The 57,671-nt window shown below is 59.9% G+C and carries 41 protein-coding genes and 2 tRNA genes (2 of these 43 running past the window's edge); 22 read left to right on the top strand and 21 right to left on the bottom strand.

Annotated features, from left to right (window positions below):
* Positions 1-873: the 5' portion of an aldo/keto reductase gene (locus ACIQAL_RS22525; protein WP_401149667.1), read on the bottom strand. It extends 132 nt beyond the left edge of the window; the window shows 873 of its 1,005 coding nt (coding positions 1-873); it begins with the start codon at positions 871-873; its stop codon lies off the left edge, out of view.
* 117 nt (positions 874-990) lie between these two features.
* Between ACIQAL_RS22525 and ACIQAL_RS22520 the strand changes: the two genes are divergently transcribed.
* The 5 genes from ACIQAL_RS22520 to ACIQAL_RS22500 all read left to right on the top strand — a co-directional run bounded on the left by ACIQAL_RS22520 (position 991) and on the right by ACIQAL_RS22500 (position 5,276).
* Complete coding sequence (locus ACIQAL_RS22520) at positions 991-1,932, top strand: LysR substrate-binding domain-containing protein (RefSeq protein WP_401149664.1); 942 nt, start codon at positions 991-993, stop codon at positions 1,930-1,932.
* Positions 1,933-2,150: 218 nt separating this feature from the next.
* Positions 2,151-3,329: a sugar transporter gene (locus ACIQAL_RS22515; protein ID WP_401149662.1), complete on the top strand. Its 1,179-nt coding sequence runs from the start codon at positions 2,151-2,153 to the stop codon at positions 3,327-3,329.
* Positions 3,330-3,556: 227 nt separating this feature from the next.
* Complete coding sequence (locus ACIQAL_RS22510; protein WP_401149660.1) at positions 3,557-3,694, top strand: hypothetical protein; 138 nt, start codon at positions 3,557-3,559, stop codon at positions 3,692-3,694.
* 68 nt (positions 3,695-3,762) lie between these two features.
* Positions 3,763-4,044: a hypothetical protein gene (locus ACIQAL_RS22505; RefSeq protein WP_401149658.1), complete on the top strand. Its 282-nt coding sequence runs from the start codon at positions 3,763-3,765 to the stop codon at positions 4,042-4,044.
* A 386-nt stretch (positions 4,045-4,430) separates the two neighbouring features.
* Positions 4,431-5,276, top strand: a complete 846-nt coding sequence (locus ACIQAL_RS22500) for an HPP family protein (protein WP_401149655.1) — start codon at positions 4,431-4,433, stop codon at positions 5,274-5,276.
* Positions 5,277-5,285: 9 nt separating this feature from the next.
* On the opposite strand, the gene ACIQAL_RS22495 is transcribed toward ACIQAL_RS22500, so the two are convergent.
* The gene (locus ACIQAL_RS22495) at positions 5,286-6,149 is read right to left on the bottom strand and encodes a LysR family transcriptional regulator (RefSeq protein ID WP_401149653.1); all 864 of its coding nucleotides are present in this window, start codon (positions 6,147-6,149) and stop codon (positions 5,286-5,288) included.
* A 52-nt stretch (positions 6,150-6,201) separates the two neighbouring features.
* Between ACIQAL_RS22495 and ACIQAL_RS22490 the strand changes: the two genes are divergently transcribed.
* Positions 6,202-6,627, top strand: a complete 426-nt coding sequence (locus ACIQAL_RS22490) for a hypothetical protein (RefSeq protein WP_401149652.1) — start codon at positions 6,202-6,204, stop codon at positions 6,625-6,627.
* Between the two features lie 271 nt (positions 6,628-6,898).
* On the opposite strand, the gene ACIQAL_RS22485 is transcribed toward ACIQAL_RS22490, so the two are convergent.
* The 6 genes from ACIQAL_RS22485 to ACIQAL_RS22460 form a co-directional block, all read right to left on the bottom strand.
* The gene (locus ACIQAL_RS22485) at positions 6,899-9,184 is read right to left on the bottom strand and encodes an Orn/Lys/Arg decarboxylase N-terminal domain-containing protein (RefSeq protein WP_401149649.1); all 2,286 of its coding nucleotides are present in this window, start codon (positions 9,182-9,184) and stop codon (positions 6,899-6,901) included.
* Positions 9,181-10,605: a putrescine-ornithine antiporter gene (potE, locus tag ACIQAL_RS22480; protein WP_401149646.1), complete on the bottom strand. Its 1,425-nt coding sequence runs from the start codon at positions 10,603-10,605 to the stop codon at positions 9,181-9,183. Before potE ends, ACIQAL_RS22485 begins: the two co-directional genes overlap by 4 nt.
* Before the next feature lie 262 nt (positions 10,606-10,867).
* Positions 10,868-11,641: a 5'/3'-nucleotidase SurE gene (surE, locus tag ACIQAL_RS22475; protein WP_401149643.1), complete on the bottom strand. Its 774-nt coding sequence runs from the start codon at positions 11,639-11,641 to the stop codon at positions 10,868-10,870.
* Between the two features lie 282 nt (positions 11,642-11,923).
* On the bottom strand, positions 11,924-12,760 hold the full coding sequence (ampE, locus tag ACIQAL_RS22470) for a regulatory signaling modulator protein AmpE (protein WP_401149642.1): 837 nt from the start codon (positions 12,758-12,760) through the stop codon (positions 11,924-11,926).
* A gap of 15 nt (positions 12,761-12,775) precedes the next feature.
* On the bottom strand, positions 12,776-13,324 hold the full coding sequence (gene ampD, locus ACIQAL_RS22465; RefSeq protein WP_401149639.1) for a 1,6-anhydro-N-acetylmuramyl-L-alanine amidase AmpD: 549 nt from the start codon (positions 13,322-13,324) through the stop codon (positions 12,776-12,778).
* A gap of 140 nt (positions 13,325-13,464) precedes the next feature.
* Positions 13,465-15,723, bottom strand: coding sequence for a DUF1631 domain-containing protein (locus tag ACIQAL_RS22460; protein ID WP_401149637.1), 2,259 nt, complete (start codon positions 15,721-15,723; stop codon positions 13,465-13,467).
* 387 nt (positions 15,724-16,110) lie between these two features.
* On the opposite strand from ACIQAL_RS22460, the gene nadC reads away from it, so the two are divergent.
* The gene (nadC, locus tag ACIQAL_RS22455) at positions 16,111-16,959 is read left to right on the top strand and encodes a carboxylating nicotinate-nucleotide diphosphorylase (RefSeq protein WP_401149635.1); all 849 of its coding nucleotides are present in this window, start codon (positions 16,111-16,113) and stop codon (positions 16,957-16,959) included.
* Positions 16,960-17,173: 214 nt separating this feature from the next.
* The gene (locus ACIQAL_RS22450) at positions 17,174-17,593 is read left to right on the top strand and encodes a hypothetical protein (RefSeq protein WP_401149633.1); all 420 of its coding nucleotides are present in this window, start codon (positions 17,174-17,176) and stop codon (positions 17,591-17,593) included.
* 171 nt (positions 17,594-17,764) lie between these two features.
* On the opposite strand, the gene yecR is transcribed toward ACIQAL_RS22450, so the two are convergent.
* From yecR to ACIQAL_RS22435, 3 genes are all read right to left on the bottom strand, one after another.
* Positions 17,765-18,286 (bottom strand): YecR family lipoprotein, encoded by a 522-nt coding sequence (yecR, locus tag ACIQAL_RS22445; protein WP_401149631.1) that lies wholly within the window; start codon positions 18,284-18,286, stop codon positions 17,765-17,767.
* Between the two features lie 86 nt (positions 18,287-18,372).
* Positions 18,373-18,448: transfer RNA gene (locus ACIQAL_RS22440), tRNA-Thr, on the bottom strand.
* A 48-nt stretch (positions 18,449-18,496) separates the two neighbouring features.
* The gene (locus tag ACIQAL_RS22435) at positions 18,497-18,907 is read right to left on the bottom strand and encodes a prepilin-type N-terminal cleavage/methylation domain-containing protein (protein WP_401149629.1); all 411 of its coding nucleotides are present in this window, start codon (positions 18,905-18,907) and stop codon (positions 18,497-18,499) included.
* Positions 18,908-19,140: 233 nt separating this feature from the next.
* Here ACIQAL_RS22435 and pilB point away from each other — a divergent pair, with 233 nt between their 5' ends.
* From pilB to yacG, 5 genes are read left to right on the top strand one after another with little or no spacing between them, the layout of a single operon-like run.
* The gene (pilB, locus tag ACIQAL_RS22430) at positions 19,141-20,835 is read left to right on the top strand and encodes a type IV-A pilus assembly ATPase PilB (protein ID WP_401149626.1); all 1,695 of its coding nucleotides are present in this window, start codon (positions 19,141-19,143) and stop codon (positions 20,833-20,835) included.
* A 2-nt stretch (positions 20,836-20,837) separates the two neighbouring features.
* Positions 20,838-22,055: a type II secretion system F family protein gene (locus tag ACIQAL_RS22425; RefSeq protein WP_401149623.1), complete on the top strand. Its 1,218-nt coding sequence runs from the start codon at positions 20,838-20,840 to the stop codon at positions 22,053-22,055.
* A 2-nt stretch (positions 22,056-22,057) separates the two neighbouring features.
* Complete coding sequence (locus ACIQAL_RS22420) at positions 22,058-22,930, top strand: prepilin peptidase (RefSeq protein ID WP_401149620.1); 873 nt, start codon at positions 22,058-22,060, stop codon at positions 22,928-22,930.
* Positions 22,927-23,562, top strand: coding sequence for a dephospho-CoA kinase (coaE, locus tag ACIQAL_RS22415; RefSeq protein WP_401149617.1), 636 nt, complete (start codon positions 22,927-22,929; stop codon positions 23,560-23,562). The genes ACIQAL_RS22420 and coaE overlap by 4 nt, the downstream gene beginning before the upstream one ends.
* Positions 23,559-23,762, top strand: coding sequence for a DNA gyrase inhibitor YacG (gene yacG, locus ACIQAL_RS22410; RefSeq protein WP_166597108.1), 204 nt, complete (start codon positions 23,559-23,561; stop codon positions 23,760-23,762). Before coaE ends, yacG begins: the two co-directional genes overlap by 4 nt.
* Positions 23,763-23,929: 167 nt before the next feature.
* Here the strand turns inward: yacG and ACIQAL_RS22405 are convergent, their stop codons facing one another.
* Both ACIQAL_RS22405 and ACIQAL_RS22400 read right to left on the bottom strand, forming a co-directional pair.
* Complete coding sequence (locus tag ACIQAL_RS22405; RefSeq protein WP_401149614.1) at positions 23,930-24,613, bottom strand: energy-coupling factor ABC transporter permease; 684 nt, start codon at positions 24,611-24,613, stop codon at positions 23,930-23,932.
* Positions 24,614-24,724: 111 nt separating this feature from the next.
* Positions 24,725-25,369, bottom strand: a complete 645-nt coding sequence (locus tag ACIQAL_RS22400; RefSeq protein ID WP_401149611.1) for a hydrolase — start codon at positions 25,367-25,369, stop codon at positions 24,725-24,727.
* 155 nt (positions 25,370-25,524) lie between these two features.
* On the opposite strand from ACIQAL_RS22400, the gene ACIQAL_RS22395 reads away from it, so the two are divergent.
* Positions 25,525-26,424, top strand: a complete 900-nt coding sequence (locus ACIQAL_RS22395) for a LysR family transcriptional regulator (RefSeq protein ID WP_166597111.1) — start codon at positions 25,525-25,527, stop codon at positions 26,422-26,424.
* A gap of 699 nt (positions 26,425-27,123) precedes the next feature.
* Here ACIQAL_RS22395 and ACIQAL_RS22390 read toward each other — a convergent pair.
* The 4 genes from ACIQAL_RS22390 to ACIQAL_RS22375 form a co-directional block, all read right to left on the bottom strand.
* Positions 27,124-28,077, bottom strand: coding sequence for a 2-hydroxyacid dehydrogenase (locus tag ACIQAL_RS22390; protein WP_401149608.1), 954 nt, complete (start codon positions 28,075-28,077; stop codon positions 27,124-27,126).
* A gap of 32 nt (positions 28,078-28,109) precedes the next feature.
* On the bottom strand, positions 28,110-28,874 hold the full coding sequence (locus tag ACIQAL_RS22385; RefSeq protein ID WP_166597113.1) for an SDR family oxidoreductase: 765 nt from the start codon (positions 28,872-28,874) through the stop codon (positions 28,110-28,112).
* Between the two features lie 41 nt (positions 28,875-28,915).
* On the bottom strand, positions 28,916-29,617 hold the full coding sequence (locus ACIQAL_RS22380; RefSeq protein ID WP_401149820.1) for a fumarylacetoacetate hydrolase family protein: 702 nt from the start codon (positions 29,615-29,617) through the stop codon (positions 28,916-28,918).
* 171 nt (positions 29,618-29,788) lie between these two features.
* Positions 29,789-31,081: an MFS transporter gene (locus ACIQAL_RS22375; protein ID WP_401149818.1), complete on the bottom strand. Its 1,293-nt coding sequence runs from the start codon at positions 31,079-31,081 to the stop codon at positions 29,789-29,791.
* A gap of 373 nt (positions 31,082-31,454) precedes the next feature.
* Here ACIQAL_RS22375 and ACIQAL_RS22370 point away from each other — a divergent pair, with 373 nt between their 5' ends.
* From ACIQAL_RS22370 to ACIQAL_RS22355, 4 genes are all read left to right on the top strand, one after another.
* On the top strand, positions 31,455-32,357 hold the full coding sequence (locus tag ACIQAL_RS22370; RefSeq protein WP_401149606.1) for a helix-turn-helix transcriptional regulator: 903 nt from the start codon (positions 31,455-31,457) through the stop codon (positions 32,355-32,357).
* 409 nt (positions 32,358-32,766) lie between these two features.
* Entirely contained in the window at positions 32,767-33,396 is a 630-nt protein-coding gene (locus ACIQAL_RS22365; RefSeq protein ID WP_401149604.1) for a DUF1780 domain-containing protein, read from the top strand.
* A 132-nt stretch (positions 33,397-33,528) separates the two neighbouring features.
* A complete protein-coding gene (locus tag ACIQAL_RS22360; protein WP_401149601.1) occupies positions 33,529-33,702 on the top strand; it encodes a DUF3094 family protein in 174 nt (57 codons plus the stop codon).
* 63 nt (positions 33,703-33,765) lie between these two features.
* Positions 33,766-35,064 carry an NAD(P)/FAD-dependent oxidoreductase gene (locus tag ACIQAL_RS22355; RefSeq protein ID WP_401149599.1) on the top strand — a complete coding sequence of 433 codons (1,299 nt, stop codon included), beginning with the start codon at positions 33,766-33,768 and terminating at the stop codon, positions 35,062-35,064.
* A 305-nt stretch (positions 35,065-35,369) separates the two neighbouring features.
* Here ACIQAL_RS22355 and ACIQAL_RS22350 read toward each other — a convergent pair whose 3' ends face one another.
* Positions 35,370-36,770 (bottom strand): diguanylate cyclase domain-containing protein, encoded by a 1,401-nt coding sequence (locus ACIQAL_RS22350; protein ID WP_401149597.1) that lies wholly within the window; start codon positions 36,768-36,770, stop codon positions 35,370-35,372.
* A 169-nt stretch (positions 36,771-36,939) separates the two neighbouring features.
* Between ACIQAL_RS22350 and pstS the strand changes: the two genes are divergently transcribed.
* Positions 36,940-37,959, top strand: a complete 1,020-nt coding sequence (gene pstS / locus ACIQAL_RS22345) for a phosphate ABC transporter substrate-binding protein PstS (protein WP_401149595.1) — start codon at positions 36,940-36,942, stop codon at positions 37,957-37,959.
* A gap of 62 nt (positions 37,960-38,021) precedes the next feature.
* Here pstS and ACIQAL_RS22340 read toward each other — a convergent pair whose 3' ends face one another.
* The 3 genes from ACIQAL_RS22340 to ACIQAL_RS22330 form a co-directional block, all read right to left on the bottom strand.
* Entirely contained in the window at positions 38,022-54,377 is a 16,356-nt protein-coding gene (locus ACIQAL_RS22340) for an autotransporter-associated beta strand repeat-containing protein (protein WP_401149817.1), read from the bottom strand.
* Between the two features lie 515 nt (positions 54,378-54,892).
* Positions 54,893-55,108, bottom strand: coding sequence for a hypothetical protein (locus tag ACIQAL_RS22335; RefSeq protein WP_166597121.1), 216 nt, complete (start codon positions 55,106-55,108; stop codon positions 54,893-54,895).
* A 386-nt stretch (positions 55,109-55,494) separates the two neighbouring features.
* Positions 55,495-55,571, bottom strand: a tRNA-Pro gene (locus tag ACIQAL_RS22330).
* A 297-nt stretch (positions 55,572-55,868) separates the two neighbouring features.
* On the opposite strand from ACIQAL_RS22330, the gene ACIQAL_RS22325 reads away from it, so the two are divergent.
* From ACIQAL_RS22325 to ACIQAL_RS22315, 3 genes are all read left to right on the top strand, one after another.
* Entirely contained in the window at positions 55,869-56,735 is an 867-nt protein-coding gene (locus ACIQAL_RS22325) for a ParA family protein (RefSeq protein ID WP_401149816.1), read from the top strand.
* Positions 56,736-56,803: 68 nt separating this feature from the next.
* Positions 56,804-57,415: a hypothetical protein gene (locus ACIQAL_RS22320; protein ID WP_401149592.1), complete on the top strand. Its 612-nt coding sequence runs from the start codon at positions 56,804-56,806 to the stop codon at positions 57,413-57,415.
* Positions 57,415-57,671, top strand: partial view of a DUF2786 domain-containing protein gene (locus tag ACIQAL_RS22315; protein WP_401149590.1) — the start only. 442 nt of this gene lie beyond the right edge of the window; 257 of the gene's 699 nt are visible here — the first part of the coding sequence; it begins with the start codon at positions 57,415-57,417; its stop codon lies beyond the right edge, outside the window. Before ACIQAL_RS22320 ends, ACIQAL_RS22315 begins: the two co-directional genes overlap by 1 nt.

Here is a 57,671-nt window from a genome sequence, read left to right as displayed (position 1 = left end):
TACCGCTGCGACGGCCGGGTTGGCAAGTGAGAATTGCAGCGCGGCGGCTTTGATGTCGACGTTGTGGGCCTGGGCGATGCGTTTGATGTACTCGACCTTGGCGATGATTTGCGGGCTGGCCTTCTGGTATTCGAAGTGGGTGCCGCCCGCGAGGATGCCTGAGCTGTAGGGGCCGCCGACGACGATGTCGGTGTTTTGTGCGCGGGCTTCGGCCATCAGGCGTTGCAGGGCGCGTTCGTGGTCGAGCAGCGTGTAGCGTCCGGCGAGCAGGAAGCCGTCGGGTTTGGCTTCGTCGAGGCCGAGAGTTAGTTCGATGGGTTCGACACGGTTCACGCCCAGGCCCCAGGCCTTGATCACGCCTTCTTCGCGCAGGCGGGTCAGCACTTTGAAAGCGCCGGTGCGGGCCTGTTCGAAGTAGTGCAGCCACTCGTCGCCGTAGAAATCCTGGGCGATGTCGTGAATCCAGACGATGTCGAGACGATCGGTTTTCAGGCGTTTGAGGCTGTCTTCGATGGACCGCAGCGTAGCATCGGCGCTGTAGTCGTTGACGATTTTGTTGCGCAGGCCGTGTTCGAATACACCGCTTTTTTCACCCAGGTCGCGGGCGCTGTTGTCGAGCTCGTCGAGGATGACGCGGCCGACTTTGGTGCTGAGCACGTATTCGTCTCGGTTGTATTTTTTCAGCGCATCGCCGAGGCGGATTTCCGAAAGTCCCGCGCCGTAGAACGGGGCGGTGTCGAAGTAGCGAACACCAGCAGCCCAAGCGGCATCGACGGTCGCCGCCGCTTCTGCTTCAGGGATGTTGCGGAACATGTTGCCCAGTGGAGCGGTGCCGAAACCGATGACGCCAGGGAGTTTGTCTTTCAAGCTCATGGTGGTTCTCCGGATCAATTGTGGGTCGCTGTTGCGACCGTTGAGCAGATCCTAGATTGCCAAGTCGAGACCGTCCAAGACACAATAGGCAACACTTGAGACCCATAGAGCATAATCATGTTGGATTTACGCCAGCTTCGCTATTTCGTTGTCGTTGCCGAAGAGGAACACGTCGGTCGCGCCGCGGAGCGTTTGCACATTTCGCAATCGCCATTGAGCCGTCAGATTGCGCAACTGGAGGAACGCCTCGGCCTCACCCTCTTCGAACGCACTCAGCAGCGGATTCGTCTGACAGTGGATGGCCGCACTTTCCTCACCGAAGCCCGTGCATTGCTGACACACGCCAATCGGCTGGAGTCGCTGGGCAAGCGCCTGGGGCGCGGCGAAGAAGGTGGCCTGTGCATCGGCTACATCGAGAACGCCATGCACGCCAACGTGCTGCCAAAGGCGCTGAGTGAAGTGCGCGCCATTCGGCCGGGGGTTCACGTCGCGCTGTACAACCTCAGCTCGGCGGATCAACTGGAAGGCCTGCGCCAGCGCAGCCTGGACGTGGCGCTGGTCAGCGAGCATCCTGTCGATGACGATCCGGACCTGACGTGCCGCCAATTGCTGGAAGACCCGATGCTGCTTGCACTGCCCGCCGATCACCCGCTGGCGAGCATCGAGCGGCTGACCCCGGCCAATCTGGAAAACCTGGACTGGATCGGCGTGAAGTCGAGCCAGAGCCAGAATCCTCATGATGACTTTGTCGCCGCGTGCATCCGCGCCGGTTTCACGCCGGAGATTCGTCTGGAGGCCGCCGAGCCTTATACGGCGTTAGGTTTGGTGGCGGCGGGATTGGGTATCGCGATGACTCAAAAAAGCCTCAATCAGTCGGCGCATCCGGGTGTGGTGTTTCGGGAACTGCCGTGGCTGACGTTCACCATGCCACTGTGGGCGGCGTGGCATCGGGTGACGCTGAGGCCCCTGGTGGGCACCTTTCGGGAAATCTTGACCGGGCCGGAGCCTGAACAGGCTATGTCGCGAAAAGCCGCCAATGAGCGTGACGAGGTGCCGTGATGAGCCACTTTGACGCACCGGACACACATTGTGACAACGTTAACAAGGGCGTAGACTTCGACTCATCTGGTCGTACCTCCCCATACCCATAATATTTTGCTGACTGCCTACACCGCCTCGGTTTTCCACCCTGTGCGGCGTTTCTGTTTGTCGGCGTTTTGCGTGTGAGGTTGGTGACTTTGTTGTCGGATTTTTCCTTGAGGCTGATGCGTCCTTTCATGAACACGACCGATGCTCAAACGGGTAGCTGGCTCAGCGTCATTGCGCTGGCCCTCGCGGCCTTCATTTTCAACACCACGGAATTTGTACCGGTCGGGTTGTTGAGCGCCATCGGCCACAGTTTTGACATGACCACCGCTCAGGTCGGTTTGATGCTGACGGTGTACGCGTGGATCGTGTCGTTGACGTCGCTGCCGATGATGCTGATGACGCGCAACATCGAGCGGCGCAAGTTGCTGATGTTCGTGTTCATCCTGTTCATCGCCAGCCATGTGATGTCGAGTGTGGCGTCGAGCTTCGGGATGTTGTTGGTCAGTCGCGTGGGGATTGCGTTGGCCCATGCGGTGTTCTGGTCGATCACGGCGTCGCTTGCCGTGCGCGTGGCCCCTGCGGGCAAACAGGTTCAGGCGTTGGGCCTGCTTGCGACCGGTACGTCGCTGGCGATGGTGCTGGGCATTCCGCTGGGACGTGTGCTGGGCGAAGCGCTGGGCTGGCGGGCAACATTCCTGGCCATTGGCGGTGCGGCGACCCTGACCGTGCTGGTGTTGATGAAGTCGCTGCCGTTGTTGCCGAGCCAGAACTCGGGCTCGCTGCGCAGCCTGCCGATTCTGTTCAAACGCCCGGCGCTGGTGTCGCTGTACGTATTGACGGCGCTGGTGATCACCGCGCAGTTCACGGCCTACAGCTACATCGAACCTTTCGCACAGATCGTCGGGAAGATGAGCGGAGACATGATCACCATCGTCCTCTTGCTGTTCGGCGGTGCAGGCGTTTTGGGCTCGATCGTGTTCAGTCGCTACAACAACCGCTATCCACGCGGGTTGCTGATTGCAGCCATCGGCGCGTTGGCGTTGTGTCTGATTCTGCTGTTGCCGATGTCAGGCAAGGCGTCATGGGTTGCAGCGCTGAGCGTGGTCTGGGGCATGGCGATCATGTGTTTCGGTCTGGTCATGCAGGCCAAGGTGCTGGCCATGGCGCCGGACGCCACTGACGTCGCGATGTCGCTGCACTCGGGCATCTACAACATCGGCATCGGTGGCGGCGCGCTGCTGGGCAGCATGGTGATCAGCCAGTTGGGCGTCGCCAATATCGGGCTGGTCGGTGGGCTGGTCGCGCTCAGCGGCCTGGCACTGGCTTGCGTGGCGACCTATCGCTATAGCGAGACGATCCGAGCCTGATTGCCCATCAAGCGCCGGGGATCTGCAGAAAAGTGAACGCGGTGTTTCAGACATGACGCATCGCGGCCGTCGTAACCTTCGACTGCTCCCACTGGGTCTGCTTCAGACCGAGTTCCTTCGCCAACCATCATTCCCATCGATAACCAACATTCCCGCGATTGCCTTCCGCTAAAAACTGAGGGGCGTAACATCGCCCTCACACCCAAACACGACCGAGGGCAGGAAAAATGGTTATTCATCTTCTGACTTGCTTGACGCTGACAGCTTTCACCAGCTACGTCGTCGCCCTCAAACTTTTCGCGCTGGAACCCGTGCAAGCCACGGCGGACGAAAAGGTCAATCGTGTTCTGGCACCGGCCAACTAAGGCCAAGTAGCTGACACTTATCAGCAGCTTTTACCTTTGTTTTTTCAGCTTGATGCGGAGTTATCGACATGACCCGAGACGTCACCTTGCACGTTAGTTTTCCCAAGTTCGGCAAGAACTACTACTCACAACATGTCATCACCCGCAAAGACCGCCACGGCCTTGTCGAAGACAATCGTTTCGATACCTTCATGATGCCGGCAGCGGAAAACCACTTCAGTAACGAAGTGGTGGGGTTCAACGATCAGTTCCGGTTTTTGACGAACGTGTTGAACACCCACTTGCTGGAAATCGAAGCCGCGCGCCCGGCCCAACGAACCCGTCAACAGGCTCAGTCGCGCAGTCTGTAACCACAGGCCATTGATGCAGGCAGGTACGAGTTCAAACCTCGATGCTCGCCAGGTCAATGGCCTGTTGCTTTATCCCCCACGCCTCCTCTCGTTACTCTGACATCCCTGATTGCAACTATCGCATCGGCTCAACATCTTTGAGCCGTCGTCGTGCACCCGTGTAAAAATCGCCAATAATTCAAAATAGTTGAAGTAGAGCTGCATTATTTCGAATTTGTCTAAGTGCGGTTTTCTGACCACAATCGACCCCGCCTCAAGGCGACCGGGCCATTGCCGCAACAATGACCCACTGTCTGCCGCCCTTTGAAAATCAATCGCACTTGCCCCTTTGTGCAGGAGTTCAGCCGCGACCGGCGAACTCCTTTTTCACCCCGGAATCGCTCGTTTTGAAAACGCTTCTGCGCAGCTTCATCCCTTACTCCCTCAACACCCACCCTGCTGAATGGTCCCGTGCAGCGTTGGGTGCGGGTCTTGGGATCCTCGTCACCGTGTTGCTCAGCCGCCAACTGTTCGGCATCGAGGCAACGCTGCATCTGCTGGGGCCTCTCGGCGCTTCTGCGGTTTTGCTGTTTGCCGTGTCCACCGGTGCATTGGCGCAACCTTGGGCGATCATGGGCAGCTACTTGATATCGGCGTTGGTCGGGCTGCTGTGTTTTCACCTGTTTGGCGACGGCATCACCGCCATCGGCGTGGCGATCTTTCTGGCGATCCTGAGCATGTGCGTATGCCGCTGCCTGCATCCACCGGCGGCAGGCGTTGCGTTCAGCGTCATCACATCGAGCCAGGCGCTTACCGGTCCGGACTGGCAAGCGTTGCTGCCGATCATGCTCAACGCCGGTTGCCTGTTGGTGACGGCGCTGGTCTACAACAACCTGACGCGAATGCGTTACCCACGCGCGCAGGCCAATGCGACGCCCGCCCCGCCCACTGAGTCGTCAGTCAGCCACTTCAACAGCGCCGATCTGGACAAGGCGCTGGATGACGTCGGCACCTTCGTCGACGTGTCGCGAGAGGACCTTGAGGCGATTCTGCACAAGACCGAGGCTCACGCGCAGCACCGCAACCGGACCGACATCGATACGGCGCAGATCATCGAGCGCAGCACGCAAGGCGTGTCGCTTGAACATTCGGTGGCCGACGTGATGAAGATGCTGGGCGGACAAGGCCGCAAGTACCTGCCGGTCCTCGACGCGGATCGCAAAGTGATCGGCATCATCAGCCTGATCGACTGACCCACGGCCTCAAATCAACGGGTCCCAGCGCTGGGACCAGTCGCCCTTCTCGCGCGCAATCTCTCGCAGTAATTCGACCGCTTTTTGTAGCGTCGATGAAGGGTTTTCCCGGGAATAGACCAGGTAGGTCGGATAGCTGAATTCCGGGGCCAATGGCACACGCTCCATGATTCCGCGATCAATGTAGGACTGCACCACGCGCGTTCGAAAGTAACCGGCGCCGCCATTGTCCAGAATGTACTGCAACGCGAATGGCCCCAGGTTGAAGGCGACAGCGGCTCGGGAATATTCCGGCATCGCGGCATCGTGTTGCTGACGAAACGCCGGGCCCCAGTCGATGTAAACGTAGGGCTCGGATTTGCCGACGACGCGTACCAGAATCAGCTTCTCTTCGAGCAATTCTTCGACCTGCAACCCCGGCCAATACGCGGGCTGGTAGACCAGCGCCGCATCGAGTACCCCGCGCTCGACGTCTTTCATCAGCGCATCTCCGTCCTTCACTTCGGAATGCAGCGCGTACTCGGGGATCGAGTTCCTGATCTCGCGCACCCAACTGAGCATCAACGGGTTGCACAGGCTCATTTCGGCGCCCACCCGCAGCACGTGACGGTAGCCATCCGGCAAGGGCAACTCGCGCCGCGCAGCGTCCCAGGTCTGAACCAGCTGATTGGCGAACACCACGAACGCTTCGCCGTCGGAGGTCAGTTTGGCGCCGGTACGATTGCGGATGAACAGCGTGCAATTCAGGTGGCTTTCCAGCTTCTGTACCCGCGCCGTGATCGCTGTCTGGGTGACATGCAGCTTTTCGGCGGCGGCCATCAGGCTGCCGTGGCGAACGATTTCGAGGAAGGTACGGGCGAGGTCAATGTCCATCGGGGTGGCTCGGTGGCTGGCTTCGGAGCGTCACACATCAGGACGCCGCGACATGGTAGCGCAGTGGCTTGCCGTCCAGCGGGAAGTCCTGAGGGTTTTGCAGTTAAAGCGATTAGCCATCTGGCAGAAATCCGAAATCCGCTGTCTCATGCAGCAGGTTCGTACAGATCACGAACCCCTTACCTACCTTTCTGCGGAAAACAACATGAAACACGCCCTGCTCACCGGCCTGCTCCTGACTGCATTCGCCCTGCCCTTCACGGCGAGTGCCAACGATGACAACAGCCAGTGCCAGATGAATCTGAGCAAAGTTCGAGATGCAAAAGTCGCTAAGCCCAACCTCAGCGATGCTGTGAGAAGCGACGTCGACACCACCGTCCACCGCGCCGAATCGGCACTGGCGCGGCACAACGATGACGGGGCGCGGGAGTGTGTGTCATTGACCCAGCAGGCGTTACAGAAGATTCAGAGCAATTGAAGACCTACGCAACTTGCCCTTGATTCTGCTCGTCACCGCGACGAAACGGGGTATGTGATTTTGATTCTCGCCGGAGGCCGTGGGTGCTGGCTTGTCTGCGATCCATCGCGCAGCGATGGCAAAACCGGTGTATGTGATGCGTTAGATGCATTGAGATGTCAGGTTTTGCTGCTGCTTCGCAGCAGATCGTAGGCAAGCCAACTCCCACGGCCTTCGGCCAGAATCAAAAGCGAAGCGGCAGGGGTCAGCTATCTGGCCAACCCCTTGTCTATCACTTCAACACCAACAGCCGATAAACCCCCGCCTCGCTTTCGATCCCATGGGTGTCATGGGTGAACCCCGGAAACGACTTGTCGAAACTCTCCAGCGCCCGGAGATACGCCAGCACCGGTCCGTCCGTGGCCCCTACGTGTTCGCCCGGCATCAGCAGCGGAATGCCGGGCGGATAGGGCACGATGCCTGTCGCGGCGATGCGCCCCGCGGCCTCTTCCAGCGTCACTTGCTCGACTTCGTTTCTGACCAGTTTTTCGTACGCCTCCACCGGGCTGAACTCCGCCTTGGGCAGCGTGCCGAACGCCTGAGCCATGGTCGCTGTGGTTTTGTTCTTTTTCATGGCCGCGAAGATTTCTTCGGACAAGTCCTTCAAGCCCATCCCCGTGTAACGCTGCTGGTTGGCCGTTAGCAAATCGGGCAGGCACAGCTCCAGTTCCAGATTGGTGTCGTAGTCGCGCTTGAAGTCCAACAGCGCGTTCACCAGCGTGCCCCACTTGCCTTTGGTGATGCCAATGGAGAACAAAAACAGAATCGTGAAATCAGTGGTTTTTTCGACCACGATTCCTTGCCGCCCGAGGTACGCGCTGAGCACACACGCCGGGATGCCGAAATCGAGCAGGTTGCCGTCGTCGCCCATGCCGGGGCTGAGGATCGACACTTTGATCGGGTCGAGCATGCAGTAGCCGTCTTCGATGTTGCCGAAGCCGTGCCACACCTCGTTCGGGTGCAACACCCAGCAATTGGGGTCGGTCTTGAGCTTGAGCGGATCGACTTCGTGAAACGGAATCGAAGTCGCGCCGACCGGCACTGATGGTGGCTGCCAGCACGAGAAAAACCAGTCATCGTTGCTGAGCATGTCGCTCTGCATGCGCGAGATCACCTGGCGGAACGCGATGGCTTCTTCGATGGATTCGTTGGTCAGAATTTGCCCGCTGGGAGCCTCCATCATCGCCGAGCTGACGTCGCACGAAGCCATGATCGCGTAATTGGGCGAGGTGGAGGCGTGCATCATGTACGACTCGTTGAAGCGCCCGTGAGGAATCGGATTGCGCCCGTTGCGCACGTGGATCATCGACGCCTGAGACAGCGCCGCCAGCAGCTTGTGGGTCGATTGCGTGGCGAACACGGTCGGCTTCGATGGGTCGTGATCGTCCGGACTGCCATGCATCGCGAAGCGGTCCTTGTACAGCGGGTTGAACCGCGCGTAGCCGTACCAGGCCTCGTCGAAATGCAGCCGATCGACACTCTGCCCCAACAGCTCTTCGACGCGGGTGACGTTGTAGGTCAGGCCGTCGTAGGTGGAGTTGGTGACGATGGCGTGCACTGGCGTCGGGTCTATGTGGCTTTTCACCAGCGGGTTGTTGGCGATAGCGGTTTTCACGCCCTCGGCGCTCAGGGTCTGCGGCAGGATCGGGCCGATGATGCCGAAACGGTTGCGGGTCGGCACCAGGTAGGTCGGAATCGCGCCCGACAGGGTCATCGCGTGTTCTGCAGACTTGTGGCAATTGCGATCACACAGGGCGATCTGATCACGCGTGACGCTGGCCATGAGGATGACGCGGTTGGACATCGACGAGCCGTTGGTCACGTAGTACGTGCGATGGGCGCCGAAAACCTTAGCCGCATAGCGCTCGCCTTGCCCTATGGGGCCGCTGTGGTCGAGCAACGAACCCAGCTCGCCGACCGAAATCGAAAGGTCAGAGCGCAGCAAGTTTTCCCCGAAAAACTCGTAGAACGCACGGCCCGCGGTGCTTTTCAGAAACGCCGTGCCGCCCGCATGCCCCGGTGTGTGCCAGGAATATTCATAGCTGCGAGCGAACTTGAGCAACGCGCCGAACATCGGCGGCAACACCGCCTGACGATAGCGTTCGATGGCGGCCATGATGCGCCCGCTGAGGAAGCGGCTGGTGTCTTCCGGCAGCCAGATGAAGTCGTCGGCGTGCTGCATGACAATCAACGGCACGCTGGACGCGGTGCTGCGGTCACTGATCAGAAACACCGGCACGCGGGTGTTGCGCTCGCGCAGAGTGGTGAGCAGGTCGATGCATTCCTGATGGTCAGGGCTGTCGTCCATTTCCCAACTGAGCAGGACGCACTGGATCGCGGGGTCGGTGCTGAGAATCGACTTGGCGTCGCTCAGGCTTTCCGACGTGAGCACGCTAATGGAGCGCTCTTCGACATCGCTGATCAGCTGGATCAAGGCCCGGCCGAACACGCTGCGTTTGTCGGGCTGCTTGGTGACCAGGAGCGCCAGCATGCCGAGCAGGTGTCTGTATTCCGTCATGGTTGAGTCTCCAATGTGGCCTGATTCAGGGCGTTAAGCGGCAAGCTGTTCACGGGGATCGGCTCGCCAACGATGTGCTGCGCCGACACGGTCTGGGTCGGAACGCTGTTGTTGAGGGCCTCCAGTTTGATCAGCCGCGTGTTGACGAAACCGAACAGCGTGTAGCCGACGATGGTCGCCACGCCGCCGAGCATCAGCGCCTGCTCGCCGGAACTGTAGAGCGCGAGGTAACTGTAGGCCGCAGCGATGTAGGCAACGATGTTGGTGATAAGTGCCTTGTTGGCGGGCACGTTCGAGACCTTTTGCAGGGTCATCAGCGTCGCCATGGACAGGATGTACGGCACCAGATTGGTGACCACCGCGAGGTTCACGAGGGTGTCGAATTGTTTGGCGAGATCGGGGCTGATGGTCAGCAGGGCCATGGCCGTCTGCATCGCCAGCAAGATCAACATGCTGATGATCGGCACCCCGTGTTTGTTCGCCTTGGCGAAGATCGGCAAGAAATAACCGGTGTCCGCCGAACTCTTGAACACCTGCGCGACGGTGAACTGCCAGCCCAGCAAAGAGCCGATACAGGCCAGGACCATCAGGCCCATCACCACGTTGCCGATCAGGGGGGTGAACATCTTGGCGAACACCAGGCCGAAAGGCGCGGTGGAGGACACCAGCTCGGCGTTTTCGACAATGCCCGCGATGACGTTGGTGGACACGATGTAGATCACCGCGGCGCCCAGCGTTCCGCCCAGCACGGCAATGGGTACGTTCTTCTCGGGGTTTTCGACCGCATCACCGTTGGCGCACGCCGACTCTAGCCCGAGGAACGCCCACAATGTGATCGCCACCGATGCGCCTGCGGCCTCGTACCAGGTTTTGTCGTGAGGGTTCCAACCCGCCGCGTAGATGCTGCTGTCGAACCAGAACCAGCCGATGGTCGAGACCAGCACCACCGGCGCAATGACGCCCCACACCGTCACAGCGCCAATTTTGCCGGTAATGCTCGCGCCGCCGAAGTTGGCAAAGGTGGTAATCCACAACAACGCAATCGTTGCGAGGCCGACTTGCACCGCGCCCAGCTTTATATCGAACAGCGTCTGGATATACCCCACCGCCGTAATACTGATGGCCACATTGGCAATCAGTAATGAGAGGCCGTAAGTGTAATTTGTGATGTAGTTCCCGGATTTACCAAACGTGTACTCGGCATACCCGCCCATGCCCCCCGTCTTGCGACTGAGCATGCCGCAGCGCGCGAACGCATAGGCTAGCGCCAGTGAGCCAGTGGCCGTGATCAGCCAGGAGAGAATTGAAATGCCGCCGACTTCGGCGAGTTTGGTGGGCAATAACACAATGCCGGAACCCAACATGTTGACGGCCGTCAACATGGTCAGTTGTCCCACGCTCATTTTCTTTGCGACTGACATTCCGTTGCCTCATTAAGATGAACTGAGAGGCTTTAGCTATAGCAAAGGTTTGTTACTAAGCAAGAAAGTCAGACTTTATTAGCAAGTAGCGATGAGCCATCTATTACATAACTTCGCAATAAGTAGCGACGTGAATGGCCGTGTTTGAATAGAGCAGGAATCGCTCGAATGGATCGATTATCCAGGGGGAGTGAACGGGCTGTCTTGGTCCGGCTTGCCGACGGCAGCGAGTTCAAGATCGATGCCGCCAGCAAACTGCGCACTATTGAGGAAGGCTGTTTTTCAAGCGTTCCATCACATCCAGGTCGGTGCGCTCGAAACGCAACGGCGTGGCGGAGATCCCGCCATGGGTCACGACGAAGGTTTCGCTGTCGTCGAAATCGGGACGTTCGTGACGGTCGATATTGAGCCAGTAGTAACCCTGCTCGCGCATGTCGGTGCGCTGGGTGATGTTCAGGCCGTCCATGCGTCCGATGCCTTGGCGGGTGATCTGCAACGGCCCGGCCTCTTGCGGCTCGACGTCCGGGAAATTGACGTTGATACAAACGTCGGCGGCCCACTCCATGCTGATCAATCGGCGAATCACGTCAGGCGCCAACGCCCGGGCAGTGTCCCACTTCACCGCATCGCGACGGGTGAAAAACTGGCTCAGGGCAATCGACGGCACGCCCATCAGCAGGCCGGCCATTGCGGCGCCAACGGTGCCGGAGAACATGGTTTCGACGCCGAGGTTCGCGCCTTTGTTGATGCCCGAGAGCAGCAGCTGAGGCGGTTTTTTCATCAACTGACGGATACCAATGGCCACGCAATCTGCCGGTGTGCCCGACACCGAAAAACGTCGCTCGCCTCGGGCTTTCACTCGCAAGGGATGATGGAGGCTGAGGGCATGGGAGATCCCGCTCTGATCCTGCTCCGGTGCGACGACCCAGACTTCATCGGCCAACTCCCGGGCCACCGCTTCCAGGACTTCCAGCCCCGGAGCGTCAATGCCATCGTCGTTGGTGATCAGGATGCTTGCGATACGCGGATGGGACATGCGGGGTCTCCTTGGCAGATGATTGGTGGAGGCAAAGCGTACGTCATCTGTAGCAGTCCGGCTCGCCGGCGGCAGCGATCTCAAAGCCGCCACCGCCGGCAAGCCGTCCTGCTACAGAAGGTGCGCAGTGCCTCATTAAAGAAGGTGACGCGGACACCTGTGGGAGCGAATTCATTCGCGAAGCAGACGCACACCCAACACACCTCTGTCGCCTGATACCTCTTCGCGAATAAATTCGCTCCCACAGGATTCGATGTCAGGCCACAGCTTTTTGCAAAAACTTCAAACAAACAACGTGAACAGCGCAAATCCGGCGTACCAGACGATGGCCGCGCGGATGAGCAATTCCCAGAGCACGTCCAGGCTGTTCACCCCCTCTACGCCCACCACCGGCGCGGGCACTTCGCCCGCCACGCAACCAACTTTGGTGATCAAGGCCGATGCGCTGATGTTCCAGTTCAGCAATTCGCTGAGCATCACGCGACTTACCGCGACGAAATTCCCCACCAACGCAAAGCTCGCGGCCAGTAAACGCACTGGCACCCAATCGAATGCGTGGCGCAACTGCGTGGCCGTTTCAATCAGCGCAGGCGTCTTGCCGCGCTCGGACGCCAGTGCCAGCAGCCGATACGCCAGCGCGGCCACAGGCCCCAGCACGAAATACCAGAAAATAACGGCGAAAAAGCCCTGATAGACCTGCCACAGCAAATAGGTTTGCACGCCGCCGAGCAGTTCTTCCTCGTTTTCCGCCTGCACGCCCAAGTCACGATCCGCGACCAGCACTGCGGCCTCTTGATCCCCTCGCCGGCAGGCGTCACGGAACGATCCGAGGTTGGCTTTGATATCGCCGCGCCCCAGGGTGTAGATCAGCACCAACAGATGAATCGGCAGTGCCAGCCAGCCGTAGGCCACCGAGCTGACAATCACCAACACCAGCGCCAACACGAGGCACGGCAGCAGCACCGTCAGCGTCAGAATCCACCAAGGACGTTTGGCCGTACGGGGATTGGATTCAAGCCGCCCCAACTGATTAAGCCAGGAGGCATCACGCTGAACACGCTGCCGCAGCGCAGAAAACTTCTCAATCCACACGGCCAACAGCAACACCAGAAAACTCATCACCTGCTCCTTGATTCAGTCCTGCAATGCCGAACGAAAACGCGACCAGTCAAAACACGGGCCCGGATCGGTTTTGCGACCCGGCGCAATGTCGCTGTGCCCGGTAATCCGTTGTGTCGTGATCGCAGGCCAGGCCAGCTGCAACTGCCGGGTCAACGCGCTCAGCTTTTCGTATTGCGCATCGGTGAAAGGCTGATCGTCAGTGCCTTCAAGCTCGATGCCGATGGAGAAATCGTTGCACGTCTCGCGGCCCTCGAACACGGAAACCCCAGCGTGCCAGGCACGATCAAGGCAAGAGACGAACTGCGTCAGCTCGCCATCACGTTCGATGAGAAAATGCGCGGAAACCCGCAGTTCGGCGATGCCCTCAAAGTAAGGGTGCTCTGTGACATCCAGCCGGTTTTGAAAGAATGCCTGGACTTTGCCCGTCTTGAATTGCGCAGGCGGCAGGCTGATGTTGTGGATCACCAGCAGCGAGATTTCCGCCTCAGGGCGAGCATTGAAATTGGGCGAAGGACAAAGGTGCGCGCCGTGGCACCAGCCCGTGGCGGGGTCCAATTGCATGGAGGGTCCTTAAGCGTGAATCGACAGCGGCCAGTATGCCCGCGAAGAGAGGGGATGTGGGAGTCGGGAACAGGCAACATGCATCCGAATAAAACACCTGCGCCGTTGTAGGCGCAACGCTCAGCGATACGTCCGGCTCATCAGCCCTTGAGCTTGCGCAAATTCCCCAGCACCGACTCCAGCGCCCGGTCGAACAGCAGCGAGTCATCCAGCACACGAATTGTCCCGCGACGGAACTCGACCGCCAGCCCCATGCGGGTCTTCTCCAGCACCTTCATGCCGGTCCGGTTGACGAACACGTAACGCCCGCTCGGCTCCACGATAGCCGCGAGCTTGCAGCGCAGTTTGTGGTCTTCGTCTTCCTGAATCTCGACCCAACTGCCCAAACGCAGCTTGTCGACCTGCAACAAGCCCTCGTCGTTCTCCGGCAAATGCAGTGAAGGCTCGCTCAGCACTTGCTCGCCCGGCGCGACCAGCACGATTTCTTCGACCACCGCCATCATCGAAGGCCCGTCGGAGGACTCCTCGTGCACCGGCGAAAGTCGCTCGGCGGCCGCGATTTCTTCCGGCGTGCGCGCAACGTGATTGAACGCCTGCACATGCAACGCTTCGAGTTGACTGAAAAATTCACTGGTGGCGAACGGGTCGAACGCCGCACTGCTCAGGCCATCGCGTAACGACTTGAGCAGCCCCGGCACGAGCTCCAACAGCTTCTGACGAGCATCGGCTTCGTCGTGAGGCTCGACACTCCAGATCAGATCGTCCATCGCCTGCAAACCGGCTTTCCACTCGCCGGATTGCTCGCCGTGCTTGAGGCACGTCAGCAGCAGCACTTTGCTCCAGGCCTCCTGCAACAGCCGCACGACGACTTCAGGCAGGGTCTTGCCGAGCAGACGATCATTGAGCGCTTGCTGCACCCGCTGACGCGCCAACTCTGCCAGCGCCCGGCCCTCTTCGGCATCGCGGGTACGCTGTTCAAGCAATTCGCTGCGACGACGCTCGTCGCTGGTGAAGGCGAGAAAATCCACCAACAGCTCGGTGAAGATCGCGGGATCGTCAACGAAGTCATGCAACAGGCGCTGCACGATCTGATCGATACGGGTGTAGAGCGAGTCCCGCTGGCTGTCGTCACGCCCGCCCCAGCCCAACGCCGCCGAGGCGATTTCGTTGAGCAGACGGCGCGCCGGGTGGCTACCACGGCTGAAAAAGCTCTTGTCGATGACCGCCACTTTCAGCATCGGAATCTGCAGCCGGCCAATCAATGCGCGCAGCGAACTCGGCAGATTGCGGTCGTCGAGGATGAATTCGAACAGCATCGACACCAGGTTGATCACGTCCTCATCGACCGTGCCCACGGTGCGGAATTTGCCACTGCGCGCACTGACGCGGCTGATCAATTGCTCCAGTTGAGCACGCAGATCAAAATCATCCGGCACTTCGGCGCGCGGCACGTGCTGCTGCAAATGGGACAGCAGACGCAGCAGGTCCGGGCTGGAAATCGGCCGACTGTCGGCAGAGGCATTGGCCGGGCGCGGGGTCAGGTTGCCACGCACATGCACCAGCAATTCCTGCAACGCCGAAAACACTTCCTGCACGCTCTTGTCGAGCTTCTCGGCAGCCTGAACCAGCGCAGCACTGTCAGCCCGTTGCGCCTCGCCGGTCGGTGCAGCACTGGAAGAACGATCCGTCGAGCGACGCGACGGCAGCACTTTCAAATCCGGCAACACACCTGCGGCAATCAACAATTGGTTGGCGGCTTCGTACAACTGATCGGCATCGGCCAGCGCGTACTTTTCGAACAGCTTGAGGATGATCAGCTTGACCTTGATTTCAACGCCCAGATTCCGACCCGCCTGCAAGAAGAAATCGCACAGCAGTGTAGGACCCAGCGGATTGGTTTCGTCGGTGACAGGCTGAGGGATCAGCTCGTTGAGGCGCGTGGTCAACTGACTCAGGGCCACGCCATCGCGGTTGACCACCTTGGTCACCATTGCATCGACGGCCACCGTACGCTCAAGGTCGTCGTTGTGGACCAGCGCAAGTTTGTCGAAGGAAACAGGCTCGTTGAGGATCGGCTCAGAGATTTCGTACTGGCCAAGGCGCAGAAACGATTCGAAGAATTTGTCGAGGAAATTGCGCTCAATGCTCTTTCGCTTGAGCCGCAGGTCGCGCATGGCCTCGAAGAAGATGTTCTGCTCGGCATTGTTATGCGCCCGATCAGCCATCTCGAACAGCGTGTCGTCGGCGTTATCGAACAGGGTTTGCAGGCTTTCTTTCAGCTGCTGCGCGGCCTTGTCGCGCACTTGCAGGAGGACGACAGGCAGCCGAGCGACAGGCGAAGACCCCGGTTGGTCCGGACCCGACTTGCTCAAAGGCACAACTTTACCGTCGTTCTGCATCAAGGACCCCTCGTCAAACTCAACCAAATCAGCCACTGCAACAGCCATAACCTGATCGCCAGCGGAGGCTTGACCTCCACATGGACGGATCGCGCAATGTGTAGTCCCTGGGGTGTACAGGCAGAACGTCAAACCTATGACGTCAATTACAAGGCGAAGTATCTTTCATAATTTGTCCGCTAGCCAGCGGTGTCTTCGCCCTTCCAGGAATATAGGTGTGGGCAAAGGCTTACGTGAGCCGATAGACCACGGAAATCCCGTTCCATCGCATCAACGGCGAAAAAACCGACAAAGTGCAGGTCATGCATTCATTTGAGGGGTGAGAGACAGGTGGGTTGGTACAGGCGACTGCCTTATACTCCGGGCACTTAGTAAGTGGAGTCCGATATGCCGAATCTACGTCTTGCCTCGCTGACAGCCGAAATCGAAGCCAACGTGCGCCGTGCGTTGCTCGAAGACGTAGGCAGTGGCGACATCACCGCCCAACTGATTCCCGCCGAGCGACTGGCCAAGGCCACCATCATCTCCCGCGACGACGCGGTGATCGCAGGCACAGCATGGGTCGACAGCGTGTTTCGTCAGCTGGATCAACGCGTCGCGGTGCATTGGCAAGTCGCCGACGGCGATCGGGTCAAGCCCAATCAGGCCCTCTTCCACCTCGAAGGCCCTGCCCGCTCGCTGCTGACCGGCGAACGCAGCGCGCTCAACTTCCTGCAAATGCTCTCCGGCGTCGCAACCCGCTCCCAGCACTACGCCGACATGGTTACCGACACCCAGGTCAAACTGCTCGACACCCGCAAAACCCTGCCCGGCCTGCGCTTGGCGCAGAAATACGCCGTCACCTGCGGTGGCTGCCACAACCACCGCATCGGCTTGTACGACGCGTTCCTTATCAAGGAAAACCACATCGCAGCCTGCGGCGGCATCGCCCAAGCCATCGCGGCCGCCCACAAAATCGCCCCCGGCAAACCCGTGGAAATCGAAGTCGAAAGCCTTGATGAATTGAAGCAGGCGCTGGATGGCGGCGCCGACATCGTCATGCTGGACGAACTGAGCCTCGACGACATGCGCGAAGCCGTGCACCTGACAGCCGGTCGCGCCAAGCTTGAAGCCAGCGGCGGGATCACAGACGCGACTTTGCTCCCGATTGCGGAAACGGGTGTGGATTACATCTCCATCGGGACGTTGACGAAGGATATAAAGGCGGTGGATCTGTCGATGCGCTTGAGCATTTGACTGAAGCGATAACGTCGCCATCGGGCGTCGCCCTCCGGCGCCCTGCATCCCCAAGCATCATGTTCAAGACGAACGGCCCGCTGCACGGCAAAAAATGCGAACTGCCGCACCTTTTCTCAGTTGAAAAACCCACTTCTCTCGCTAGAATCGCGAATTATTCAAATTTGTAACAAATTCTAATAATTGGATTACCACTCAGGGAAGGAGAGTTTCTGTGAAAACAAAAATGCTGTGCGCGCTGGCCATCACCCTTATCTCGGGTTGCGCCTCCATGGGCGGCGAAGACAAGTTCAGCGCCACTTACGTCCAAAGCCACCTCATTCCGCACAAGACCACCCAGGCTCAAGTCCAGGCCATCTACGGCGTGCCTGACGCCCAGTCCACCTACTCGGATGGCAGCTATTACTGGAGTTATCAAAAAAACGGTAATTTGAGCGCCGCCTCTAACCTGGTCGGCTACATCCCCGGCGCAGGTGCCGTCGGGAGCGCACTGGGCATGGCCAACTCGGCCAATCAAGCCTCCAACGCAGCGTCAACCGCCGCTGGCAAGGTGAATGGCAACGTCGAGAACCACGGGGATAGCCTGCGGATCAACTTCGGTAAGGACAAGATTGTGAGCTACTGGGGGCTTTGAGGTCCGACCCCGAGTATGGCCGCCAGCTTCTACGGTAACCACGAACTTCACGACCCTTACTGACGCCGTAACGAGAAAAGCCCGATCTGAAGATCGGGCTTTTCATATCTGTGAACGCCTTTCCTATTGCTCAAAGCTCAACATCGCAAGGGGTTGAACAGCGGTCATAAGCTACTGCCCCATGATGATCCGATAGCGGCGCTGATATTCCTCGTAGGAAACGTTCTCCTGCATGAGCTTCTGCACTTGCTCGTTCTGGAAAGCCTCTTTGCTCATCGGCTGAAGCGCACCAGATTGCACGGGGGCGGGCGCACCAGACTGAACACGTGTAGGCGCCACAGTTGGCGGTTGATTTCCGAGATAGTTCAGCGGCCGAGGCGCCTGCTCCAGACTGCCAAGGCATTGGTACTTGATCGCCACCTGCCAAGCCGAGCACTCCCCAAACCCTCGGCGCGCCTGACAGGTCTGCGTCTGACCACCGAAGGGTTCAGCGTCCTGGTATCCCCACAATGCACACTTCGATTTGGCGATGGCGTACGCCTGCCGCTTGTCGACAACGGGTGTTTCAAGGCTGTTGAAATCGTAGGCCACATCAATCACCCCATCAGCCCTGCTGCCGCCCGTGGCGTAGAAATCCTTATGGGTGTTGCAGGCTGAAAGCAAAACGAACACCGCGACCAAAAGCACGCGCATCGGTACATCCTTGTGACGTGAGGTGAATGCTGCACACGCAGCGGATGTAAAAAAGCCCGGGGCTAGCCCCGGGCTTTGGGTGTAGCTGGTGCCGAAAATAGGAATCGAACCTACGACCTTCGCGTTACGAGTGCGCTGCTCTACCGACTGAGCTATTTCGGCATTGTCGAAAGCTGATTCGTGAGGAAGTGTCTCACGCCAGCCAGCATATCAACCCCCAGTAGGAGGAGCAGTGTAAGTGCAGGTGTTGGAGGCTGCAGCTGCGATCGACACCTTACATGTCCAAGTGATGCTACCTGCGGTGGTGGATAGCGACGGGGTCAACGTAGCCGTAGTAGCCGCTGAGCCGTTGCCTACAGAAGGACTTACTAAGATGCCGGTTGTGTCTGCACACGTGCCGCCAGTTGGCATCGTCACGCTCGTGCAAAGCGTTGTTGACAGACCTTGCTGGTAGTTGATCGCCACCTGCGACTTAGCAGCATCAAGGGTCGCAACGGCGCTAGCACCGTTGGCACGAGCTACGTAGTTTTGATACTGAGGAATCGCCACAGCTGCAAGAATGCCGATGATTGCTACGACAATCATCAACTCAATTAATGTGAAGCCTTTTTGTGAATTCATCACCACTACTCCAAGCGTCAATTTGGTGTTGCTCACCAGAGGGGTAGCAATCACCGTGCCACTCTAAGAGCGCTCGGATTTCACGCAAACCCGCCCAGATTTCGCATTCACGTATCTCAATGAGCCGCTTACAGCGGCAACTACTGACATTTTTGGTCACATGACACCGGTCTATTTGGCAGCGAAGCCCGACTAGGCTATAAACGGTCCAATGTCTGTATCTGGTGGCTGTAATGACCGATGTCGTCCTAACCGGCTTAGCGAAGCAACTCGTCGTTGCTGAGCTTCTTAATGAAAAAACTGCTCAGCAAGCTTATCAACAGGCACGGCGAGACAAGGTCTCGCTTGTCAATTATCTCGTTCAGAACAAGCTCGTGGATGGCCTCGTCCTAGCTGAAATGGCATCTGACCAGTTTGGCCTGCCGTTTCTCGATTTGGGTACGCTCGACAGGGATAGCCAACCCAAAGGCCTGGTCAGCGAAAAGCTCGTACGTCAGCATCAAGCGCTGCCTCTCTGGCGGCGCGGAAACAAGCTTTTCGTAGGTGTGTCCGATCCTACAAATCATCAAGCAATCACCGATATACAGTTCAGCACAGGTCTCAATACAGAAGCCATTTTGGTCGAGGACAATAAGCTAACTGCTGCAATCGACAAATTTTTCGATACCCACAGTGGGCTTGGAGAGATGGCGGATGTCGATCTGAGCCTAGAGGTCGAATCAGGTGATGAAGTTAAAGAAAGCACACTGGGCGACGTAGATGCTGATGACGCTCCAGTCGTACGCTTTGTTAATAAGATGCTTATGGACGCAATTCGTCTCGGGTCGTCGGACCTTCACTTTGAACCTTACGAAAAAGTTTTCCGAGTACGTCTACGCACTGATGGCGTTCTACATGAAGTTGCGAAACCTCCGACCCAGTTGGCGGGACGCATAGCTGCTAGATTAAAAGTCATGGCCGGGCTAGATATTTCTGAACGCCGCAAACCACAGGACGGGCGAATCAAACTCCGCATATCGAAAAGCCGAGCTATTGATTTTCGAGTTAACACGCTCCCGACATTGTGGGGTGAAAAAATCGTCATGCGGATTTTAGACCCAACAAGCGCCCAGATGGGAATTGACGCGCTGGGTTACGAGGCCGAACAAAAAGCACTTTACCTTGAAGCCTTAAGCAAGCCACAGGGCATGATCCTAGTCACTGGCCCGACAGGCTCTGGCAAGACTGTTTCTTTGTATACTGGATTAAATATCCTCAACACCCCAGATATTAATATTTCAACGGCCGAAGACCCTGTCGAAATTAACTTAGAAGGCATTAACCAAGTCAATGTAAACCCACGACAAGGCATGGACTTCTCGCAAGCACTGCGTGCTTTTTTGCGACAAGACCCCGATGTCATCATGGTTGGGGAAATTCGAGATCTGGAAACCGCCGAAATAGCAATAAAGGCATCCCAAACGGGCCACATGGTCTTGTCCACGCTGCATACAAATAGCGCCGCAGAAACTCTGACCCGACTGCATCACATGGGAGTCGCCGCTTTTAATATAGCCACTGCAATTAATTTAATTATTGCGCAGCGCTTGGCGCGCAAACTTTGCCCTCATTGCAAAAAAGAAGTTGAGATCCCTCGAGACACCCTCATTGCAGAAGGTTTTCCTGAGTTAAAAATAGGATCATTCAAGCTTTACTCTCCCGCCGGGTGCGAGCAATGCAATGCTGGCTACAAGGGACGAGTTGGAATTTATGAGGTAGTGAAAAACACGCCGGCATTAGAGCGCATCATTATGGAAGAGGGTAATTCCATCGAGATTTCTGAGCAAATGCGCAAAGATGGCTTCAATGATCTGCGAACATCAGGACTGATGAAGGCAATGCAGGGCGTAACAAGTTTAGAAGAAATCAACCGGGTGACGAAGGATTAAGCATGGCGACCAAAGCAGTAAAAGTCGGCGTCTACACCTGGGAGGGGATCGACCGGAAAGGGATGAAGCAGACCGGTGAGATTAACGGCCACAATCCTGCGCTGGTAAAGGCGCAATTGCGCAAGCAGGGAATCAATCCCACTAAAGTCAGAAAAAAATCTGTTTCTTTATTTAGTTCTGGCAAAAAAATCAAACCGTTGGACATTGCATTTTTTAGTCGCCAGATGGCAACCATGATGAAAGCTGGCGTCCCTCTACTCCAATCCTTCGATATCATCAGCGAGGGGACCACCAATCCAAAAATGCGAAAGTTAGTAGATGACATTAAGCAAGAAGTGGCAGCAGGCCACAGCTTCGCCACAGCTTTGAGACAAAAGCCTGAATACTTTGACGATTTATTTTGTAACTTGGTAGATGCAGGAGAACAAGCTGGCGCCCTTGAGTCATTGCTTGATCGCGTGGCGACATATAAAGAAAAAACTGAGTCACTAAAGGCCAAAATCAAAAAAGCAATGACGTATCCAATCGCAGTCATTATCGTTGCTTTTGTAGTAAGCGGCATTTTGCTAATTAAGGTTGTCCCTCAATTTCAGTCGGTATTTGCCGGATTTGGAGCAAAATTACCTGCCTTCACCCTTATGGTTATCGGGCTTTCAGAGGTTGTTCAGAGTTATTGGTACATAATTTTAGCAAGCCTAATCATCATCATTATCGCTTTCCGAAAAAGCTACAAAACGTCAGCAAAATTTCGCGACCGCGTAGACAAGCTTTTGCTTAAAATCCCAATCGTAGGCCCTCTGCTGTATAAGTCTGCGGTCGCACGGTTTGCACGAACCCTAGCAACTACATTCGCAGCTGGAGTGCCACTGGTTGACGCACTTGACTCTGTGGCGGGCGCCACTGGCAATGTCGTATTCAGAAACGCAGTTCATAAAGTCAAACAAGACGTATCCACTGGCATGCAACTCAATTTTTCAATGCGTAGCACTGGCGTATTCCCAATGCTGGCAGTTCAGATGACCTCTATCGGCGAAGAGTCTGGTGCACTAGACTCTATGCTGGATAAAGTTGCAACTTATTACGAAGAGGAAGTCGACAATATGGTCGACAGTCTGACAAGCCTCATGGAACCAATGATCATGGCCTTCTTAGGCGTGATTGTCGGCGGCCTCGTCATCGCCATGTACCTCCCCATCTTCCAGCTCGGAAACGTCGTCTAACCATGTCCCTCCCCGACTTCCTGGCCAGCTCTCCGCTGGCCTTCGCCGTTTGCGCTTTGATCCTGGGTCTACTCGTCGGCAGTTTCCTCAACGTCGTTGTCTATCGCCTCCCAAAAATGATGCTCCGCGACTGGAAAACGCAGGCCCGTGAAGTGCTGGAACTCCCTCCAGAGCCCGCCCGGGAAACCTTCAACCTCCTGCTTCCCCACTCCCGCTGCCCACACTGTTCCCACAAGATCCGCGCATGGGAAAACCTGCCTGTCGTGAGCTATCTCGCCCTCGGCGGGAAGTGTTCGAGCTGCAAGGCGCCGATCAGCAAACGTTATCCATTGGTCGAGCTGGCGTGTGGTGTGATGTCGGCGTTTATCGCCTGTTATTTCGGGTTCGGTTGGCAAGCGGGCGCTGTGTTGGTGTTGAGTTGGGGGTTGTTGTCGATGAGTTTGATCGATGCCGATCACCAGTTGTTGCCGGATGCGATTGTGTTGCCGTTGTTGTGGCTGGGGTTGATTGTCAATGCGTTCGGGCTGTTTGCTTCGCTGAGCGATGCGCTGTGGGGCGCGGTCGCGGGGTATTTGGTGTTGTGGACGGTGTTTTGGCTGTTCAAGCTGATCACAGGCAAGGAAGGCATGGGTTATGGCGATTTCAAATTGCTGTCGATGCTGGGGGCCTGGGGTGGTTGGCAGATTTTGCCGTTGACGATTTTGTTGTCGTCGATTGTCGGCGCAGTGCTTGGCCTGATTTTGCTGCGTGTGCGCAATGTCGAGACGAGCACGCCGATCCCGTTTGGGCCGTATCTGGCCATCGCGGGGTGGATCGCGTTGCTGTGGGGTGATCAAATAACGTCTTCGTATTTGCAGATCGCCGGTTTCAGATGACTTCTCCTCACGCGCAGCAACCTGCAACACCCTGGATTCTTGGCCTGACGGGCGGCATTGGCAGCGGCAAGAGTGCGGCAGCGCAGTGTTTCGCGGATTTGGGCATTCATTTGGTGGATGCCGATAACGCCGCGCGCTGGGTGGTCGAGCCGGGGCGTCCTGCGTTGGCGCAGATTGCCGAGCACTTCGGCGAAGGTGTTTTGCTAGCCGATGGCGCGCTGAATCGCGGCGCACTGCGGGAGCTGATTTTCAAGGAGCCGCAGCAGCGTGTCTGGCTTGAAGGTCTGTTGCATCCGCTGATCCGCGAGGAAATCCGTCAATACCTGGCCCGCGCCGAGTCACCATACGCGATTCTGGTGTCGCCGTTGTTGCTGGAGACGACCCAACATCAGATGGTGCAGCGGGTGTTGGTGATCGATGTGCCGGAAGCGGTGCAGATCGAGCGCACGGTGTTGCGCGACAAGACCAATGAAGAGCAGGTCCGGGCGATCCTCAAGGCGCAGGCGAGTCGTGAGGAACGGCTGAGTCGAGCGGATGATGTGATCGTCAATGACCGCGACCCGGCCTGGCTGAAAAGCGAGGTCGAGCGACTGCATCACTTTTACCTAACTTTGCGTGGAGGCCAATCATGAGCCAACCAATGACCGTCGATTGTCCAACCTGCGGGGCCCCTGTCGAGTGGAAGCCCGAGAACACGTTTCGGCCGTTCTGTTCGGACCGTTGCAAGTTGATCGACCTGGGCGCTTGGGCGTCGGAAGAGCATGCGATTCCGGTGGCGCCGGATGCGGAGGATGAGTTGTTTTCCGGTGAGTTTGATCCTAAGCAGCATTGAGCAAACACCCAACACTGGACCGCATCTGGTCTCCAACAAGGGTTTCAGATGCTTACGTAGTGCCAGTCACAACGTGCTCGCAGGATTTGCTGCCGCTCCGCGCCAGATCGCAGGCAAGCCAGCTCCCACGGCCTTCGGCCAGAATCAAGAACACCGCTGCATCCGCGTTAGCGGCCGTTGCCCTTTGACGGCGGGGACAGATACCGCGTGCGGTTGAACGTCTCCAGCCATTCCGGGCAGAACACAACCAGCGCTGTGATGATCACGCCGTTGATGAACGCTTCGGGAAAGACGATCAGCCAGATGTAGCCGATGAAATCCTCCAGCCACTCGGGCATGGCGAACAGGCCGTCGTGCCAGAGCAGGCCCATCGCTACCAGCAGGCAAGCGAGCGCGGCCAGTCCGGCGGCGAAGAAGCCGGAGCAGAAGATGTAGGTGAATGGGCTTTTCGGTTGGGCGCGTTCGACGATCAGTGAGCAGCCTTCGGTGATCAGCACCGGCAGCACGATCAGCACCAGACCGTTCACCCCTAGCGGCGCCAGTTCCTGTCGTCCCAACGCCAACAAGCCAAGCTGCGCAATGAAGCCGCCGACGATCGCCAGTGGCCAGTCCAGCAGCAACGTCACCGCCGTCATGCCGAGAAAGTGAAAAGAGACGCCGGTGTCGAAATCGCGGCGCATCAGCCACAGCAAAAACAGCGCGAAGACGGTGCCGAACAGCAGGTGCTGACGTCGTGCGTCGGTGAAGAGTTCGACCCACGGGCAGCGCCAGATCGTCCACCCCAGCACTGGCAGATAAAACAGCCAGGCGAGGGTCATGGTCTGCGCAGTCAGCACCTGTGCTCCGATCATCTCCGTTGCTCTTGTACGTTCGGATAACGACAGTCTAGCCCGACACAAAAACACCCGATGGCGCGGGTTGATTCGCGCCATCGGGTGGGAAGGATTACAGGAGTTTGTCAGTTAGCTGGCTTTACGCTGTGGCGCGCCGTGAACCATGGTGTAGGCGTAATCGACACCCATGCCGTAGGCGCCACTGTGTTCGAGCACCAGTTGCATGACGGCGTCGTAGCTTTCTTTGTGCGCCCAGTCGCGTTGGAATTCGAGCAGGACTTGTTGCCAGGTCACCGGGACCGCGCCTGCCTGAATCATGCGCTGTACGGACATGTCGTGGGCTTCTTTAGTGGTGCCGCCTGAAGCGTCAGTGACGATGTAGACCTCGTAGCCTTCGGCCAGCGCGTCGAGGGTCGGGAAGTTGAGGCAGACTTCGGTCCACAGCGCGGCGATGATCAGCTTCTTGCGACCGGTCGCCTTCACGGCTTCGACCAGTTTTTTGTCTTCCCAAGAGTTCATCGACGTGCGCTCGATGGGCTGTTGGTCCGGGTGCACCGCCAGCAGTTCCGGCCAGATGTAGCCGCTGAAGCTCTGGGTTTCGACCGAGGTATAAATGGTCGGCACGTTGAAGATTTTGGCGGCCTTGGCCAGGCCTACGGTGTTGTTCTTCAGGGTTTGACGATCGATCGACTGCACGCCGAATGCCATCTGTGGCTGGTGGTCGATCAGGATCAATGCGGAATTGGTTGGGTTCAGCAGTTCGCGGATAGACATGGCGTTTTCCTTTGGATTCGATAAGGGTCTGTTGGGTTAGCCGCTGGAGCGCTTGGCGCTGTGTGCTTGCTGGCTTGGGAGTAAATTTACGGACTGGCTGACTTAGGAACAATCCCATAGAATCGAGACTCATTGTTTCCATATCAGGGACACTCATGGATCGCATCGAATGCATGCGCGCGTTTGTCGCCACCGTCGGCGCCAACGGTTTTGCCGCAGCGGCCCGAGCACTGGATGTACCGCGCTCAAAAGTCAGCAAACAGATTCAGGCGTTGGAGGAAGCGATTGGCGTGCAACTGCTGCAACGCACCACCCGCAGCCTGCATCTGACAGAAGCCGGGGCCGAGTACTACGACGCCTGTCGCGATGTCATCGCCTCGCTGGACGAAGCGGAGCAGCGTGCCCGCACAGGAATGGGTGAAATACGCGGGGTGTTGCGGGTCAACGCGCCGATGTCGTTCGGCTTGAGTCGGCTCGGGCCACTGATCCCTCTGTTCAATCAACTGCACCCGAATGTCGAGCTGCAAGTGGTGCTCAGCGACCAGCAGGTCGATCCGGTGAAAGGCGGCTTTGACGTGACCATCCGGATTGCCAGCCTGCCGGATTCGTCGATGGTGGCGCGTTCATTGGCTCCGGCGCCACGACTCATGGTGGCCTCGCCTGACTACCTCGCGAAACATGGCGTGCCGCAATCGCCGAAGGATCTGGCGAATCATCAGTTCCTCAGTTATGGCTACCTGCAAAGCGGGATCAGCCTGCAACTGTGCAACGGCAAGGAAACACAGCGTGTCACGGTCAGCGGGCCGTTGCACGCCAACAACGGCGACATTCTTGCGCAGGCGGCGGTGGGGGGAATGGGAATCGCGTTGCTGCCGAATTTCATCGTCGAAAGGGCTGTAGCGGATGGGCGATTGAAGGCGGTGTTGTGCGAGTGGGAAGCACCGGCAATCTCAGTGAACGCGGTGTACCCGTCAGCGCGCCGGGTGCCGATGAAGACCCGGGCGTTCATTGATTTTCTGGTGGCAGAACTGGCGTTGGGCACGGCGGGGTTTTGAGCGGCCGAGGCTGTAGAAGCGCGGTCGGTCTGGGCCGCACTCGGACGATCTATCGTGAACCGGCAGGGTGACCAGCCGCCTGGGTAGTGTCAGGCGCAACGCGTTAGCCGGGTTTGCTGGTGCTGCGCACCAGATCGTAGGCAAGCCAACTCCCACGCCTTCGGCAGAAGCAGGTTGATGTATACGCAAGATTGCTTTTGATTCTGACCGAAGGCCGTGGGAGTTGGCTTGCCTACGATCTGACGTGTAACGGCAGCAGATCCAGCGAAAGCGATCCGTCTGACACAACAAAGCCGCAGAAGGGCCTATCTGAGACCCTCCCACGCCTTCGGCAGAAGCAGGTTGATGTATACGCAAGATTGCTTTTGATTCTGGCCGAAGGCCGTGGGAGTTGGCTTGCCTACGATCTGACGTGTAACGGCAGCAGATCCAGCGAAAGCGATCCGTCTGACACAGCAAAGCCGCAGAAGGGCCTATCCGAGACCCTCCCACGCCTTCGGCAGAAGCAGGTTGATGTATACGCAAGATTGCTTTTGATTCTGACCGAAGGCCGTGGGAGTTGGCTTGCCTACGATCTGACGTGTAACGGCAGCAGATCCAGCGAAAGCGATCCGTCTGACACAGCAAAGCCGCAGAAGGGCCTATCCGAGACCCTAAAAGCTCCCACGGCTTGCGGCCAGAATCAAAAGGGAATCGCATTCAAGCCACCGCACCCACCGGCTCGCGCCCTTCCAGCACCGCCGCCAGACTGGCCAATACCATCTCGCCCATCTTCGTCCGCGTCTGCACGGTCGCGCTGGCGCGGTGGGGTTGGAGAATCACGGTTTCCAGGCCGAACAGCACGTCGGGCACGTTCGGCTCGTCGACGAACACGTCCAGACCCGCGCCTGCGATTGACCCCGATTGCAGCGCTGCGATCAGGTCCGGCTCGTTCACCAGACTGCCCCGCGCCACGTTGATCAAATAACCCTCCGCGCCCAGCGCCGCCAGCACTTGTGCGTTGATGATGCCCTTGGCCTTGTCCGCCGCCGCAGCAACGATCAGCGCATCGCTTTGGCGGGCCAGTTCCACCAGATCACTGACGAAGGCGTAAGGCACGTCGCTCATAGCGTTGAGGTCGGTGTAACGGATGGGGCATCCGAACGCCGCAGCCCGCGTGGCGACGGCACGCCCTACCCGGCCCAGGCCGACGATGCCCACGCGCATGCCGCTGAACTGGCGGGCCAGAGGCAGCGGCACCAGCGGCGTGGCGGTTCTGGCCCATTCGCCGGAGCGCACGTAGCGATCGCCAGTGCCCAATCCGCGGCAGGCCGAAATCAACAGGCCGATGGCGAGGTCCGCGACGTCCTCGGTCAGCGCACCGATGGTCGCTGTGACCCGAATCCCGCGATCACGGGCATAAGCCAGATCAACCGCGTCCGTGCCGACGCCATTGACCGCGATCACTTCCACCTTCGGCAACTGCTCCATCACCGCACGGGTGATGCCGGTGTGGCCGCCGGTCACGACGCCGCGAATGTTAGCGCCATGTTCGGCAAGATAGGCGGCCTTGTCGGCCTGCTGAAAATATGGGCGCACGGTGTACAGCGCGTTGAGCCGCGCGTTGATGTCGGGAATCAGGATCGGGCTGAGTTGCAGGATTTCAGGTTTCATCGAAGTCTCGCTCGCAACGGGAGGCAAAAGGATCAACCACGGCCCACGAAAGGCATGTTGGTGGCCATGACGGTCATGTTCAGCACGTTGGCCGACAGCGGCAGCGCGGAGATGTAACGCACGGCATCGGCGATGTGTTTGACGTCGATCATCGGCTCCACCGCGATCGACCCGTTGGCCTGACGCACGCCTTTGGTCATGCGCACCGACAGCTCGGTCAGCGCATTGCCGATGTCGATCTGGCTGCACGCGATGTTGAACTCGCGACCGTCCAGCGCGAGGCTTTTGGTCAGACCCAGAACCGCGTGTTTGCTGGCGGTGTACGGCGCGGTGAACGGGCGCGGAACGTGGGCGGAAATCGAGCCGTTGTTGATGATCCGGCCCCCCTGCGGCGACTGTTTGCGCATCAGGCCAAACGCCCCGCGACTGCACAGGAAAACCCCGGTCACGTTGGTGTCGATCACGCTCAGCCAGGTCTCGACCGGCAGCTCGTCCATCGGCACGGCCGGTGCGTTGACGCCCGCGTTGTTGAACACCACATCGAGTCGGCCGTAGACCTCTTCGATGGTCGCGAACAGCGCGTCGACGCTGGCCGGATCGCGCACATCAGTGGACACCGCCAGCGCTTCGCCGCCCTGCTCGCGGGCCTGTGCCACGAAGGCTTCCAGCGGCTCGAGGCGGCGCCCGGTCACCACGACCTTGTAGCCATCTTCCAGCAGGCCCAACGCCACAGCGCGACCGATGCCGCTGCCTGCGCCGGTGACCAAGGCAATTTTCGAGGGGGATTGTGCAGTCATTGTTGTTCTCCTGTTGCTCGTCTGGATGCTGGTAGAGCGGGTCAGTCAGCGCGACGGCTGCCGACGCGCATTTCCAACTCGCCGATGCCACTGATGCCCGCGTTGATCACATCACCCGCCTGGAGTGCTGCGACGCCGGGCGGGGTGCCGGTCATGATCAGGTCCCCGGCGCGCAGGCCGACGGAGTGGGACAGCTGGCTGATGATTTCGCTTACCGACCAGATCTGGCTGTCCAGGTCCGAGCGCTGACGCTCCACGCCATTGACGCTGAGCCAGATCGCGCCCTGCTTCGGGTGGCTGTCAGGGCTCGCCGGGCGAATCGGGGTGATCGGCGCAGATCCGTCGAATGCCTTGGCGGGTTCCCACGGATTGCCCACGGCTTTTGCGGCCATTTGCAGGTCGCGGCGTGTCAGGTCCAGGCCAGCGGCGTAGCCCCAGACATGGTCGAGGGCCTGCGCTTCGCTGATCTCGAAACCGTCCTTGCCAATGGCGACCACCAGTTCGATCTCGTGGCAGAACTGTTCAGTCTGGGTCGGGAAGTTCAGTTCGCCCCTCGCATCGATGACTGAGGTCGCAGGCTTCATGAAGAACGCCGGAACTTCACGCACGGCATTCAGCGCATCGCCCCAGTAATAATTGCGCCCCAGGCAAAACACGCGTGCGACAGGGAAGCGCGCGTCGCTGCCACTGACAGGCAAGCTAGGGATGCGGGCGGGTTCGAAGACAAAATTGCTCATGGAAATTCCTTATGGCCAATGGCCGTTTGAACCAGAGACTACGGGATCAAAACGTCCGAAAGTTGGACAAAACTGTGTTGGCGCTGGACTAAAAAACTCAATGTCGCGGGCATAAAAAAGGCGTACTCGCGCACGCCCTTGCCTAGTTCGGCAGAAGGTCACACACATTCGTAGCGGTTAGCTGGCCTTGAGTTGGATGCGGTAAATCCGGCCCAGCAACAGCGAGTAAGACAGCGTGCCCATGCAGGCAAGACCGCCGATGAACCAGAACGCCCAGGCGAAACCGCCCGTAACATGCAGAATTTGACCGATGACGATGGGGGTCACGATGCCGCCAATATTCGCCGCCAGGCTGGTGACGCCGCCGGTCAGACCGATCAGTTCTTTCGGTGCGATTTCCGAGACGGCAGCCCAGGACGCCGATGCGATGCCTTGTGCGAAGAAGGCAATGGTCAGCAACGCGATGCAGACTTCATTGGAGTCAGTGAAGTTGACGAGCATGATCGACATGCCCAGCGCCGAACCCACCACCAGCGGCAGTTTGCGGGCAAAGGACAATGAAATTCCGCGACGGATGAGCCAATCGGAAACGAACCCCGCCAGTAACACGCCGACCGTAGCGCCAATGAATGGCAGTACCGCGAAGATCCCGACTTTGACCATGGTCAAATGACGCTCTTCGATCAGGTACGTCGGGAACCAGGTCAGGAAGAAGTACAGCACCGACGTGTTGGCGAATTTGCCGATGCAGATCGCCCAGACCTGGCGATACTGAAACAGCTCCGCGATCTGCCCCCACTTGAATTTATTTTTGTCCTGACTGCTTTTGACCAGGCCACCACCTGCCTCGATGTAGTCGAGTTCTTGCTGACTGACCTTCTTGCAGCTCAGCGGATCGCGGTACAGGTAGAGCCAGGCAACGCCGAACAGGATGCCGACGATGCCGGTGCTGTAGAACACGTGGCGCCAGTCGTATGTGGTTGCGAGCCATAGCAGCAACCCGGTGAACAACGCGGTGCCGAGATACTGGCCACACACGTAGATGCTGCTCGCCAGGCCCCGCTCCCGCGCCGGAAACCAGACGGTGACGGCACGACTGTTGGCCGGGAACGCCGGGGCTTCCATGGCGCCGATGGCCAGACGCAATCCGAACAGCGACGCAAATCCCCCCGCCATCCCTTGGCACACGGTGACGGCAGACCAGGAGATCAGCGACGCGCCGTACGTCAGTCGTGAACCGAAACGGTCGGCGATGAAACCGGCGGGTACCAGAGCGAAGGCGTAGGTCCAGGCGAACGCGGAGAAGATCAGGCCCATCTGGACTTTATCGAGTCCGAGGTCTTTGGCCATGAACGGGGCGGCGATGGAAATGTTGACCCGGTCCACGTAGTTGATGATCGTCGCGATCAGCAGCAGCGAGAGCATGAACCAGCGGCGGTGAGAGGCGGGACGTGCTGGAGCGGCAGCCATGGGCGCGGCCACGGCAGCATCGATCGCCTGAATATCAGGGTTGCTCGACATGAGAATTCCTCGTTGTTTTTATTGGAATCGAGTGATGAAGCATGCCTTTAACTTATCGTACGACTGGTTTTAAACAAGACGCTGCTTAGAACGTTTTCGGATTTCAGAGAGTGCCCGTCATTATTAGTCCAAGAAATTTAGAGGAGTCAGATAAGGTAAATGTTGGAATGTAAGCGTCGGAAAATACCGAGATAGAGCCTTTTCACTTTTCTGACGTATCGCGTTCTTTTTGGACAAAAAAACTGGCCAGCGAAAACAGAAAGGTTTTGAATCGTGTCGTAGGACAACTGACAATAAAAACAGATGACTGAGGAACACCACGATGGACTCTGCCAATCGCGTCCCCACTTTCGGCATGCAGCAACGCAGCGAACGGCCGGATTTCTATATCCGTGGCAAGACCGAGGGCAAACCGGAAACCGCGCCTCACCGGCATGAGTATTTCCAGATTCAGATCAATCTGGGTGGCGACACGGTGCAGCACATCGGCGGTGTCGTCCGGCCTTTTCCGCGCAACACGCTGGCGTTCATCCTCCCGCACAAATTGCACCTGATCCCGCACCCGCCCGAGGGCAATTTCCTGCTGATCAACTTCGCCCAGACCTTCCTGCTGCCGCAGTTGCAATGCGACCCGCTGGACCTGGAAGACGTGGCCATTGCGCTGGCGCCTGAACTGTCGCCCTTTCGGTTTCAGGAGCATCTGGATTTCACCCTCGACGCAGAGGACTTCGCCGAGATACAGCGTCTGCTCGACCGCATGCGCGAGCTGGACCAGAACCGTCAGTTCGGCACGCGGGAGATGCTCAAGGGCTGTTTGCTGCAACTGATCGGGACCGTCTGCGCGCTGTACGCCGAACCGATCAAGCTGCTGGCAGACGACAACGCCGCCGAACGCAGCCGTCGCGATGCGCTGGCGCGGATGTCCGAATACGTGCGCAAAAACCTGAGCGATCCGGATCTGAGCTTGAAAAAAGCGGCCTCAGCGGCGTTCCTGTCGCCCAACTACCTGACCCATTGGCTGCGCAAGGAAGTCGGCAAGACCTTCAGCGAACTGGTGCTGGAACGCCGCATGCACCTGGCTCGCACCCTGTTGCTAAACGGCAGCAAACCTGTGGGCGAAGTGGCCCGGCTGTGCGGGTTTGCAGACGAGGCGTACTTTTCACGGCGGTTTCGTCACGCCCACGGGATGCCGCCGGGGCAGTTCAGGAAGCAGCGGGATTTGTAGGCTGCTGCGCAGTAGTAGCAAAACCTGCCTGACTATGCGGTGCTTTCCGGCAGACCGAGTCCACAGAGTTTGCTGCCGCTTCGCGACAGATCGCGAGCAAGCAACGCTCCCACGGCCTTCGGCCAGAAGCAGACTGTGGCGCTGTCGAGGGTTTGATTCTGCCGAAAGCGTAGGAGCTCACTTGCCTGCGATCGGCTGCAGAGCAGTCGTAAGCCCGGCCAGCACGGTCTATCGGATACGACGAAGGTGTCCCGTTTTTCTGCCGCTGCGCGCCAGATCGTAGGCAAGGTGGAATACCACCCCGGCACTCCCACGGCCTTCGGCCAGAATCAAAAACCAGAGCCAGAGCCCTCAACTTTATGTTCCACAAGACGTTTCATCTTCACACCAGAGCGCTAAGCTCTTTCCCATGGACGACTCCGATTACCTCCGTCTACTGACGATCCAGGCCGAGCAGGCCAATGCGTTCCTGTCCAATGCGCGTAAATGGGAACGTGAGCGCTGGGTGTGCCAGCGTTTGCTGCAAGGTCTGAACATTGCTCATCGCACCGACGATTTCCTGCCCGCCGGGCAAGAACCGCCGGACGTACTGTTTCGCGATGCGTGTTTTGAGGTGTTTTTCGTGCTCGACGAGGGGCGGCGACTCAATGATGAGTGGCGTGAGGAATTGCAGCGACGGCGCAGTGCGTTTTCCTTGAGCCAATTGGTGCGACGCGAGGCCAAGCCCAAGCGCATTCCTGCGTCGGAACTGCTGCGACGCCTGGCGCCGACGTTGCGCAAGAAGGCCCACAACTACAAGGAACGCGGGCTGGACTTGAGTGAGTTGGACATCATCGCGTTCGCCAGCCTCAAACGCGAAGTGCTCGACCTCAACAGCCACTTCCCTCCCCCGACCGAATACCTGCGACAAGGGTGGCGCTCGCTCTCGCTGGTCGGCCCGACCTTCGCCCGCGTGCTGTTCGCGCACCCTGACGCACCGGATTTCCTGCGCACGAATCTGGGCCGCAGCGTGGTGTTCGACGTGGGCATCAGCCTGTAATAGCGCAATTCCCACGCGAATGTTACAAAGAGCCATTGCTCGTTGATGTCGGCTAGGCGAAGCGCCGTTGACGAAGTTACCGCATGGCAGGCCGTCGTCGACTGACGCCGGTCAACGTTCTGACGAGGCTTTATGACCAGCCGCCTGAACCCCGACGACCAGAAGCGTGTCGAAGAGTACCTTCAAGCGCCTCAGCACCAAGTCGAGCGCCGGCCTTTTCGGCCCTGGCTGCTCCTTGTGGTGGTGCTTATGGTGGTGATCGGGTTGGGCCTGTTGAGCCGTTTACTGAGCTATCTGACGCTATGAGCTGCCTGGCGCTCGCTCGGATAGAGCCACTAGAGAATTCCTTAAGCCTTATGAGATATCCCCATGACTCATCGTATCGTGATCGTCGGCGGAGGCGCCGGTGGTCTGGAGCTGGCTACCCGTCTGGGTAAAACCCTCGGCAAGAAAGGCACGGCCAGCGTCACGCTGGTAGACGCCAATCTGACCCACATCTGGAAACCGCTGCTGCACGAAGTCGCGGCCGGTTCGCTCAATTCTTACGAGGACGAGCTGAACTACGTGGCGCAAGCCAAGTGGAACCACTTCCAGTTTCAACTGGGTCGGATGATGGGCCTGGACCGCGAGCACAAGCAGATTCATCTGGCGGCTACGCTGGACGAAAACGGCAACGAACTGGTCCCGGCGCGCAGCCTGGATTACGACTCGCTGGTGATTGCTGTCGGCAGCACGACGAATGACTTCGGCACCAAGGGTGCGGCAGAACATTGCCTTTTTCTCGACACCCGCAAGCAGGCCGAACGCTTCCACCAGCAGCTGTTGAATCGCTATCTGCGCGCCCACGCCAACGAACTGGCCGCCACCGAAGAAATCAATGTGGCGATTGTCGGCGCCGGTGCGACAGGGGTTGAACTGGCCGCTGAGCTTCACAACGCCGCTCACGAATTGGCCGCTTATGGCTTGGGTCAGATCAAGCCGGAAAACCTGCGCATCACGGTGATCGAAGCCGGCCCTCGCGTACTGCCTGCGCTGCCGGAACGTATCGGTGGCCCGGTGCACAAGACGCTGGAAAAGCTGGGCGTGACGGTGCTGACCAACTCGGCCGTGAGCGAAGTGACGGCGGAGGGTCTGGTGACAGCAACGGGTGAGGTGATTCCGGCGACGTTGAAGGTCTGGGCAGCGGGCATTCGTGCTCCGGCGTTTCTGGAAGGCATCGCCGGGCTTGAGACCAATCGCATCAATCAGCTGCAAGTGCGGCCGACGCTGCAAACTACGCGCGATGACAGCATCTTCGCGTTCGGTGACTGCGCGGCCTGTCCGCAGAAAGGCACGGATCGCAACGTCCCGCCACGGGCTCAAGCGGCGCATCAGCAGGCGTCGTTGCTGGTGAAGTCGCTGAAGTTGCGCATCGAAGGCGGTGAGCTGCCGGAGTATCGCTACAAGGACTACGGCTCGCTGATTTCGCTGTCGAAGTTTTCGGCGGTGGGTAACTTGATGGGCAACCTGACCGGCAGTGTGATGCTGGAAGGCTGGCTGGCACGGATGTTTTATGTGTCGCTGTACCGGATGCACCAGATGGCGCTGTACGGGATGTTCCGCACGCTGATGCTGATGCTTGGCAGCCGGATCGGGCGCGGGACTGAGCCGAGGATGAAGTTGCATTGATTTTTGTCTAGGGTCTGCCGCGCATATGCGGCGGACCCGCTTCTGCCAAAGGCGTAGAAGCTGCCAAGGTGGCGCGAACAGGGCTTTTGATTCTGGCCGAAGGCCGTGGGAGCGGGCTTGCCTGCGATCGGCTGCGAAGCAGTCGTCAATCCGGTCGATGGGGTGTTTCAGGAAAATCGAGCCAGCAGGTTTTGCTGCCGCTGCGCGACAGATCGCAGGCAAGCCAGCTTCCACGACCTTCGGCCAGAATCAAAGGCACATCGCGTTGTGCCAATGTTCCAAACCTTAGCCAAGCAGATACCGACTCACGGCATCACCCGCCCTTTCCCTGAATGTTTGGCCTTGTACATCCAGCGGTCCGCTTCGCGCATCAGTTCGTCGGGGGCTTTGCCGGAGCCGGGTTCGTACATGGAGAAACCCACGCTGGCGTTGGTACGGATCACGCCCCCTTTCAGCAGAATCGGCTCGGCAATCGCAGCAATCAGTTTCTTCGCCACTTCCCTTGCCTCGTCAACACCCGGCACGATCCCTTCCAGGATCACGATGAATTCGTCACCCGCCAGACGGATCAAGCTGTCAGTGCGACGCACGCAGCTTTGCAGGCGTGCCGAGACGGTGCGCAGCAGGTCATCGCCAGCGTCGTGGCCGTAGGTGTCGTTGACGCCTTTGAAGCCATCGAGGTCGATGAACATCAGCGCCAGCTGCAAGCCTGAACGATCTGAGCGCGCCTGGGCGATGGGCAGAATGGCGTCCAGCGCACGGCGGTTGAACAAGCCCGTGAGCGCGTCATGGCGAGCCTCCTGCTCCAGCTCCTTGCGCGCCTGAATGCTCTGGATGATCGAGATGAAATATTCCAGGTGCCCTTTTTCGGACAGCTTTTTGGTGACGCTGAGGTTGATCCAGACGGGGTGGCCGTCCTTGTGCAGGTAGCGCTTCTCCAATTGATAGCGATCGATTTTGTTGTCGATCAATTGGGTCAGCAATTCGAGGTCGGTGTTCAGGTCATCCGGGTGGGTGATGTCCTGGAACGTCAGGCGTTTCAGCTCATCCGGGGTGTAGCCGATGATGTCGCACAACGCCGAGTTGACGCTGATCCAGCCGCCGTCGGGCGCCACCAGCGCGATGCCCACCGAGGCCAGTTCAAACATCGAACGATACCCGGCTTCGCTGGCTTTCATCAGCGCGTCCGAACGGGTTTTCTGCAAGCGCGCCATCATCAGGTTTTCCCGCAACTGCACCTCACGGCTGACGATGTCGGCGAGGTCGCGCAGCGTGTCGAGCTCGTCCTGAGTCAACTGCCGGGGGCGTTCGTCGATGGCGCAGAGGGTGCCGACGGCGAACCCCTTGCTGGTGCGAATGGGCACCCCCGCGTAGAAACGGATATGGGGGGCGCCGGTGACGAGCTGGTTGTCGCAGAAGCGTTCATCTTGCGCAGCGTCCGGGACCACCAATGGCGTGGATTGCAGAATGGCGTGGGCACAAAAGGCCATTTCTCTGGGGGTTTGCGTGGCGTCGAGGCCTGCGCGGGATTTGAACCACTGCCGATCGGCGTCCACCAGCGACACTAGCGCGATAGGCACATCGAGGACACGCGCCACCAGCCGCGTGATCCGGTCGAGGGAGGCCTCGGCCGGGGTGTCGAGAATTTCCAGCCCCTGCAGCGCCTCAAGGCGCTCTTTTTCATATGGAGGAATTGGCGCTTTCATAAATCGGCCGACCCTGAAAAGACTGTCTGGAGTCTATACCGGGCCGTGGCAATGCGCATCCCGCTTGCGATCTCGGGTTTCAGCAATGCCCTGTCATAAAAATGTGCGGATGACTGTGATCCCATTAAGACATCACACCCCGATGTCGCTCGATCACAGGAAGTCATCCATGTTCCAACTTTCCCGAATGATGCTGGCCGCAGGTCTTGGCATTGCACTGACCCTCTCCATGCCAGGCACCGCTGGCGCGGCCCAGGAAGTCACTGGCGCCGGTTCCACGTTCATCTACCCGGTCCTGTTCAAATGGGCGACCGATTACAACCAGAAGACCGGCGTGAAGGTGAATTATCAAAGCATCGGCTCGGGCGCTGGCATCGCGGAGATCAAGGCAGGTGCGGTGGACTTCGGTGCCACGGACATGCCGATCAACTCGGTCGAACTGGAGAAGTTGGGCCTGCAGCAATTCCCGTCGGTGATCGGCGGTGTGGTGCCGGTGATCAACGTGGCCTCGATCAAGGCCGGCGCGCTCAAACTGAGCGGCCCGGTGCTGGCGGACATTTACCTGGGCAAGATCAAGAAGTGGAACGACCCGGCCCTGGCGGCGCTCAACACGGATCTTAAGCTGCCGGACAGCGCCATCAACGTCGTGTACCGCTCGGACGATTCGGGCACCACGTTCAACTGGGCAACCTATTTGTCCACGGTCAGCCCTGAATGGAAAGGCAAGATCGGCGCGGGAACGTCGGTCAAATGGCCGGTCGGGATTGGCAGCAAAGGCAGTGAAGGCGTGGCGTCGTACGTGAAAAAAATGCCGAACTCGATTGGCTATGTCGAGTACGCCTACATCAAACAACAGGGGATGAATTTCGGCCTGTTGCAGAACGCGGCCGGGAAATTCGTGGCGCCGAGCACCGAGTCGTTCCAGGCAGCCGCCGACACTGCGGACTGGAAGAATGCGAAGGACTTCGACCTGTCGATGATCAACGCGCCGGGTGACAAGGCCTACCCCATCACCGCCGCGACATTCATCGTGATGTACAAGCAACCCAAAGACGCCGATCGCCAGACGACCGTAAAAGAGTTCTTCCGCTGGACGCTGGAGAACGGCCAGGAACAGGCGCGCAAGCTGGACTTCGCCCCGATCCCCAACGATCTGAAAGCGCAGATCGAAGCGTCTTGGGGTCAGTGAAAACAGAGACACGATAAATGGGGTGGACCCGTTGGAGAGCGTTTGACGGGGCCACCACAGATTCAAAACCCCATGCTGAAGCTGATGGTCATGGCGTGGTCTTTGTTTTCTTTCGAAAGCTGCCCCGAATAGCCAATCCCCAGTTTGCTGTCTTCGCCCACCTGGAAATCCAGCCCGGCTTCGACCACCGCTGCATCCCGCGCAATCGGCACGCCTTGGGTGCTGAAGGAGGCGCCGCCGTTGATGAAGGTCAGGTCGGCGTCAGGTTTGGTGTCGCCGTATGCATGCCGCCAGCCGATGCTGCCACGAGGGGTGATTTCCGAATCCTTGCCCAACTGAATGCGTTTGCCCGCGCGCACGCCGACGGTGGAGAAGGTCATGTTCTGGTCGGAGTCAGCGCTCAAACGCGCGATGCCGCCCTTCTCTTTCGCCCGGTCGCTGTCGTAATCGACATGGGCCAGGCCCGCGAACGGCTCGAACGACACGCCGCCTGCCTCAAGGGTGTAACCCACTTCACCGAACACCTGAGCCGTGCGCGCATCGTATTTCGCCTTCAGGCGATCGCTGTAATTGCCGACGCTGACGTCGCGTTTGCTTTCGATGTCATGCCAGCTGTAAACCGCGCCGAAGCGCGCAGCCAGTGTGTCGAGCTGGTAGTTCATGTAAGCGGCGAGGTGGTAGCTGTCGACGCTCGCGGTGGAGTGGCGATCATGGGCATTCAGGTCGCTGCGGGTGTAACCGGCGGCCGCCCCGACGCGCCATTGATCATCGATCTGTTTGTCGGTGCCGAGCATGAAGCCTGACACGTTGTGATCGAGTTTGGCCGTATTGCTGTCGCCCTTCGCCTCGCCCCACGATCCCAACACGCGCATCCAGCCGACCATTTCGTTTTGGCAACCCGCGCTGCTCAGACGATTTTCGCTGGTCACCAGCGCGTTACGCGGATCGTCCTCGCGATAGCAGCCGGGTTGGCGCATGCGTTCAGTGAGGGCGTCGCGAACGTAGTGTGAGTCCTCGATCATCGCGCTGGTGGTGCTGGCAAAAATCTCGCCGGACAAATTGTCGAAGGCCGCCCGGGCACCGCTGCTGCTCATGTTGAGGATTTCGTTCTGCAAGCCGTTACCCTGAGGCCCGCCCACCGCGCCAGCGACACCTTGTTGGTTAGGAGTATCGGCCACGTCTGTGAAACGGGTCTGATTGCGGGTGACGTCCAGATTCACGGCATTTGGCGCGTAGCTGACGGAGGTGTCGAGGAACGCGTAATTCGGCAGGTCCAGTGCGTTGAAGGTGCCGTTGATACCGCCTGTGGAGGTCAGCAGCGTGTAGCGGGTGTTGCCGGTGAACGGTGCCAGCGGCACAACCTGCAACGTGCCGCCCAACGTTGTAACGCCGCCGACCGCCAACGGACTGAACGACGCAGCGTTGACCAACAGACGCAGGCGGCCGGTCGGACCATTGGTGAAGTTGCCGGTCACACCGAGATTGCCGGTCTCACCACCCGATTGCACGAGACCGTTGTTGCTCAGCCCCGCGACGCTGCCATTGCCCACCAATGCCGCGCCATCGGCAACGGCCACCTGCCCGCCAAGTGTCGCAGGGCTGTCAGAGGCGCCCACCTGCAACGTGCCTTCGTTCACGGCAACCGAGCCGCTGAATGGCTGCGCGCCGGTCAGCAATAAGGTGCCCGCGCCCTGCTTGATCAACTCGCCGTTGCCGCTGAGGGTGCCATTGAATCGGCCATTCGCCACCTGAGCGAACAGCAACCGCGCGTTGTTGCGGATGTTGCCCTGCAAGCTGCTGGTGTTACCCGCCAGCATCCCGCCGCTGACCGTGGTCCCGCCGCTATAGGTATTGGGCCCCGTCAGCCACAACGTACCGGCGTCGAGTTTTTCGATACCGGCAGCGCCTACCAGCGACGCGGCAATCTGCGTGGTCACGCCCGAATCCACGCGCACCGGTGCCGGGCTGCCATCGGTCCCATTGGTCGGCGTGAGCGTGCCGCCGCTTCCTGAGGTGAGGGTGTAGCCATCCTCCAGAAACTGCAGGCCGGTGAAATTCTGATTGCCCTCGACGTTCACCACGCCGCCCCAACCGCCAAACACGGCGAAGCGCGCATTGGTGGGCAGACTCAGCGTACCCGTGGCATCGGTCCAGTTGGTGTCGGCACCCCACACGCCGTCGCCGCCACCAATGGCACCGTCCGCGCTGGTTTTGCTGCCGTTCCAGAACTGAAGTTCACTGGCGTCGCTGGCCACCAGCAGGTTCACCTGGTTGGCCATCGAAGTTTGCAGGCTAAGGTCCCCGGCAGCGGTGCCCGTTGGCAACGCGCCGTAATTCAGGCCGTTGTTGGTCAGGTTGCCGCCGTAGCGAAACAGCCGATAAACCCCGGTGCCGAATCCGCCCGCGTTGCTGATATTCAGGGTGCCGCCGAGGGTCAGATCGCCGCCCACATTGACTGCAGTGGTCGAGCTGCCGGGCAGACCCAAGGCAAAGTCCAGCGTGCTGCCGGACGCCAAGGCGAGGGAGCCGAGGGACAGCGGCGTCGCGCTGCTGCCTGCCGTCAATGTCGCGCCCGAATTGACCTGAACCGCGCCGTTGATTTGTCCGCCGCCGCCCAGAGTTGCGCCGCTGGCGACGTTGACACTGGCGCTGTTCAGGCTGCCGTCGACCCGCAGCGCACCGGCTTGCACGTCGGTAGTGCCGGTGAAGGCGCTGTTGCCGGTCAGCAGGAGCACGCCGGTGCCGCTTTTGATCAGCGAGCCGTTGCCGGACAGGCTGCCCGCGTAGGTGCCATCGGCGTTTTGAGCGAAGGTCAGCGCAGCGTTATTGAGGATTGAACCCTGCAGGCTGGTGGTGTCGCCAGTGATGCTGCCGCCGTTGAGCGTTGTACCGCCGCTGTAGGTGTTGGCGCCGGTCAGCAGCAACGCGCCCGTGCCATTTTTGATGAGGCTGCTGGTGCCGCTGATCACCCCGTTCAGTGTGGTCGCCTGGTTGCCTGCAAGTGTCAGCGACCCGCCCAATTGAATCGCGTTGGCCAGATTCAACGCCCCGCTGCTGTCCAGTGTCCCGGCACCGGCGACATTCAGAGCGCCCGAACCCAAAGCGCCGTCGTTGCCCAATAGCAGCGTCCCGGCGTTCAGTTGCGTGCCGCCTTGCCAGCTGTTCGTGCCCGTCAACGTCAGGGTGTTTGCATCATTTTTGATGAGGCTACCCGCGCCACTGATGTTGCCCGCGAGGGTGAACGGGCTGAGCCCTCCGACCGCCAGCGCACCATTGAGCACGATGCCGTTCCCCAGCGTGACTGCAGCGTTGTTGCCCAACGCAGTGCCGTCCGCCGCCGTCAGTACGCCTGAACCCAACGCAGTGTCATTGCCTACGACCAACGCGCCACCGTCGAGAGAAGTGCCACCGGTGTAGCCATTGGCGCCGTTCAACACCAACGTGCCGCTGTCGAGCTTGTTCAGCGTGCCGTTGCCATTGATCACGGTGTTGAGGGTCGCCGTGACGTTCGGATCGACACGCACCGCTGTCGTGCCAGTGCTGCCATTCACGGCGTTCAACTCGCCTCCTGCCCCTTGATCGAGGACGTAGCCGTCGGTCACGAACTGCAAACCGGTGATGGATTGGCTGCCTTCGACGGTCACGGTGCCGGGTGCGCCCATGAACACCGCAAAGCTGTTTTTCCAGGTGTTGTTATCCAGACCGTCCACGGACGTCCAGTTGCTCGACCCGGCATTCCAAACGCCGCTGCCACCATCCACCGTGCCATTGGGCGTGGTCTGGCCGCCATCCCAGAATTGCACCGTGGTGCCGGACGTCGCTACCAGCAGATTGACTTGGTTGGCCACGGCCGTTTGCACTTGCAGGTCGTTCTGGCTCACGCCGCCGGGCAGCGTGCCGATCGCCAGACCGTTGTTGATCAGCGCGCCGTTGTAGCGCATCAGACGGTAGACACCGCTGCCGAACCCGCCAATGTCCGTCACGTTCAGGGTGCCGTCCAGCGTCAGGTTGCCATTGATGTTGACCAGTGCATTGCCGCCCCCGGCGACCGGTGCGCCGAGGCTCACATCGAAAAGCGCGTTCGGCGCCAAGGCCAGCGAACCCAGCGTGAATGTATCGGGGGTACTCGCCGCCAGGTGCCCGCCGTCTTCGACGGTGACGTCGCCGAGGACGGACCCGGTGCCGCTCAGCGTGCCGCCGTTCTTCACCGCGACGGTGCGGCTGGCCAGCAGATTACGAATGTTGAGGGTGCCACCTTTGATCACGGCATCGCCGCTGTGGGTGTTGGCGCCGGTCAGGCTGAGGGTGCCAGCGCCGTCCTTGACGAAGGTGCCCGGGCCACTCAGCACGCCGTCGAACACACTGCTGGCGTTGCCACCGCCGACGGTCAGCGTGTTGCCGCTGGCCACATCGACGTTGCCGTCGCCACTCAGCCCGCCGAGGTTAGCGGAGCCGCTCAGGTTCAGCGCCGCGCCACTCGCCAGATTGATTCCCGCGTTATTGCCGAGGGCGCCAGCTCCCACGGAGGTCAGGCTGCCCGACAGGATATCGATGAGGCCGGTGAAAGTGTTGTTGCCGCTGAGGGTCAGGTCGGCGAGACCGGTCTTGATCAACGAACCGGCGCCGCTGATGACACCGGCGAGGGTCAGGTTCTGGCTCCCGCCGACGGTCAGGCTGTCGGCCAGGGTGACGTCATTGGCGAGGCTCAGCGGTGTCGTGTTGTCCAGCGTGGAGGCCGCGCCCACGGTGAGCGCCCCGCTTCCCAATGCGCCTGCGTTGCCCAATACGAGCGTGCCACCGTTCAGCCGGGTGCCACCGGTGTACGTGTTGAGACGATTGAGGACGAGTCGGGAAACGCCATTCTTGATCAGCCGACCGTTGCCCCCCACGACACCCGACAACGTCAGGCCAGAGGTGCCCGCGACGGTCAACCCTCCGCCCAAATTCACATCATTGGCCAGAGTGACTGCCGTCGAGCTGTCCAGCGTCGTGCCGTCAGCGGTATTCAATGGGCCGCTGCCCAACGCCGAGTCACTGCCGACGATCAACGAACCTGCTTTTAGCGTGGTCGCGCCCTGATACAGATTGTCGCCGTTAAGGGTCAACGCGGCAGGACCGTTTTTGATCAGGCCGCCTGTGCCGGAAATCGTCCCGTCGAGGGTCAGGGCGTTGCTGCCGCCGATGTTGAGACCGCCGTTAAGGACGATCCCGTTACCCAGCGCCACATCGGCGTTGGTGTCCAGCGTGGTGCCATTGGCGGCGGTCAACACGCCACTGCCCAGTGCGCTGTCGTTGCCCACGATCAACGTGCCGCCCTGCAACGAGGTGCCACCGCTGTAAGTATTGGCGCCGTTGAGAACGAGGGTGCCGGTGTCGAGTTTGGCGATGGGACTGGTGCCGTCGATGAGGGTGTCGATGATCGCGGTCACGCCCGGATCGACGCGAATGGACGTGTTGCCATTCAGCGCAGCGACCGCCGTCAGGCTGTTGCCCTGTCCGCCGAGCAGGTGATAACCATCCGTGGAAAACTGCATGCCGTTAAAGGTCTGATTGCCCTGCACGGTGACATCGCCTGCGGTGCCCTGGAACACGGCGAACTCACCGGCCCACGGGCCATTTTGGCTGCCATCAGCGGTGGTCCAGTTGGTGTTCCCGGCGCCCCAGATGCCCGCCCCGCCATCGACACTGTTGTTGGGAGCGGTTTGCGTGCCGTCCCAGAAATTGATGTTGGCGGTGGCGTTGCCGTACACCAGGTTCACCTGATTTCCGACCGAGGTTTGCACTTGCAGATCGGCCAGGCTCACGCCCGCGGGAATACGGGCGATGTCCAGACCGAGGTCTGTCAGGCTGCCGGTGTAATCGATCAAACGGTACACACCCACGCCGAAGCCGCCGACGTCCGTCACGTTGAGGTTGCCGTCCAGCGTAAGGTTGCCGCCGACGCTCACCAACCCGGCGGGGGATGGCGCGCCGAGCCCGACATCGAAATTCGAGTTCGCGCCCATGACCAGCGAGCCCACGGACAACGTAGTGCCCTGCGCCGCTTCAAGATGCCCACCATTGCTGATGTTGACCGCACCCGCCAACGAGCCAGTGCCCGCTAGCGCCGCGCCGTTGTTGACCTGCACGTTGCCACTGGCCAACGAACCGGTGACGTTCAACGTGCCGCCGTTGACGAGAGTGTCGCCGGACAGGCTGTTGATGCCGGTCAGTGTCAGGGTGCCGAGACCGGATTTGGTGAACTGGCCAGTGCCAGCCAGGCTGCCGTCGAACGTGCTGGCGAGGTTGTTGTTGCCCACCGTCAACGTCGCGCCGTTGCCAATGGTGACACCGCCCGCACCGGCAAGCCCACCGACGCTGGCATCGCCCCCGAGATTCAGGCCTGCGCCCGCCGCCACATTCACGGCGGACGTGTTACCGAGCGCGCTGTTGCCCACCGTGAAGACATTGCCCGCGACGACACTCAGCGGACCGGTGAATGTATTGGTGCCGCTCAGGGTCAGGTCATTGAGACCGTTTTTGATCAACCCGCCCACGCCGGAAATCACCCCGGACAATGCCAGGTCGTTGACCCCGTCCACCGTGAGATTGGCGCCCAGGTTGACGTTGTTGGCCAAAGCAGTGGCAGGCGCACTTGCGTTGTTAATGAGGGTCGACACGCCGCCGACAGTGAGCGCGCCAGTGCCTAGGGCCTGAGTGTTGTTCACGATCAAGCGGCCCGCGTTCAGGTCGGTGCCGCCAGTCCAGGTGTTGTTGCCTCCGAGGCTCAGATCAGAGGTGCCGTTCTTGATGAGTTTGCCAGCGCCGTCGACGGTCCCGCTCAAGGTCAGGTTGCCGGTGCCCGCGATCATCAAGTCCGCCAACAGCGAGACGTTGTTGGCGAGGTTCACACCGCCGATGTTGCTGAGGGTCGAAGCGCCCGCCACCGTCAGCGCGCCGATGCCCAGCGCACCGTCACTACCGGCCACCAAGGTCCCGACGTTGAGGGTGGTGCCGCCCTGATAGGCGTTATTGCCATTGAGCAAGAGCGACCCGGCGCCGTTTTTGATCAGGCTGCCCGTGCCGCTAATATCGCCGTTGAGGACAAAGGTGTTGGTCGCGTCCACGCTCAGCGCGCCGTTCGACACGACGTCGTTGCCCAGCGTTACGTTGCCGTTATTGCCCAGTGAGGTGCCGTCAGCTGCCGTGAGCGTGCCAGTGCCTAAAGCCCCGTTGTTGCCCACCACCAGCGTGCCGCCGTCAAGCGACGTGCCGCCGCTGTAGGTGTTGGCGCCGTTGAGCACCAGCGTGCCCGCATCCAGTTTGTTCAAGGTCGCTGCGCCGTCGATGCCGAGTCCCAAGGTCGCGGTCACGTTCGGGTCGACCCTTACGGCAAGCGTGCCGCTGGCGGCGTTGAGTTGGCCGTTATTGCCGGAGACCAGCGCGTAGCCGTCAGTGAGGAATTGCAGACCGGTCACGTTCTGCGTGCCGTTCACCGTGACGGTGCCAGCGGTGCCTTGGAATACGGCGAAACCGCCGCCCCAGCCGGTGTTCACGGTGCCATTGGCGTTGGTCCAGTGGGTGTTCGTCGCATCCCACGTGCCTGCGCCGCCGTCGACGGTGCCGTTAGGGAGCACTTGGCTGCCGTCCCAGAATTGCAGGTTGCCGCCAGCGCCGGAGACTACCAGATTGACCTGGCCATTGACGCCGGTCTGCACCAGCAGATCGGAAGCATTGACGTTGCCGGGAATGCTGCCAATGGTCAGGCCCGCGCCGCTGAAGACACCGCTGTAATCGATCAAGCGATAGACGCCCAGCCCGAACCCGCCGATGTCGACAACGTTCAGATTGCCATTCAGGCTCAGGTCGCCGTTGACGTTGATCAGCCGTGTGCCACCCGTGGAAGGCGCGGCCAGGCCGACGTCCAGATTCGACCCCGAGTTGAGCACCAACGAACCGACAGTCAGGGTCTGATTGCTCTGCGCGTTCAGGTGACCGCCGCTGGCAACGTTCACCCCGCCCAGCAAGGTGCCGGTGCCTGCGAGCGTCGCCCCACTGGCAACACCCACGTTGCTGCTGTCCAGCGAGCCGGTGACGTTCAGTGTTCCGCCGGTGACTTGGGTGTTGCCGGTGAAGCCACTAGCCCCCGCCAGAGTCAGTGTGCTGGTGCCGTCTTTGATCAGGTTGCCGATGCTATTGAGGCCGTTGTTGATCGGCCCGCTGAGGGTCAGGTTATGGCTGCCGAGGACCGTCAGATCGGCGCCGAGATTGATCCCGTTGCCGACGCTTATGGCGCTGCTGTTGTCGAGGGTCGAAGCACCTGCGACGTTCAGCGCACCCGTGCCCAATGCGGCCCCATTGCCCAGGTTCAGCGCTCCGCTGTTGAGAGTGGTGCCACCCGTGTAAGTGTTGACGCCGTTCAGCGTCAGTTGCGCCACGCCGTTTTTGGTCAGACCGCCCGCGCCACTGACGATGCCGCCGAGCGCCAGATCTGCCGTGCCGCCGATGTTGAGATTACCGGCCAGCGTCACGTCGTTGGCTGCAATGACGCTGGTGCTCGCGTCCAGCGTGGTGTTTGCCGCCGCATTCAATGGGCCGCTGCTCAGGGCGGTGTTGGACGCCAGAATCAGCCCACCGGCGTTCAGCGCGGTCGGGCCGAGGTAGCTGTTATTGCCGCCGAGGGTCAGGTTTGCCAGGCCGTTTTTGATCAGGCGTCCGGCGCCGCTGACGATGCCGTTGAGGGTCAAGCCGTTGCTGCCACCAATGGCCAGGTCGCCATTCAGGTTCACCGCATTGCCGAGCGTGACAGGCGCGTTGCTGTCCAGCGTGGTGCCAGTGACCGCCGTGAGCTCGCCGACGCCGAGGGCGCTGTCGCTGCCAACGACCAACGTGCCGCCGTTGAGTAACGTGCCACCGCTGTGGCTGTTGTTGCCGCTGAGGACCAGCGTGCCGCTGTCGAGCTTGTTCAGCGCGACGGTGCCTGCGAGGTTCACGCCCAAAGTGGCGGTAACGTTGGGATCGACCCGCACCGCCGCGTAGCCGTTTCCGGTATCGGCGGTGGTCAGTTGCCCGTTCGTGCCGTTAATCAGGCTGTAGTTCGACGAGAACTGCAAACCGCCGAAATTTTGGTTGCCGTCTACCGTGACCGTGCCCGCCGCGCCCTGGAACACCGCGAAGTCATTGCCCCACGCCTGATTGACCGTGCCGTTGGCCGAGGTCCAGTTGGTATTGGTCGCGCTCCAGGTGCCATTGCCGCCATCCACCGCATTGTTGGCGACCGTGTTGCTGCCATCCCAGAACAGCAGGTTGCTGGACTGCGAGGACAGCACGAGGTTGACCTGCCCGTTCACGCCGGTCTGCACCGACAGGTCCGCCAGGTTGACGCCAGCAGCGAGGGTCGCGATGTTCAGCCCCAGATCGCTGAGGCTGCCGGTGTAGTCGATCAACCGGTACACGCCGACGCCGAACCCGCCTGCGTCGGTGACGTTGAGGTCACCGTCCAGCACCAGATTGCCGCCGACGCGGAACAGCTCTGGGCCGCCCGTTGCGGTGGGCGCGCCCAGTGCGACGTCCATTTGCGAACCGCTGGCGAGGGTCAGCGCGCCCATCGACAAGGTGTTGCCGGTCGAACCGGCCAAGTGCCCGCCGTTGGCCACCGACACCGCGCCCGCCAGCGAGCCGATACCGGTGAGTGTCGCGCCGCTGCCGACGGCCACGTTGGCGCTGGCCAGCGAGCCTTCCACGTTCAGCGTGCCGCCGTTGACTTGCGCATCGCCGCTGAGGCCGTTCACGCCGGTCAGATTGAGGCTGCCGTTGCCCGCTTTGATCAGGTTGCCGCCGCCGTTGATCACGCCATCGAAGGTCGAGCTGGCACTGTTCCCGCCAAGACTGAGGGTGTTGCCGCTGCCCAGCTGCACGCCACCTGCGCCCGACAGGCTGTTGAGGCTGAGGCTGCTGCCGAGGTCCAACAACGCGCCGGACGCGACGTTGGCGCCGGAGGTGTTGCCCAGACTGGCCGCGCTCGTGGTGCTGAGCGTGCCCGACTGAATGTCCAGCGGGCCGCTGAAGGTGTTGGTGCCGCTGAGGGTCAGCGTGTTATTGCCGGACTTGGTCAGTCCGCCCGCGCCACTGACGACGCCTGCCAGATTCAGGTCATTGCTGCCGACCAGGCTGAGGTTGCTGTTCAGGTTGATGGCGTTGTTCACCGTCATTGCGGCGAGGGTATCCAGCGTGGATGTCCCGCCGACGGTCAACGCACCGGTGCCCAGGGCGGTCCCATCGCCAAGGAGCAGGCCCCCGGCATTCAGGGTCGTGCCGCCGCTGTATATGTTGCTACGGTCGAGGATCAACTGCGCCGCGCCATTCTTCGTCAGACTGCCGGAGCCGCTGACCACGCCGTTGAGGGTAAGGTCCGAGGTGCCGCCGATGCCGAGATTGCCTGCCAGCGTGATCGCATTGTTCGCGGTAATCGCCGTGGTCGAATCGACCGTGTCCAGCGTTGCGTTGCCGGAAACGTTCAAGGCGCCGCTGCCCAGCGCCGTGTTCGAGGCGAGAATCAGGCCACCGGCATTCAGCGCGATGGGCCCGAGGTAGCTGTTATTGCCGCCCAGCGTCAGGTTGGCCAAGCCGTTTTTGATCAGGCCGCCCGCGCCGCTGATGTCGCCGTTCAAGGCCAGCGCCTGGCTGCCTGCGACGGTGAGGTTGCCTGACAGCGTGATCGCGTTGCCCAGCGCCACCGAGGTATTGCTGTCCAGCGTGGTGCCGTCCGCAGCGGTCAGTCGGCTGACCCCAAGCGCGGTGTTGCTGCCGACGACAAGCGTGCCGCCATTCAGTTGTGTGCCACCGCTGTAGCTGTTGGCGCCGTTGAGCACCAACGTGCCGCTGTCGAGTTTGTTCAGCGTGCCTGCGCCACCGATACCGACACCGAGGGTCGCCGTGACGTTGGGATCGACCCGGATCGCCGTGTTGCCGTTTGCGCCATTGAGCGCGGTCAACTGGCCATTGGTGCCAGAGACCAGGTTGTACCCATCGGTGACGAATTGCAGGCCGGTGAAGCTCTGATTGCCCTCAACGGTGACGGTGCCCGCTGTGCCCTGAAATACACCGAAGTCGCTCGACCAGGTTTGGTTGAGCAAGCCGTTGGCTGACGTCCAGTTAGTGCCCGAACCCCACACGCCATTGCCGCCGTCCACCGCCGCGTTGGCCACGGTCTGGCTGCCGTCCCAGAAGCGAATGGTGCCGGTGTCACCGTTCACTACCAGATTCACCTGGCCGTTGACACCGGTCTGCACGGCGAGGTCGGCCAGGTTCACGTTCGCCGGGATGCTGCTGATGTCGATCCCCAGGTCGGTGAGGCTGCCGCTGTAGTCCATCAGCCGATAGACGCCCACACCGAAGCCGCCAACGTCGGTGACGTTGAGTTTGCCGTCGAGGGTCAGGTTGCCGTTGACGTTGATCAGCCGGGTGCCGCCGGTGGACGGCGCGCCCAGGCCCACATCCAGATTAGAATTGCCGTTCAAGAGCAACGAACCGACCGACAAGGTATTGCCGCTGCTGGCGCTCAGATGACCGCCGTCCGCGATGTTCACCGCGCCCAGCAATGAGCCGTTGCCGGTCAGGGTCGCGCCGGTGGCGATGCCGACGTTGGCGCTGGCCAGCGAGCCCGCTACGTCGAGCGTGCCTGCGTTGACTTGCGTGTCGCCGGTCAGGCCATTGGTGCCCGTCAGGCGCAACAGGCTGCCGCCGTTTTTGATCAGACTGCCGGTGCCATTGAGGGCGCCGCCGAGGGTCAGGTCGTTGCTGCCGGCCACGGTCAGGTTAGCGCCGAGGTTCATGGCGTTGCCGAGGGCCAGCGCTGCGCTGTTGTCCAGTGTCGCGTTGCCGACCACCGACAGCGCACCCGTTCCCAGCGCCGCGCCGTTGCCCACCACCAGCGTGCCGCTGTTCAGGGTGGTGCCGCCGCTGAAGGTGTTCAAGCCGTTGAGGGTCAGCACGCCGGTGTCATTTTTGGTCAGGCCGCCTGCGCCGCCGATCAGGCCATTGAGCGTCAGGCTGGAGGGCGTGCCGATTCCCAGATTGCCATTCAGGTTGACGGCGTTGTTCAGGGTTACGGCATTGACGCTGTTGAGGTTCGTGCCCGCCTCGGCCGTCAGCGCGCCGACGCCGAGTGCGCCGTCGTTGCCCACCACCAGTGTGCCGCCCGTGAGTTGCGTGCCGCCCGTGTAGGTGCTGAGACCGTTGAGCACCAACGTGCCGCTGTCGAGTTTATTGAGCGTGGCGGCGCCGGTGATGCCAACGTTGAGGGTCGCTGTCACGTTGGGATCGACGCGCACGGCGGTGTAGCCGCCGCTGCCGTTCACCGCCGCCAGTTCGCCGAGCGCGCCAGCGTTCAGGACGTAGCCGTCGGTTAAAAATTGCAGGCCGTTGAAGGTCTGGGGGCCTGCGACCGTGACCGTGCCCGCCGTGCCTTGGAACACCGCAAAGTCATTGGCCCAAAGCTGGTTAAGCGCACCGTTGGCGGAGGTCCAGTTATTGCCCGCACTGCTCCACGTGCCGCTGCCGCCGTCCACCGAACCATTGCCGGTGGTGTTGCTGCCATCCCAAAACCGGATCGTGCCTGGCGTGGTTCCTGTCGAGACCACCAGATTGATCTGGCCATTGACGCCCGTTTGCACCGCCAGATCGCCCAGATTGACGCCAACTGGCAAGCTGCCGATGTCCAGGCCGAGGTTGGTCAGGCTGCCGGTGTAATCGATCAGTCGATACACGCCGACGCCAAAACCGCCGATGTCCGTGACGTTGAGTTTGCCGTCCAGGGTCAGATTGCCGCCGACATTGAACAGCCGGGTGCCGCCGCCGTTGACGGGTGCAGCGAGACCAACGTCGAGGTTGGCGTTGTTGCTAAGCACCAGGGAGCCAAGGGACAACGTGCTGCCGGTCGAGGCTTTCAAATGCCCGCCGTCGGCAACGTTGACCGCCCCTGACAACGACCCCGTGCCACCCAGCGTCGCGCCGTTGGCCACCGCGACGGTGCTGTTCGCCAACGAGCCGTTGACGTTCAAGGTCCCGGCGTTAACCTGCGCGGCCCCGCTCATCGTGTTGCTGCCGGAGAGTGCCAGCGTGCCGGTGCCTGCTTTGATCAACGTGCCCGCGCCCGTGAGTACGCCGCTGAAAACGCTGTCCAGATTGGTTGCGCCGATTGTTAACGCGTTGCCCGCGCCCATTTGCACCGAACCCGCGCCGCTGATGCCGTTGAGGCTGGTGCTATTGCCCAGATTCAATTGAGCGCCGGAGGCGACGTTCGCGCCTGACACATTCGCCAGGGCGTTCGCGCTTTGGGTCGTCACGCTCCCGGCCTGCACGTCGAGCAAGCCGCTGAAGGTGTTGTTGCCTGCCAGCGTCAGGTTGGCCAGGCCGTTTTTGATCAGGCCACCGGCGCCGCTGATGACGCCGCTCAGGTTGAGATTGTTGGTGCCGCCGACTGCCAGATTACCGGCCAGATTGATCGCGTTGCCCAGGCTGATCGCGGTATTGCTGTCCAGCGTCGTTCCCGTGGCGGCTGTCAGTTGTCCTGTACCGAGCGCCGTCGTGTTGCCGACCACCAGTTTGCCGCCGTTGAGCAGCGTGCCACCGGTGTAGGTATTGGCGCCATTGAGCACCAGTGTCCCGGCGTCCTGTTTGTTCAGCGTGCCCGACCCCACGATGCCGACGCCCACTGTGGCCGTGACGTTCGGATCGACCCGAATCGAGGTATTGCCGGTGCTGCCGTTGACCGCCGTGAGCCGCCCGCCCGTGCCCGCATTGAGGCTGTAGCCATCGGTGACGAATTGCAGACCGTTGAAGCTCTGATTTCCCACCACCGAGACCGCGCCCGCCGTGCCCTGAAACACACCGAAATCGCTCGCCCACGCCTGATTCTGAGTACCGTTGACGCTCGTCCAGTTGGTGGTGCCTGCCGCCCATGTCCCGGCGCCGCCATCGACGATGCCGTTAGCAGCGGTTTGCGCGCCGTCCCAGAAACGCACACTGCTGTTCGAACCCGCGACGACCAGGTTGACCTGTCCGTTCGCCCCGGTCTGTACCGTCAGGTCTGCCAGATTGACGTTGGCCGGGATGGAATTGATGTTCAGCCCCAGATCGCTCAACGAGCCTGTGTAGTCGATCAGCCGATACACCCCGGTGCCAAACCCGCCGACGTCGGTCACGTTGAGGTTGCCGTCGAGGGTCAGGCTGCCGTTGACCTTGATCAGCCCGGTGCTGGAAGGCGCGCCTAATCCCGCATCCAGATTCGCCGAGCTGCCCAGCACCAGCGAACCCACGTTCAAGGTGCTGCCCGAGGTCGCGGCGAGGTGCGCACCATTGGCGATGTTCACCGCCCCGGTCAACAAACCTGTACCGGCGAGGGTCGCGCCACTGTTCACGTTGACATTGTCGCTGGCCAGACTGCCGCCCACGTTCAGGGTGCCGCCGCTCACCAGCGTGGTGCCGGTGAGGGTGTTTGCACCGGTCAGGCCCAGGACGCCGGAGCCGGATTTGGTCAGCCCACCCGCGCCGCTGATGACACCGCCGAACGTGCTGCTCGCGCTGGTTCCGCCGAGTGTCAACGTATTGCCTGTGCCAATGTTCACGCCACCGGTACCGGTCAGCGAACCGAGGCTGGCGTTGTTGCCGAGGTTGAGCGCCGCGCCCGTCGCGATGTTCGCCCCGGAGCTGTTGCCCAAGGCGCCAGCACTGGCGGTGGTGACGGTCCCGGCGAGAATACTCAGCGGCCCGGTGAAGCCCGCATTGTTGCCGCTTAGGGTCAGGTTGGCCGCGCCGTTTTTGATCAGTGCACCGGTGCCGTCGATCACACCGCCCAAGGTCAGCGCTTGAAGGCCCGCGATGCTCAGGTCCGCGCCCAGATGCACGGCGTTGTTCAAGGTATAGGCAGCCGCGTTATCCAGGGTCGCTGCGCCGACGACCGTCAATGCGCCCGTTCCCAAGGCTGAGGCGTTGCCGAGCTTCAGGCTTCCGCCGTTGAGCTGCGTGCCGCCCTGCCACGTATTGGCGCCGTTGAGCGTGAGGTTCGCGGTGCCGTTCTTGGTGAGTTGGCCCGTGCCCGAGAGGATGCCGCCCAGCGCCAGTGCATTGGTGCCTGCAACGGACAAATTGGCCCCAAGACTGATGTTGTTGCCGACGGTCAGTGCCGTGCTGCTGTCGAGGCTGCTGGCGCCCGTCACCGTCAACAGCCCGGTGCCCAACGCGGCGCCATTGCCAAGCGACAATCCACCGCCGCCCAACGACGTCCCGCCGGTGTAGGTGTTGGTGCCATTCAGGCTCAACGTCCCGGTGCCGGATTTGATCAAAGGACCGGTCCCGCCAACCACGCCGCCCAGCGTGAGGTTGTTGGCGCCCTGCACGGTCAGACCACCCGTTCCGAGGGTGACTTGATTGCCCAGCGTCAAACCGTTGTTGAGCGCCAGTATCGACCCGCCATTGGACGTCAGCAGCCCACTGCCGAATGCTGCCACGCTGTCGAACTGAGCGAGGCCGCCGTTGAGGATGGAAGTGTTGCTGACCACCGGCCCTTGTAAGGTCCATGTGCCGCTGTTGAGGGTCAATTTGTTGAAGTTGATGTAATTCGCGCTGCTGATCGTGCCCGTGCCGCTGCTGCCGGTATTCGTCGGGTTATTCAACACCAGCGTGTTGTTACCCCCGGCGCCGCCGTCGATGATGCCGGTCGCCGCGAACCCCAGGTTCACGCCCACCAGGCCCGCCAGATTCAGCCCGACACCGCCCCCTGAGCTGACGCTGGACCCCGTGACGGCCGTGAATGTGTTGGTGCTGTTTTGCCCCATTGATACGCTGCCGACGATCTCGCCCGCGTTGTAGAACGTATTGCCGCCCGTCGTCGGTTTTTCGAAGGCGACTCTGCCGATGATTTTGCCCGTGGCAGCGTTGGTCATGTTGATTTGCGCGCCACCCCAGGCCGCCACGACCGGCGCGTCACCGCCCAGTAACGTCACGCCCAACAACCCACTTGAGCTGATGGTGCCCGCGTTGTTGATAGTGGTCGTGCCCGCGCCGTTCTGCACGTTCAGCGCCATGCCATCGAGGGAGAGCAAACTGACGCCCAGCAAACCGGTCGTGCCCCTCAATACCCCGCCGGTGGCGTTGGAGATATTGATGGCGTTGGTGCCCGAGTTGCCGATTTTCACCCCTGAACTCAGCACCGACAGCAGGCCGAGCAATGATGGATCGACCGTGCCAGCGTTATTGAAGGTGACGCTGTTGCCGGAGAGTTGGAGCGCCGTGCCGATGCCCAGCAGCGGGCTGTTGACCGAGCCGCCGGCATTGATCACGAAGGTGATGTTGTTCAGAGACGAGGAGTAGCCGCCATTGGCGCCGGTGCAGGTGATCGTTGCACCTGCCGAAGGAAAGACCGGGGTGCATGCCGCCATGACCGGGCTTGAAATAAGCCCTAGCGCCAGCCCTACCGCGCTCAATCCCCCAATAACCCAAAGGCCGGACCGATTACCTGCTGCTGAAACATCCCGATTATTCACGTCAACATCCTTTTATATGGGAACTGCCTTTCCCATAACAACAAAAGCGAATCCTCACCGCGTCCGCAGTTAGATTTAGTTGACCAGCAAGTTCATGTCAAAGCGCGACAGTATTCAAATAGCATTAATACTTTCGTGTGCAGTGTTTCACGCGCATTACAAACATGAATAAAAAATATATAAATTCCTCTATAAATCATACAGATAAACAAAGACGCATTTTGGCTTACGTATTTAAAAAACATCGAGCCAGTTTGTATGCTACGCCCTCTCACACAGCTTCAAGAGAAGCTTATTGCCGCTCATCGCCCGGGGCGTAATTAATCTGAACTTATATAATTGGCTGCAAGAACGGTCGACTTTATGTCGGCCCTGACCTGACATTGCGCCAGGCCTGCGGTAGACAACGATTAGCGACCGGACATCTTATCGAGGAGCGCGCTCTTTTCTTCCAGCACGGCAGCCCGACGAGCAATCTCTGCGCGGGCCGTGTCAATACGAGCACGTCCCGCTTCCACCGCCGCCTCGTGAGACTCAAAAAGTGTGTCTGGGGCGTACCACTTGCCCTTGATCGTTCGCTCGTACTGACCGTCAGCGGTGGGACCCGCGAGCTCGACTTCAAGCACAGCAAAGCTCCGGGTTAGCACCCAGGCGGTGTAAGGGTAAATGCGCTCGTTAAGGTTCGGCCTCATGGCTCAGTCTCTCTATGAGGTGTGTGCACGGCGCAGACGATCCACGTCGCACCTTCCAACGTGAGCGATGGCCTTGATTACCCAGCGTCACACGGGTGCCCATGATACCGATCGCTGTATATATTTTCATATAGCGTAAACGTACAAGCGCTCAAATCGGCCATTCGGCCGTTGTCATCAGAGATGCTTCGTCATCAAGAAGGGAAAGGGAAACAGGAATGCCAGAAACGAAAAAAGCGCCCCGAAGGACGCTTTTTTTTTGGCTCGACGCGGATGACGTCAGAGCCTGATTTTCTGCCCGGGTGCTGCTGGGGCGAAAATGGTCGGGGTAAGGGGATTCGAACTCCTGACATCCTGCTCCCAAAGCAGGCGCGCTACCGGACTGCGCTATACCCCGATGAAACAGAGAAACACCCCGTAAGGTGTTCCTGAAGCGGGTGACGTAACAGACGTCACTCCCTAAGATTCAACCCGATGAAGCCAGGCCAAAAATGGTGGGTCGTGTGGGATTCGAACCTACGACCAATTGGTTAAAAGACAATTGGCTTTAGCAGTGCCTAAACGATAGCTTTTTGCTTAAGAATCAAGGATGTAGATTCAGCTACGCAGCCTCTAATGACTTCCATTAGAGGTGGTACGAATGCAAAACACATTGGCGCAAAATTTTTCTTTCACTCAGCACCACGTCCTGCGGATGATGATCACCGCAATCATCTCTACCAAGGGCGGAGCAGGCAAAACCACGGTAGCCGCGAACCTCGGGGCTCTCTGTGCTGACGCCGGCCTTAAGACACTCCTGATCGACCTCGATCCAGTTCAGCCCTCGCTGTCGTCCTATTACGCCATCGCGCATGAGGCCACAGGCGGCATCTACGATCTCATCGCACTGAACATCACAGATCCTCCAAAAGTTATATCCCGCACGATCATCCCGAATTTGTCGCTGATTCTGTCAAACGACCCAAACAATCAGCTCATCAACCTGCTGCTTCAAGCTCCTGATGGACGGTTACGTTTGTCGGAATTACTCAAGGCGTTTGAGGGGCAGTTTGATGTCGTCTTGATCGATACACAGGGTGCGCGCAGCGTGATGCTCGAAATGGTCGTGCTGGCATCGGATCTTGCGGTATCTCCTCTTGAACCAAACATGCTTACCGCCCGTGAATTCAGCCGCGGGACACTTCAGATGCTGGACGGCCTTCGCGCTTATGAGCGTCTTGGCCTGCCATTGCCCCCAGTGAAAGTTGTAATCAACTCGCTGGACCAGACGAACGATGCCAAGATGATTCACCAATCAATCCGGCAAACATTTGCCGGCCACCCTGAAATTGATGTGCTGCGTAGCACCATTCCTGCCTCGGTTACCTTCCGGGACGCCGCGACTCGTGGCCTTCCTGCGCACCACCTTGAATACCGAAAGCCTTCCAATCGCGAAGCACCTAGCGCACTCAACGTTATCCGGGATCTTGCGATCGAGCTCTTCCCGCAATGGGCAGAACGGTTTGACATGCTCACTGAGGAGACCGTTAAAGCTCTTGTGAAGGGAGGTTTTCAAAAATGAAGCCGAGTCGATCCATTGAGTCCAGCATTCCTTTGGAGCAGGTATACAGCAGCTCGAGTCTGCGAGTTTTGAAAACGAAACTCACACGCACGGCAAGCGTGCTCGCAAATCTGAGCGACAAACACGATGCGCTGGGTCAGGTTCTGGCCGACGAAGAGCGATCGTTGCTGCAGAAATCGATCAAAGTAATCCAGGCTGTCAGCCAAAAAATCGAAACCGCCAAGGAATGCAGGCTCCAAGACGAAAAAGCTCTGGAGCAGCGCTTTCATGAGCGCCAAGCGGAAGGTTGGGCACTCGCCCAGCACTTTTTTCCAGTCCAGCATGAAAATTCTATGCAGCGTGAGGCAGGCCTCTGCATTGCTCTGAGCCTGAACCAGCTTGGGTTGCTAAAGCCGGAAAAACAACCTGCTGCTTTCGATGAGCATTTGCGCACACTTGCAGAAGGCTTGAGTGCGAACTTCGGGGCGGAGTACTTCTTCCACGAGCTTTTTAGTGATTGCCAGCAATCAATTCAGCAATTCATCACTGCGCATTCTAGCTCGCCAGTTGAAAGCAATCTCGCAGAATTGAAGCAGCTCATTGACGAACTGAGCCCTAAACTGCGTGCACGCGTAATGACCTTTGGTGAGTACCTGGTCTGTGTCCCGCCCACGTCCTTCACCGGATCGAGGGACGAGTGATGGACAGAGCTCGTGTCATTGAAAAAGTCGCGAAATGCTTCGCGTTGGCTCGTGCGCAAGGTGCGTCCCCAAATGAGGCAGAGACGGCACTGCGTCAGGCACGCAGCCTGAGGAGACAATACCAGCTTGAAGAGTTTGAGATCCGCGCATCGCTCGTTTCTGCGATTAGCGTACCGACTGGCACACGCCGCGCTCCTCCCTCATGGCTTCACAGCTTGGCTGGTACATGTGCGATGGCGTTCGACTGCGACTACCT

The sequence above is a fragment of the Pseudomonas sp. NPDC088368 genome (assembly GCF_044753445.1).
Taxonomy (GTDB): Bacteria; Pseudomonadota; Gammaproteobacteria; order Pseudomonadales; family Pseudomonadaceae; genus Aquipseudomonas; species Aquipseudomonas bambusae.
This window is presented reverse-complemented; position numbering and strand designations above follow the sequence as displayed.

Bases quoted from the DNA above. Each gene is read 5' to 3' on its own strand.
- ACIQAL_RS22520 (WP_401149664.1), top strand. From the start codon at position 991: ATGTTGGATTTACGCCAGCTTCGCTATTTCGTTGTCGTTGCCGAAGAG.
- ACIQAL_RS22515 (WP_401149662.1), top strand. From the start codon at position 2,151: ATGAACACGACCGATGCTCAAACGGGTAGCTGGCTCAGCGTCATTGCG.
- ACIQAL_RS22510 (WP_401149660.1), top strand. From the start codon at position 3,557: ATGGTTATTCATCTTCTGACTTGCTTGACGCTGACAGCTTTCACCAGC.
- ACIQAL_RS22505 (WP_401149658.1), top strand. From the start codon at position 3,763: ATGACCCGAGACGTCACCTTGCACGTTAGTTTTCCCAAGTTCGGCAAG.
- ACIQAL_RS22495 (WP_401149653.1), bottom strand. From the start codon at position 6,149: ATGGACATTGACCTCGCCCGTACCTTCCTCGAAATCGTTCGCCACGGC.
- ACIQAL_RS22490 (WP_401149652.1), top strand. From the start codon at position 6,202: ATGGTAGCGCAGTGGCTTGCCGTCCAGCGGGAAGTCCTGAGGGTTTTG.
- ACIQAL_RS22485 (WP_401149649.1), bottom strand. From the start codon at position 9,184: ATGACGGAATACAGACACCTGCTCGGCATGCTGGCGCTCCTGGTCACC.
- potE (WP_401149646.1), bottom strand. From the start codon at position 10,605: ATGTCAGTCGCAAAGAAAATGAGCGTGGGACAACTGACCATGTTGACG.
- surE (WP_401149643.1), bottom strand. From the start codon at position 11,641: ATGTCCCATCCGCGTATCGCAAGCATCCTGATCACCAACGACGATGGC.
- ampE (WP_401149642.1), bottom strand. From the start codon at position 12,760: ATGAGTTTTCTGGTGTTGCTGTTGGCCGTGTGGATTGAGAAGTTTTCT.
- ampD (WP_401149639.1), bottom strand. From the start codon at position 13,324: ATGCAATTGGACCCCGCCACGGGCTGGTGCCACGGCGCGCACCTTTGT.
- ACIQAL_RS22460 (WP_401149637.1), bottom strand. From the start codon at position 15,723: ATGCAGAACGACGGTAAAGTTGTGCCTTTGAGCAAGTCGGGTCCGGAC.
- nadC (WP_401149635.1), top strand. From the start codon at position 16,111: ATGCCGAATCTACGTCTTGCCTCGCTGACAGCCGAAATCGAAGCCAAC.
- yecR (WP_401149631.1), bottom strand. From the start codon at position 18,286: ATGCGCGTGCTTTTGGTCGCGGTGTTCGTTTTGCTTTCAGCCTGCAAC.
- ACIQAL_RS22435 (WP_401149629.1), bottom strand. From the start codon at position 18,907: ATGAATTCACAAAAAGGCTTCACATTAATTGAGTTGATGATTGTCGTA.
- pilB (WP_401149626.1), top strand. From the start codon at position 19,141: ATGACCGATGTCGTCCTAACCGGCTTAGCGAAGCAACTCGTCGTTGCT.
- ACIQAL_RS22425 (WP_401149623.1), top strand. From the start codon at position 20,838: ATGGCGACCAAAGCAGTAAAAGTCGGCGTCTACACCTGGGAGGGGATC.
- ACIQAL_RS22420 (WP_401149620.1), top strand. From the start codon at position 22,058: ATGTCCCTCCCCGACTTCCTGGCCAGCTCTCCGCTGGCCTTCGCCGTT.
- coaE (WP_401149617.1), top strand. From the start codon at position 22,927: ATGACTTCTCCTCACGCGCAGCAACCTGCAACACCCTGGATTCTTGGC.
- yacG (WP_166597108.1), top strand. From the start codon at position 23,559: ATGAGCCAACCAATGACCGTCGATTGTCCAACCTGCGGGGCCCCTGTC.
- ACIQAL_RS22405 (WP_401149614.1), bottom strand. From the start codon at position 24,613: ATGATCGGAGCACAGGTGCTGACTGCGCAGACCATGACCCTCGCCTGG.
- ACIQAL_RS22400 (WP_401149611.1), bottom strand. From the start codon at position 25,369: ATGTCTATCCGCGAACTGCTGAACCCAACCAATTCCGCATTGATCCTG.
- ACIQAL_RS22395 (WP_166597111.1), top strand. From the start codon at position 25,525: ATGGATCGCATCGAATGCATGCGCGCGTTTGTCGCCACCGTCGGCGCC.
- ACIQAL_RS22390 (WP_401149608.1), bottom strand. From the start codon at position 28,077: ATGAAACCTGAAATCCTGCAACTCAGCCCGATCCTGATTCCCGACATC.
- ACIQAL_RS22385 (WP_166597113.1), bottom strand. From the start codon at position 28,874: ATGACTGCACAATCCCCCTCGAAAATTGCCTTGGTCACCGGCGCAGGC.
- ACIQAL_RS22375 (WP_401149818.1), bottom strand. From the start codon at position 31,081: ATGGCTGCCGCTCCAGCACGTCCCGCCTCTCACCGCCGCTGGTTCATG.
- ACIQAL_RS22370 (WP_401149606.1), top strand. From the start codon at position 31,455: ATGGACTCTGCCAATCGCGTCCCCACTTTCGGCATGCAGCAACGCAGC.
- ACIQAL_RS22365 (WP_401149604.1), top strand. From the start codon at position 32,767: ATGGACGACTCCGATTACCTCCGTCTACTGACGATCCAGGCCGAGCAG.
- ACIQAL_RS22360 (WP_401149601.1), top strand. From the start codon at position 33,529: ATGACCAGCCGCCTGAACCCCGACGACCAGAAGCGTGTCGAAGAGTAC.
- ACIQAL_RS22355 (WP_401149599.1), top strand. From the start codon at position 33,766: ATGACTCATCGTATCGTGATCGTCGGCGGAGGCGCCGGTGGTCTGGAG.
- ACIQAL_RS22350 (WP_401149597.1), bottom strand. From the start codon at position 36,770: ATGAAAGCGCCAATTCCTCCATATGAAAAAGAGCGCCTTGAGGCGCTG.
- pstS (WP_401149595.1), top strand. From the start codon at position 36,940: ATGTTCCAACTTTCCCGAATGATGCTGGCCGCAGGTCTTGGCATTGCA.
- ACIQAL_RS22340 (WP_401149817.1), bottom strand. From the start codon at position 54,377: ATGGCGGCATGCACCCCGGTCTTTCCTTCGGCAGGTGCAACGATCACC.
- ACIQAL_RS22325 (WP_401149816.1), top strand. From the start codon at position 55,869: ATGATGATCACCGCAATCATCTCTACCAAGGGCGGAGCAGGCAAAACC.